General features: G+C 28.4%; 48 protein-coding genes and 1 pseudogene. 34 read left to right on the top strand and 15 right to left on the bottom strand.

Annotation, left to right across the window (positions count from 1 at the left end):
• Nucleotides 1–149: 149 nt before the first annotated feature.
• Nucleotides 150–1,655, bottom strand: a complete 1,506-nt coding sequence (locus I0K12_RS20395; RefSeq protein ID WP_196890034.1) for a malate:quinone oxidoreductase — start codon at nt 1,653–1,655, stop codon at nt 150–152.
• 490 nt (nt 1,656–2,145) lie between these two features.
• Here I0K12_RS20395 and I0K12_RS20390 point away from each other — a divergent pair, with 490 nt between their 5' ends.
• Nucleotides 2,146–2,931 carry an RDD family protein gene (locus tag I0K12_RS20390; protein WP_196890033.1) on the top strand — a complete coding sequence of 262 codons (786 nt, stop codon included), beginning with the start codon at nt 2,146–2,148 and terminating at the stop codon, nt 2,929–2,931.
• A gap of 160 nt (nt 2,932–3,091) precedes the next feature.
• Here the strand turns inward: I0K12_RS20390 and I0K12_RS20385 are convergent, their stop codons facing one another.
• Nucleotides 3,092–4,531, bottom strand: coding sequence for a T9SS type A sorting domain-containing protein (locus I0K12_RS20385; RefSeq protein ID WP_196890032.1), 1,440 nt, complete (start codon nt 4,529–4,531; stop codon nt 3,092–3,094).
• 215 nt (nt 4,532–4,746) lie between these two features.
• Between I0K12_RS20385 and I0K12_RS20380 the strand changes: the two genes are divergently transcribed.
• Complete coding sequence (locus I0K12_RS20380) at nt 4,747–5,103, top strand: SdpI family protein (protein ID WP_196890031.1); 357 nt, start codon at nt 4,747–4,749, stop codon at nt 5,101–5,103.
• Between the two features lie 27 nt (nt 5,104–5,130).
• Here the strand turns inward: I0K12_RS20380 and I0K12_RS20375 are convergent, their stop codons facing one another.
• Genes I0K12_RS20375 through I0K12_RS20365 form a run of 3 tightly spaced genes read right to left on the bottom strand, consistent with a single transcriptional unit; the run spans nt 5,131 to nt 7,476 of the window.
• Nucleotides 5,131–5,952, bottom strand: a complete 822-nt coding sequence (locus I0K12_RS20375) for a hypothetical protein (RefSeq protein ID WP_196890030.1) — start codon at nt 5,950–5,952, stop codon at nt 5,131–5,133.
• A gap of 12 nt (nt 5,953–5,964) precedes the next feature.
• Nucleotides 5,965–6,765, bottom strand: coding sequence for a metal-dependent hydrolase (locus I0K12_RS20370; RefSeq protein ID WP_196890029.1), 801 nt, complete (start codon nt 6,763–6,765; stop codon nt 5,965–5,967).
• A gap of 3 nt (nt 6,766–6,768) precedes the next feature.
• Nucleotides 6,769–7,476: an RDD family protein gene (locus I0K12_RS20365; RefSeq protein WP_196890028.1), complete on the bottom strand. Its 708-nt coding sequence runs from the start codon at nt 7,474–7,476 to the stop codon at nt 6,769–6,771.
• 35 nt (nt 7,477–7,511) lie between these two features.
• On the opposite strand from I0K12_RS20365, the gene I0K12_RS20360 reads away from it, so the two are divergent.
• From I0K12_RS20360 to I0K12_RS20335, 6 genes are read left to right on the top strand one after another with little or no spacing between them, the layout of a single operon-like run.
• The gene (locus I0K12_RS20360) at nt 7,512–8,492 is read left to right on the top strand and encodes a stage II sporulation protein M (protein ID WP_196890027.1); all 981 of its coding nucleotides are present in this window, start codon (nt 7,512–7,514) and stop codon (nt 8,490–8,492) included.
• Entirely contained in the window at nt 8,476–9,285 is an 810-nt protein-coding gene (locus I0K12_RS20355; protein WP_196890026.1) for a hypothetical protein, read from the top strand. Before I0K12_RS20360 ends, I0K12_RS20355 begins: the two co-directional genes overlap by 17 nt.
• A gap of 2 nt (nt 9,286–9,287) precedes the next feature.
• The gene (locus tag I0K12_RS20350) at nt 9,288–10,037 is read left to right on the top strand and encodes a DUF4129 domain-containing protein (protein WP_196890025.1); all 750 of its coding nucleotides are present in this window, start codon (nt 9,288–9,290) and stop codon (nt 10,035–10,037) included.
• Nucleotides 10,037–11,293: a DUF4350 domain-containing protein gene (locus tag I0K12_RS20345; protein WP_196890024.1), complete on the top strand. Its 1,257-nt coding sequence runs from the start codon at nt 10,037–10,039 to the stop codon at nt 11,291–11,293. Before I0K12_RS20350 ends, I0K12_RS20345 begins: the two co-directional genes overlap by 1 nt.
• The gene (locus tag I0K12_RS20340; protein WP_196890023.1) at nt 11,280–12,266 is read left to right on the top strand and encodes an AAA family ATPase; all 987 of its coding nucleotides are present in this window, start codon (nt 11,280–11,282) and stop codon (nt 12,264–12,266) included. Before I0K12_RS20345 ends, I0K12_RS20340 begins: the two co-directional genes overlap by 14 nt.
• Nucleotides 12,267–13,598, top strand: a complete 1,332-nt coding sequence (locus tag I0K12_RS20335) for a DUF58 domain-containing protein (protein WP_196890022.1) — start codon at nt 12,267–12,269, stop codon at nt 13,596–13,598.
• A 46-nt stretch (nt 13,599–13,644) separates the two neighbouring features.
• Here I0K12_RS20335 and I0K12_RS20330 read toward each other — a convergent pair whose 3' ends face one another.
• Complete coding sequence (locus I0K12_RS20330) at nt 13,645–14,787, bottom strand: cysteine desulfurase family protein (RefSeq protein WP_196890021.1); 1,143 nt, start codon at nt 14,785–14,787, stop codon at nt 13,645–13,647.
• Between the two features lie 92 nt (nt 14,788–14,879).
• On the opposite strand from I0K12_RS20330, the gene I0K12_RS20325 reads away from it, so the two are divergent.
• From I0K12_RS20325 to I0K12_RS20315, 3 genes are read left to right on the top strand one after another with little or no spacing between them, the layout of a single operon-like run.
• Nucleotides 14,880–15,827 (top strand): hypothetical protein, encoded by a 948-nt coding sequence (locus I0K12_RS20325; protein ID WP_196890020.1) that lies wholly within the window; start codon nt 14,880–14,882, stop codon nt 15,825–15,827.
• Nucleotides 15,828–15,878: 51 nt separating this feature from the next.
• A complete protein-coding gene (locus I0K12_RS20320) occupies nt 15,879–16,202 on the top strand; it encodes an antibiotic biosynthesis monooxygenase family protein (protein ID WP_196890019.1) in 324 nt (107 codons plus the stop codon).
• The gene (locus tag I0K12_RS20315) at nt 16,183–17,802 is read left to right on the top strand and encodes an ABC transporter substrate-binding protein (protein ID WP_196890018.1); all 1,620 of its coding nucleotides are present in this window, start codon (nt 16,183–16,185) and stop codon (nt 17,800–17,802) included. The genes I0K12_RS20320 and I0K12_RS20315 overlap by 20 nt, the downstream gene beginning before the upstream one ends.
• A 226-nt stretch (nt 17,803–18,028) precedes the next feature.
• Here I0K12_RS20315 and I0K12_RS20310 read toward each other — a convergent pair whose 3' ends face one another.
• Nucleotides 18,029–20,161 carry a T9SS type A sorting domain-containing protein gene (locus I0K12_RS20310; protein ID WP_196890017.1) on the bottom strand — a complete coding sequence of 711 codons (2,133 nt, stop codon included), beginning with the start codon at nt 20,159–20,161 and terminating at the stop codon, nt 18,029–18,031.
• 292 nt (nt 20,162–20,453) lie between these two features.
• Between I0K12_RS20310 and I0K12_RS20305 the strand changes: the two genes are divergently transcribed.
• The gene (locus I0K12_RS20305) at nt 20,454–21,827 is read left to right on the top strand and encodes a S41 family peptidase (protein ID WP_196890016.1); all 1,374 of its coding nucleotides are present in this window, start codon (nt 20,454–20,456) and stop codon (nt 21,825–21,827) included.
• A gap of 19 nt (nt 21,828–21,846) precedes the next feature.
• Here I0K12_RS20305 and I0K12_RS20300 read toward each other — a convergent pair whose 3' ends face one another.
• Nucleotides 21,847–22,656, bottom strand: a complete 810-nt coding sequence (locus I0K12_RS20300; RefSeq protein ID WP_196890015.1) for a formate/nitrite transporter family protein — start codon at nt 22,654–22,656, stop codon at nt 21,847–21,849.
• A 128-nt stretch (nt 22,657–22,784) separates the two neighbouring features.
• On the opposite strand from I0K12_RS20300, the gene I0K12_RS20295 reads away from it, so the two are divergent.
• From I0K12_RS20295 to gldL, 12 genes are all read left to right on the top strand, one after another.
• Nucleotides 22,785–23,684 carry a MerR family transcriptional regulator gene (locus I0K12_RS20295; RefSeq protein WP_196890014.1) on the top strand — a complete coding sequence of 300 codons (900 nt, stop codon included), beginning with the start codon at nt 22,785–22,787 and terminating at the stop codon, nt 23,682–23,684.
• Nucleotides 23,685–23,736: 52 nt separating this feature from the next.
• Nucleotides 23,737–25,203, top strand: coding sequence for a phytoene desaturase family protein (locus I0K12_RS20290; RefSeq protein ID WP_196890013.1), 1,467 nt, complete (start codon nt 23,737–23,739; stop codon nt 25,201–25,203).
• A gap of 12 nt (nt 25,204–25,215) precedes the next feature.
• On the top strand, nt 25,216–26,058 hold the full coding sequence (locus tag I0K12_RS20285) for a phytoene/squalene synthase family protein (RefSeq protein ID WP_196890012.1): 843 nt from the start codon (nt 25,216–25,218) through the stop codon (nt 26,056–26,058).
• Entirely contained in the window at nt 26,058–26,501 is a 444-nt protein-coding gene (locus I0K12_RS20280; RefSeq protein WP_196890011.1) for a sterol desaturase family protein, read from the top strand. The genes I0K12_RS20285 and I0K12_RS20280 overlap by 1 nt, the downstream gene beginning before the upstream one ends.
• Nucleotides 26,498–27,181 (top strand): lycopene cyclase domain-containing protein, encoded by a 684-nt coding sequence (locus I0K12_RS20275; RefSeq protein ID WP_196890010.1) that lies wholly within the window; start codon nt 26,498–26,500, stop codon nt 27,179–27,181. The genes I0K12_RS20280 and I0K12_RS20275 overlap by 4 nt, the downstream gene beginning before the upstream one ends.
• A 1-nt stretch (nt 27,182) precedes the next feature.
• Entirely contained in the window at nt 27,183–27,794 is a 612-nt protein-coding gene (locus I0K12_RS20270) for a flavin reductase family protein (protein WP_196890009.1), read from the top strand.
• Between the two features lie 51 nt (nt 27,795–27,845).
• Nucleotides 27,846–28,397, top strand: coding sequence for a hypothetical protein (locus tag I0K12_RS20265; protein WP_196890008.1), 552 nt, complete (start codon nt 27,846–27,848; stop codon nt 28,395–28,397).
• The gene (locus I0K12_RS20260) at nt 28,397–28,987 is read left to right on the top strand and encodes a YdcF family protein (protein ID WP_196890007.1); all 591 of its coding nucleotides are present in this window, start codon (nt 28,397–28,399) and stop codon (nt 28,985–28,987) included. The genes I0K12_RS20265 and I0K12_RS20260 overlap by 1 nt, the downstream gene beginning before the upstream one ends.
• Nucleotides 28,988–29,086: 99 nt before the next feature.
• Nucleotides 29,087–30,250: a glutamine-hydrolyzing carbamoyl-phosphate synthase small subunit gene (gene carA / locus I0K12_RS20255; RefSeq protein WP_196890006.1), complete on the top strand. Its 1,164-nt coding sequence runs from the start codon at nt 29,087–29,089 to the stop codon at nt 30,248–30,250.
• The gene (gene carB, locus I0K12_RS20250) at nt 30,231–33,359 is read left to right on the top strand and encodes a carbamoyl-phosphate synthase large subunit (RefSeq protein WP_196890005.1); all 3,129 of its coding nucleotides are present in this window, start codon (nt 30,231–30,233) and stop codon (nt 33,357–33,359) included. The genes carA and carB overlap by 20 nt, the downstream gene beginning before the upstream one ends.
• 10 nt (nt 33,360–33,369) lie before the next feature.
• Nucleotides 33,370–33,786, top strand: coding sequence for a lipocalin family protein (locus tag I0K12_RS20245; protein ID WP_196890004.1), 417 nt, complete (start codon nt 33,370–33,372; stop codon nt 33,784–33,786).
• Between the two features lie 79 nt (nt 33,787–33,865).
• The gene (gene gldL / locus I0K12_RS20240) at nt 33,866–34,513 is read left to right on the top strand and encodes a gliding motility protein GldL (protein WP_196890003.1); all 648 of its coding nucleotides are present in this window, start codon (nt 33,866–33,868) and stop codon (nt 34,511–34,513) included.
• A gap of 58 nt (nt 34,514–34,571) precedes the next feature.
• On the opposite strand, the gene msrA is transcribed toward gldL, so the two are convergent.
• Entirely contained in the window at nt 34,572–35,237 is a 666-nt protein-coding gene (gene msrA, locus I0K12_RS20235) for a peptide-methionine (S)-S-oxide reductase MsrA (RefSeq protein ID WP_196890002.1), read from the bottom strand.
• A 209-nt stretch (nt 35,238–35,446) separates the two neighbouring features.
• On the opposite strand from msrA, the pseudogene I0K12_RS20230 reads away from it, so the two are divergent.
• The 4 genes and pseudogenes from I0K12_RS20230 (at nt 35,447) to I0K12_RS20215 (ending at nt 41,044) form a co-directional block, all read left to right on the top strand.
• Nucleotides 35,447–37,172 (top strand): annotated as a pseudogene (locus I0K12_RS20230) (DNA polymerase III subunit gamma/tau).
• A 68-nt stretch (nt 37,173–37,240) separates the two neighbouring features.
• Nucleotides 37,241–39,163, top strand: coding sequence for a cation:proton antiporter (locus I0K12_RS20225; RefSeq protein WP_196890001.1), 1,923 nt, complete (start codon nt 37,241–37,243; stop codon nt 39,161–39,163).
• A 2-nt stretch (nt 39,164–39,165) separates the two neighbouring features.
• Nucleotides 39,166–39,747 carry a tRNA-(ms[2]io[6]A)-hydroxylase gene (locus I0K12_RS20220; RefSeq protein WP_196890000.1) on the top strand — a complete coding sequence of 194 codons (582 nt, stop codon included), beginning with the start codon at nt 39,166–39,168 and terminating at the stop codon, nt 39,745–39,747.
• A gap of 196 nt (nt 39,748–39,943) precedes the next feature.
• The gene (locus tag I0K12_RS20215; RefSeq protein ID WP_196889999.1) at nt 39,944–41,044 is read left to right on the top strand and encodes a leucine-rich repeat domain-containing protein; all 1,101 of its coding nucleotides are present in this window, start codon (nt 39,944–39,946) and stop codon (nt 41,042–41,044) included.
• 74 nt (nt 41,045–41,118) lie between these two features.
• Here the strand turns inward: I0K12_RS20215 and I0K12_RS20210 are convergent, their stop codons facing one another.
• Entirely contained in the window at nt 41,119–41,520 is a 402-nt protein-coding gene (locus I0K12_RS20210; RefSeq protein ID WP_196889998.1) for a DoxX family protein, read from the bottom strand.
• 151 nt (nt 41,521–41,671) lie between these two features.
• On the bottom strand, nt 41,672–42,154 hold the full coding sequence (locus tag I0K12_RS20205) for a DinB family protein (RefSeq protein ID WP_196889997.1): 483 nt from the start codon (nt 42,152–42,154) through the stop codon (nt 41,672–41,674).
• A 196-nt stretch (nt 42,155–42,350) separates the two neighbouring features.
• Here I0K12_RS20205 and I0K12_RS20200 point away from each other — a divergent pair, with 196 nt between their 5' ends.
• Nucleotides 42,351–42,542 (top strand): cold-shock protein, encoded by a 192-nt coding sequence (locus I0K12_RS20200; RefSeq protein WP_196889996.1) that lies wholly within the window; start codon nt 42,351–42,353, stop codon nt 42,540–42,542.
• A gap of 64 nt (nt 42,543–42,606) precedes the next feature.
• Here I0K12_RS20200 and I0K12_RS20195 read toward each other — a convergent pair whose 3' ends face one another.
• Nucleotides 42,607–43,071, bottom strand: a complete 465-nt coding sequence (locus I0K12_RS20195; protein WP_196889995.1) for a GNAT family N-acetyltransferase — start codon at nt 43,069–43,071, stop codon at nt 42,607–42,609.
• 66 nt (nt 43,072–43,137) lie between these two features.
• Here I0K12_RS20195 and I0K12_RS20190 point away from each other — a divergent pair, with 66 nt between their 5' ends.
• Entirely contained in the window at nt 43,138–43,716 is a 579-nt protein-coding gene (locus I0K12_RS20190) for a hypothetical protein (protein ID WP_196889994.1), read from the top strand.
• 64 nt (nt 43,717–43,780) lie between these two features.
• Here the strand turns inward: I0K12_RS20190 and I0K12_RS20185 are convergent, their stop codons facing one another.
• Nucleotides 43,781–44,134 (bottom strand): hypothetical protein, encoded by a 354-nt coding sequence (locus I0K12_RS20185; protein WP_196889993.1) that lies wholly within the window; start codon nt 44,132–44,134, stop codon nt 43,781–43,783.
• Between the two features lie 68 nt (nt 44,135–44,202).
• Here I0K12_RS20185 and I0K12_RS20180 point away from each other — a divergent pair, with 68 nt between their 5' ends.
• Together I0K12_RS20180 and I0K12_RS20175 are read left to right on the top strand one after the other, a co-directional pair.
• Complete coding sequence (locus tag I0K12_RS20180; RefSeq protein ID WP_196889992.1) at nt 44,203–44,781, top strand: hypothetical protein; 579 nt, start codon at nt 44,203–44,205, stop codon at nt 44,779–44,781.
• Nucleotides 44,782–44,882: 101 nt separating this feature from the next.
• Nucleotides 44,883–45,437, top strand: a complete 555-nt coding sequence (locus I0K12_RS20175) for a hypothetical protein (protein ID WP_196889991.1) — start codon at nt 44,883–44,885, stop codon at nt 45,435–45,437.
• A gap of 67 nt (nt 45,438–45,504) precedes the next feature.
• Here the strand turns inward: I0K12_RS20175 and I0K12_RS20170 are convergent, their stop codons facing one another.
• Together I0K12_RS20170 and I0K12_RS20165 are read right to left on the bottom strand one after the other, a co-directional pair.
• Entirely contained in the window at nt 45,505–46,770 is a 1,266-nt protein-coding gene (locus tag I0K12_RS20170) for an amidohydrolase family protein (RefSeq protein WP_231372818.1), read from the bottom strand.
• 22 nt (nt 46,771–46,792) lie between these two features.
• Nucleotides 46,793–49,747 carry an amidohydrolase family protein gene (locus I0K12_RS20165; RefSeq protein ID WP_196889989.1) on the bottom strand — a complete coding sequence of 985 codons (2,955 nt, stop codon included), beginning with the start codon at nt 49,745–49,747 and terminating at the stop codon, nt 46,793–46,795.
• A gap of 153 nt (nt 49,748–49,900) precedes the next feature.
• Here I0K12_RS20165 and I0K12_RS20160 point away from each other — a divergent pair, with 153 nt between their 5' ends.
• Nucleotides 49,901–50,374 (top strand): hypothetical protein, encoded by a 474-nt coding sequence (locus tag I0K12_RS20160; protein WP_196889988.1) that lies wholly within the window; start codon nt 49,901–49,903, stop codon nt 50,372–50,374.
• A 10-nt stretch (nt 50,375–50,384) separates the two neighbouring features.
• On the top strand, nt 50,385–52,115 hold the full coding sequence (locus tag I0K12_RS20155; RefSeq protein WP_196889987.1) for a hypothetical protein: 1,731 nt from the start codon (nt 50,385–50,387) through the stop codon (nt 52,113–52,115).
• The last annotated feature ends 168 nt before the right edge of the window (nt 52,116–52,283 follow it).

Below are 52,283 nucleotides of genomic sequence, written 5' to 3'. Positions count from 1 at the left end.
TTTACTACAAAGATCAAAAGAAAAATTGAATTTTAAGCAAATAAGAACAAAGTTAGCTTATAATAAAGATGAGTTGAATAAGATTTTTAAATCAAATTTATTTTTATGAAAAAGCCGTGTAAAAAGATATTAAGACCTATAAATATTATTTAAATTTTTAACCTTAATACATGATGTGTATGTTTTCTAGTTTCATGACAAAGCTTTTTGTTCTCGGAAAGTTTTTCTCCAAAAGTAGGAATCATTTCTTTTAATTTTTTTTGCCAAGCTTTTGTTTTCATTTTTTCATCAAAACAAGTTTGTATAACTTCTAGAATTATAGAGACAGAAGTGGAAGCTCCTGGTGACGCTCCAAGCAATGCGGCAATTGTTTTATCATCATGATGAACTACTTCTGTACCGAATTCTAAAATTCCACCTTGATCAGAATCTTTTTTAATGATTTGTACTCGTTGTCCTGCCATAACTAATTCCCAATCTTCCATTTTTGCTTCTGGCACATATTCTTGTAAAGCTTTAAAACGATCTTCTGGAGTTTGTCTAACTTGTTTAATCAAATATTCTGTAAGTGCTACATTATGAATTCCTGCTCCGATAATCGACATGATATTATCAAATTGAATAGAGGAAGGTAAATCCCAGAAAGAACCTTTTTTTAGAAATTTAGTACTAAATCCCGCATAAGGTCCGAAAAGTAAAGCTTTTTCTCCATTGATAACTCTTGTGTCAAGATGAGGAACAGACATAGGAGGAGAACCGACAGAAGCCAATCCATAAACTTTTGCATGATGTTTTTCAATTACTTCTTTATTCGTACACCTTAGCCATTCTCCGCTTACAGGAAAACCTCCAAATCCTTTTCCTTCATTGATATGTGATTTTTCTAAAAGTGGAAGAGCGCCACCTCCAGCACCAATAAACACAAATTTTGCTAAAACTTTTTTATGTGTTCTGTCTTTTAAATTTCTTGCATCAACTTCCCAAAGTCCATCTTTGTGTTGGTGTAAATGTGCAACTTCGTGTTTTAAAGATAGCGTTACGTTTTTATGTTCTATAAGTAGCGTGATTAATTTTCTGGTTAAACTACCGAAATTTACATCGGTTCCTAATTCGTTTCTGGTTGCCGCCATTTTCATTCCGTTTTTGCGACCTTCCATGATAAGTGGAATCCATTTTTGAAGTTGTTTTTTGTCTTCTGAAAAAATCATGTTTTCGAAAAGACAGTTTTCTTTCATGGTTTCATATCTTTTTTTAAGGAAATCCGAATTTTCGTCTCCCCAAACAAAACTCATATGTGGGTTGGAATTGATAAAATCTGATGGATTTGAAATCCATTTATGTTTTACCAAATAAGACCAAAACTGTTTTGAAATTTCAAATTTTTCTGCAACACCAACGGCTTTTTTGATATCAATTGTTCCGTCTTCTTTTTGTGGTGTATAATTTAATTCGCAAAGTCCGGAATGTCCTGTTCCTGCATTGTTCCAAGCGTCGGAACTTTCTAGAGCTACATCTTCTAATCGTTCGAAAATTTCGATGCTCCAGCTAGGTTCTAATAATTTAAGAAAAGTTCCTAAAGTTGCACTCATTATTCCTCCTCCAATCAATACAACATCTTTTACTTCTTGGTTATCTTTTGCAGAATATTCTTTCATCGTTAAAATTTTTAAACAGTGATTTACATAAATTTACGGAAAAAAGCTTAGTTTTTAAACAGTTGAAGATAAGTTGTGATTCTATTTAGATTTGAAGAGGTAACTGTGTTTTTCTTGCGAAAGGGATTGTAGTGGATAGCTTTTGTTTTTTTCAAAAATTAGAATTTCTTTGGCAACGGAGGCGACCTTAGAAGCCCACGGCTGCTTTAGAAATTCTTTTTTTGAAAAACAAAACTAGAAACGAAAAGCCCGACCTTTTTCTGAGTTTTTGGAAACGAAGAAAAATGGTTTCGCCCAAATTATAATTTTATTTCAATTGCTTTGTGTTTTTCATAAATTTAAACTTAGATATTATAAATAATTTGTTAGAATTTTTATTTTAGCCAAAATATTTAAATAAAATTCAGTTTGATATTTCAAATGATAAATATCTTACATTTGGAAAAATATTCTAAATATATTGCTAGTATAAACACGAAAAAAAAGAATTATGTACACGGATAAAGAAATACAGGAATTTGAATTTAAGAGAAAATTATCAAGTAGAAAACGAAGAATCGTTGCATTTACAATAGATCATTTTATTATTATTTCCATATTGATGACGATTATTTTTTCTATCATAGGTTTTGATAATGCTAGTCAATTGGATGTTTTTAAAAAACTAGGGAGCCTTGTTTTTGTTTTCATTTTAGCAATTGTTCTGTATCTGATAAAAGATGGATATAATGGGACGAGTATTGGGAAATGGATTATGGGAATCAAGATTAGAAGGATGGATGATTTGGAGAAAGCTCCTTCGTTTGGGCAGACTGTTGTTCGAAATTTATTGATTGTTATCTGGCCAATTGAGTTTATTTATTTTGCTTCAAATGAAAAAAAGCAGAGAATTGGAGATGTTTTAGCAAAAACGGTGGTTATAAAATCGGAGAAAAAATCTCCTGTCGGATTAAGAATTGGAACCATTATTTCTCTTGGTTTGACTGTTTGTTTTTTCCTTTTCTTTTTTGTGATTTCGACACTTAAACAATCAGATGCTTATAAAGCTTCGATAATGGCAATAGAAAATAATCCAGAAATATTGGAAGAAACTGGAGGAATTGAAGGTTATGGATTTTTTATGTCTGGTCAGGTAAATTATACGAATGATTATGGAGAAGCTGCTTTTGATATTTCTGTAAATGGGAAATTGAAAGATGTAAGTGTCAAAGCGTATCTGACAAAAGAATCAGACGGCGATTGGGTTGTGCAAGAATTACAAAATTATAATGAATAAAATTGGAAAGACTAATCAGATTTTTGGTTAGTCTTTTTTTTGGAATGAAGGAATTGATGTGATTTTAAATCAAAATATTCAAAACAATATTATGAAGCTGAAAATATAGAACCTGTTTAAAAATAGTTTTTCAACTAAAGATAAACAGGTTTGAAGTGTTTTATTTTTGAATTAAAATTGAAAAAGTTTTATTGTTATTTTCTTTTATAACTTTTGCGAAATATAATCCATTATCTAATTTATTCATTTGGAAATTTTGGATTTCAGAAATGATTTTTTGATCAAAAACCTTTTGACCTAAAGAATTATAAATTTCTATTTTAGAATTCTTCGCATTATTTATGGTGAAATTATTTTTGATTGGATTTGGGTATAAAGTAATTTCAGTTAGCGAATTATTTGATTTTTCTACATCTAATTCTGGGAAGTTGTAAATATATTTATATCTCTCTACAGGTTCATCTGTCAGAAGTTGGTAGCTTTCCGTTCTTTCTAATAAAACTCCATCTTCTACAATCGGAGTGTAAGTGGATTCAGAATGAAACCCGAAAGGAATTCCTTGAAAAGTATTTACGGTGCTTACATATCCATTTTCATAATTATAAACATATCGAGTAGTTGGTTCATATTCTGAATCAATATTGTTCCAGTTTGCATTTTCTTTTTCAGTTATTTGACCAGCATCATTTTTTACAACCTTAAATTTGGAACTTAAAATAAAATCTTCAGTTTCAGGATCCCAATAATAATACATTTGATTTGTAGTATTTCCATCATAAGTATAGATGTATTTCGCACTATTTTCAAACTGAGTTCCATCCGAAGAAGTTGCGTAATCGTATGATTCTAATAATTTATTATTGGTCAAATCATACACATACGATTCTTTTGAAGCTGGAGCATACATTTCATTATTATATTCGTAATATTCTTCTAAAATGGTGTTGTAGTTATCGTCAAATTGAATAATTCTTTTATAAAATAATTCCCACTCACTATCAGGTCCTTCTTTCGTTTCGATTTCTACGGTTGTTGTATTATTTTCTCCTTGTGTGTAAGTTAATCCTCTTTCAAATTCTATAAATTCATTTGCAGTTTCCGGAGATTTTACATATGCAGTATAATTTTCAATAAAATATCCATCATAAGTTAGAATAGCTTTTGTGAAAACTTCGCTATCTTCCTCAAAATAGTAACTATAATAATTAAGTTCAATTCTTCTACCGAATTCGTCATAAACGACACTTACTTCATTATATTTAATAAATTCTTCAACCGTAAAATTCCATTGATAAGAGCTTTCTTTAATTAATCTGTTTTCATCATCATACACATAAGTAGTTTTATATTCAGGAATAAATTCTTCATCTTCAGTATTCCAAAAATATATTTCTAAACGAACTTTGTTTCCGTTTGCATCAAATTCATAAACTTCTTTGTATTGATTTTCATATTCGTCTGTTCCCTCATTGAAAAGTTGTATCTGAATTTCTTCAATTTTAGGATTTCCCTCCGAAGAAGTTAGTAAAGAAACATTTTCATCATTAATTTGCCCGAAACTAATAAATGAAATAAAAAAAATAAGTAATGTATTTTTCATTTTAAAAGATTTTAATGTTCTCTATTAAAGTTAGTTAAATGAATTTTAAATAAATAGTGTTTTTGTCAATAATAATTATTTCTTTACTTTGAAATAGTAAGCTTTTAGATGAAGTGATAATTTGGTACTGAATTAATTATACTGTCTTATGAAATTTATTAGATAACTTTAAATTCAAGTTTTGTATAAATAAAAACTTTAAAAAAAAAGTAAAAATGTCAAAAGAAATAATTTCAATTTTAGTATTTGATTTCCTTATAATTTTGATTCCATTATTATTGTATTTATTTCCACCAAAAGAAATAAATTTCATGTATGGTTACAGAACAAAACGTTCGGTAAAGAATATTGAAAATTGGAGGTTTTCTCAGAAATATTTTGCGAAAAGATGGTTATTCGTTCCTATAATAGTTATTCTAACACAAATTGTATTGTATTTCACAGCAAATATAGATCTAACAAAAGAACCTCCTTTAATTCCAATTATTTCAATTATTGAATTTTTTATTGGAAGTGTTTTTTGTTTTTTATCTACAGAAAATCAATTAAAACAAATGAATAAAGAGAAATAGCTAAAAATAAAATAAGATCTCAATTTTTTATTTTATCGTTGTAAACTTTCTTAAAATAGTATCTTTTTTATGAAGAACTACTCTTTTAAAAACGGGTAAATTATCTGAAAATTTTATAGAATCTTTGTAAAAGCTACATTGCGTTTTTACATAATCTAAATCTTTATTCTTATAAAAATAATCTTTGAAAATTGTATCTTTTTCATCAAAAGTTATTTTAAGGCTAAAAAAAGGATCTAAACTTTTATTTCCTTTTATAATGATTTCTTTTGTGCTTTTTAAATTTCCATTTTCATAGTAAGTATAATATTTTACAGATTTTTTGAGGTGTTTTGATCCATCATCAAAATTGATATACTGATGATTCTTTTTTACTATTTTTTCATTTTCTATAATAAACTCAGCAATTTCAGGTGAAGTAGGAGAGGTGATTAAAATGGTATCTTTTCTTCTTTCAATATCAAATAAGTGTGGAATATCCGTGCAATTATGTAATGATTTAAAATAAAAGAAATTACTTTTCTCGTTAAATTTAGAAGTAAAACTTTTATAATGAGGGTAACTAATGTGTCTGACTTGATTTGAAGAGTCTTTAATCCAATAATTTCTGAATTCTAACTTTTGATATAATTCTTTAGATAATTTATCCGGATTTGGATGTTTTTTTTCAAAATATTGAATGCTGTCTTTGTTCCAATTTAAAGGAAGTTCGTAAAGGTTTTTTCTGTCACTTTTTAAAACTAAATAATCTATATCGTCGATGTATTCGACGTCTAGAGCTTTAAATTTTTCTTCATTGCAACTTAAAAATGCGAATATAGAAAGAAGGAAAAAGATTATTTTTTTCATGGGTTGATTTTTCTAAAAATATAACGGAATTTTAGAATCCAACCAAGCCATTTTATTATAGAGTTTTGTTCCAAGAATTTGCTTTTGAATTTCTTTAGATTGTTGCTCCATTTTTTGATAATTTTTGGTGTGACCTGTGTAAGAAAAATCTACAGAACGTGTATTTATTTGGTATAAAAAAAGAATTAACCCAAAAAAGAAAATAGAACACGCAATTTTTGATTTCAAGTGTTTTAATGTATTTGGAAAGAAATTTAGAAGAATATTTAAACTAAAAACAGAGAAAATAATTAAGAATAAATCGTAATTATTCCACCACCAAATTTTTCCGAAACCACCAACGTAATTTTTACTTGGGAATAATAAATTAACTCCTCTCCAAACACTTGCTGGCGTTGGCATATCTTCTAAAAGATGACAGAAATATCCTAGTGCAAAAGCAAAAATAATAAGTTGTTTTTCTTTAAAATATGAAAGGATATTTTTCGTTTTGAATTTCTTTTGAAATAGAATTTTAAACAGAAAAAATAATAGTATAAAAAGTAAAATAGCAAAAATAGAATGCATTGCTCCATGATGAGAATACCAAAATTTCCCGAAATAAATATCTTTACCAGAATGTGAAAGTTGAAATAATTTCCCAAATGTCATATCAAATTTTGACCAAAGTGAAATAGCATCAAAATCTGGAAGTGCACCACCCAAACCTCCAAAAAAAATAATGGAAAGCTTGTGTTTCCAGTTTTTTGTAGAAAAATTAGCTAAAACACTTCCTACAGCTAACCCTGTAAACATGTGGGAAATTAAATCCATGAATTATAATTGTGTGTAATAATTATAATCTTTTACAATTTTAGGAATAAAAGCAACAGGTTTTTCATTAGTTTCAATTCCTGTAATCTCTAAAACTCTATTATGTATTTTTAGAATGGTATTATAATCTCCACCTCTTAAAGATTGATTGTAAATTGATTTAATTGTTTCCACATCTTTAGCTGAAAGCGAAATAACTTGTGGATAAAGAGGAACGTAATTTTCCTCAATATTTGTTGCTAAAGTATCTTTTAGAGTAATTGTTTCTTTTTCATAAATTACCGTTGTATCTGCTGCAAAGTCTCCAAGTCTTTGCCCTTTTTTGCTAAATAAAACAGAAAGTAAAGCAACAGATCCTACAGCTGTAAAAATATCAATAATTCTTAAAAGCCATCTTAATATAAAATTGATAATTGTAGGATTATCTCCATTAATTTGAACTACACGAAGATTTAAAATTGTTTTCCCTGGAGTTTTACCATTACTAAGAATTTCATAAACCAAAGTAAATAACATTGCAGGTAAAGTACAGATTGTAATAACAAAAAAATTATTGGTCAAATTCAAGTCATTTATAAGATAAAGCATCACTAAAGAATAGACAGCAATTATAAGTAAATCAATCAAAGAAGCTCCAATTCTTTTTGTAGGAGGAGCAATATTTTGTGAAATAGTTATATTATGTGCTGTTTGAATTTGAAATCTTTCCATAATTTTATTTATTTTTGACAAAAATAGTTAAAAAAATGCATGAAGCAGCTTTTATAAAAAAGAATAAAGAAAAATGGCAACTTTTTGAAGATGTAATCCGAAATAACAAAGAGATTTCTCCTAATAAATTATCGGATTTATACATTGAAGTTACAGAGGATTTGAGCTATGCAGCAACATTTTATCCTGAAAGTAATATTGTAGTTTATCTTAATTCAATAGCAGCAGAATCACACCGAAAAATTTATAAAACCAAAAAAGAATCTAAGAAACGTCTGATTGATTTTTATAGATATGATTTTCCGATTATGTTCTATCAATATCAAAAACAATTACTGATTGCTTTTTCAGTTTTTGCTTTTTTTACTTTGGTTGGAATGTATTCTTCTTATGCGGATATAGATTTTGTAAGATTAATTCTAGGAGATGGATATGTAAATATGACTTTGGATAATATTGATAATAATGATCCGATGGCCGTTTATAAGGATAAAAATAAGATGGACATGTTTCTCGGAATTACGATAAATAATATTCGAGTAGCATTGCTTGCTTTTGCTTTCGGAATGTTTTTCACAGTTGGTTCTATTTATATCATGATGAAAAACGGAATTATGCTAGGTTCATTTTTATATTTTTTCATTGATAAAGATTTAATGTGGGAGTCTTTTCGTACAATTTGGATTCATGGTACCATTGAAATTTCGGTGATTATTATTGCAGGTTGCGCAGGTATGGTAATGGGAAATAGTATTCTCTTTCCCAAAACTTATTCCCGATTGGAATCTTTCAAAAAAGGAGCAAAAGATGGTGTAACCATAGTTTTAAGTACAGTACCATTTTTTATCCTAGCAGGATTTCTTGAAGGATATGTAACGCGACATACTGAAATGCCAGATTGGTTAGCAATTATGATTATTGGAGTATCCTTATTCATGGTTATTTTTTACTATGTGTATTACCCGATAAAATTGAATAAAGAATTAAAAAATAAGAATCATGATGCAGCTTTATAAATATAGAAAACTAGGAGATATCATCACGGATTCTTTTAAGTTTATCAGAGAAGAATCAGAGCGTTTCTTTTCTTTTTACTTAAAAATAATATGGATTTATATAGCAATAGCAATTTTTGTAGAATTTGCTTTTTTGTATTCTGCTACCAATTATGATATTTTAAGTTACACAGAAGTTATTTTAATAGAATCTTATTTAGGTTATTTCTTAGGTTTTTTTGTTAATATATTTTCTGCCGGAACTGTTTTAAATTATCTAAGATTATATAATGAAAATGAAGGAAAAGTAGAATATAAACTTTTAAGAAGAGGTGTTTACAAACGTTTTTGGAGTTATATAGGTTTATCTTTTATTATCTATTTAATAATTTTTGTAAGCTTCTTTATCATTGTGATTCCTGCAATTTATTTTGCAATTGTATTTTCAATGGGTTTTCCAATAATGATTATAGAAAATAAATCGGTAACGGATTCTATAGGAGAATGTTTTAAGTTGATTAAAGATAATTGGTGGGTGACATTTGGAACTATGATTGTAGTATTTCTTATTATTTATGTACTTACACTTTCTTTCTCTGTTCCAAGTATTGTTTATAACTATATTAAAGAAGGAGCTGGATTATATGAATATGGAGAAGATCCTCTTTATTTTGCTTTAAATTTATTAATAAGTATTGCTTCATACTTTCTAAATGCTATTTTGACATTTATGCTTGCTTTCACTTATTTTGATTTACATGAAATAAAGTATAAAACAGGAATCAATCGTTTAATTGAAAAAATTGGATCATAATTTTGAATAAAATATTAATAATAACCTTCACATTTCTGTTTTCAATTTGTAATGTGTTAGGTCAAGAAAAAGAAAAGAATATTATTTTAAACGAGGATAATTCTCCAATAATTCAGAAGAATTTTACTCCAAAAAATATAGAAAAATACAGAACAAATCCAGATTACAACTATAATCAAGATTTTCTTTTAGAAAGTTCCTTTGAAGAGTTTAAAAGAAATTTAGCTTTAAAAATAAGACAATTTGTTTTTGACTCTTTTGAGAAAGATACAGCCGAATCAATTGTAAAAGTTTTAGAGTTTATATTTAGATATTTACCTTATATACTTTTGATTGTTGTATTATTTTTTATCACAAAATTCTTTATCAAAAAAGGATATTTTACATTAAAATCTGCACCAAAAAACAGAAAAGTTATTTCGTTTACAGAAGAAGAAAAAATCATCAAAGAAGCAGATTTACCGAAGTTGATTCAAGATGCTGTGAAATCTGGAAATTATAGACTTGCTATCCGTTATCAATATTTATTTTTATTAAAGATACTACAAGATGCTGATAAAGTAATTTGGGCACAACAAAAAACAAATGAAGATTATTTCAAAGAAATTTCAGATACAGATTTGAAAAATAATTTTAGAATTGCTACAGATTTTTATGATCATGTTTGGTATGGAAACTTTGAAATTTCAGAAGTTGAATATCATTCTTTAATTATAAATTTTGAAAAAGTAAACAAAAACCTGCATAAATAATGAGTAAAAATAGAATATATATTATCGGATTACTTGTTGTTATCGTAATAGCAGTGATGTTTAAATCCAATGAGAAAAAAGAATTAGATTGGACAAAATCTTATTATGGGGAAGATAAAATTCCATACGGAACACAGGTCTTAAAAGAAAATTTACAAGATCTTTTTCCTAATACAAAAATTAAGGATTTAAATAGATCTACCTATGAGTTTTTGACAGATATTGAGTATCCAGATAATGGATCTTTAGTTTATATCAATAATTATGTGAATTTTGACGAATATGAATTCGATGAGATTCTTGATTTTGTAAATAAAGGAAATGACGTTTTTATTTCGTCTAATTATATCGAAATTGATACGCTGAGAGTAAATACAAAACAGTTTTTTACAGAAGTTGCCAATTTTGAAAGTATATTAGAAGAAGAAAATGAAACAGGTGAAAGAATTGTTTTTGATGCAAAATATCATACTCTTGTAAATGAAAATTTCAAACTAGGAGACATTTTCTATGAAAGAGAAAATAATAATGAAGAATTCTTTGTAATTGATACCTTAAATACAACAGTTCTTGGAAAAACAGGATTTGTTTCTACAAAAGGAGAAGACGAGCAAGTTAATTTTATCAAAGTTCCTTTTGGTTCAGGTAATTTTTATCTGCACACTTTCCCAGAAGCATTTACGAATTATTTTGTTTTAAAAGATAAAAACTATGAATATACCGCCTCGGTTTTGTCTTATTTAAAAGATCCAGAAATTATTTATTGGGATGAATATTACAAAATAGGAAAACCAACAACAACCTCTTCAATGCAACATATTTTAAATGATTCTAATTTGAAATGGGCGTATTATATAGCTCTAATTGGAGTGGTGTTTTTTATTGTTTTTAAAAGAAAAAGAGAGCAGAGGATTGTTCCAGTAATTGAGCCTGTAAAAAATAATACACTTGCATTCGTAAATACTGTTGCAGGAATGTATTTTAATAAAGAATCGCATAAAGAAATTGCGCTTCAGAAAATTAATTTTTTCTACACACAAGTTCGAACAAAATATCATGTTGATATGTCAAGAATTGATAATGAATTTATTGAAGATCTTGCGTACAAATCAAATTCGGATAAAGAAGAATTGAAAACGCTTTTTAGCTATTTAGAATATATTGAATCATTAGATATAATAACAGAAGACCAACTGATCAAAATAAATCAGTTTATAGAAAAATTTAATAATAAAGATATTTATGGAAGAAAATAAAGAAATAAGTTTTGAAAGTAGAGTTGATTTAGAATCATTGAAAAATGCAATCGAAAAGATAAAAGATCAAGTTGGAAGAGTTTTAGTTGGTCAAGAAGAGTTTCTTGAGTTTTTAATTATTGCTTTACTTTCTGATGGACATGTGCTAATAGAAGGAGTGCCAGGTATAGCAAAAACAGTAACTGCAAAAATGCTTGCAAAAACAATTGCTACAGAGTTTAATAGAATTCAATTTACACCAGATTTAATGCCGTCGGATGTAATTGGAACTTCGGTGTTGAATATGAGTACAACAAATTTTGAATTCAAACCTGGGCCAATTTTTTCTAATTTAGTTTTAATTGACGAGATTAACCGAGCTCCTGCAAAAACACAATCTGCTCTTTTTGAGGTAATGGAAGAAAAGCAAATTACAGTAGATGGAATTACCTATAATATGCAATCTCCATTTATGGTTCTTGCAACTCAAAATCCAATTGAGCAAGAAGGAACTTATGCTTTACCAGAAGCACAGTTAGATAGATTTTTATTTAAAATTATGGTAGAATATCCTTCTGTAGAAAATGAAATTAAGATTCTACAAATGCATAATGAGCGTAAAGGAAAGAAACAAGAATCTTATGTAGAAAGTATCATTAGCGAGTCGGAATTAAAAGAGATCAAAGAAAGTTTAAATGATATTATTGTAAATGAAAAGTTGTTCGCTTATATCGTCGAAATTATTTCTAAAACAAGAACGCACCAGTATTTAAGTTTAGGAGGTTCGCCAAGAGCAAGTTTAGCTATTTTACAAGCATCAAAAGCTTCAGCAGCTATAAAAGGAAGAGATTTCGTAACGCCAGATGATGTGAAAAAAGTAATTCCTGCAGTGTTAAGACATAGAATTATTTTGACGCCAGAAAAAGAAATGGAAGGAATGACAGCTGATAAAGTTATTGAAATGATTGTACAATCAGTAGAAGTACCTAGATAGATGAATTTTTTTAAAAGTTTATATATTCATAATAGGTTTTTTCTTTATATCTCTGGGATTTCGCTCATTTTTCTTGTAGGAAAATGGGTGCCTTTTCTTGCAAAATTGTCTTGGATTGTAGTTTGGGCTTTTGTCTTTTTCTCTATTTTAGATATTTTTCTATTATTTAGATTGAAAAACGGGTTTTCTGCTTCAAGAACTGTAAACGATAAATTATCAAATTCAGATGAAAATAATATCGTTATTCAGCTTGAAAATAATTACGGAATGTCTTTAGATATTAAAGTTATAGATGAAATTCCTATTCAGTTTCAAAAAAGAGATTTTAATTATAAATCTACTATAGCGCAGCATAGTAAAAAGTCTTTTGAATATCAATTACGACCAACAGAAAGAGGAGGATATGAATTTGGAAATATTCTAGTTTTTGCTTCTTCTTTTTTAAGAATTTTTTCTAGAAAATATCTTTTTGATGCACAAAGATCTGTTTGTGTTTATCCTTCGTATATTCAGATGCAAAAATATTCTTTCTTAGCAATGAGTAATCGTTTGCATGAATTTGGTTTGAAAAAAATCAGAAGAATAGGGCATACGATGGAATTTGAAAAAATCAAAGAATATACAGATGGAGATGATGCAAGAACAATCAATTGGAAGGCAACGGCGAAAAGAGCGCAAATTATGGTAAATCAATATCAAGATGAGCGAGCACAACCAATTTATTCTCTGATTGATATGGGAAGATCGATGAAAATGCCTTTTGATGGATTAAAATTGATTGATTATGCGATTAATTCAACTTTAGCATTTTCAAATGTTGGAATTATAAAAGGAGATAAAACAGGATTGATTACTTTTTCAAATACAATTGAAACAATTATTCCTGCAAGTCAAAAGAAAACGCATCTGAATACCATAAATGAAGCTTTGTATAATTTAGATACAGATTTCTCTGAATCGAATTTTGGTGTTTTATACAATATGATTCGAAAGAAAATTACACAAAGAAGTTTATTGATTTTGTATACGAATTTTGAACACCAAACAAGTTTAAAACGTCAGATGCCTTTTATTACTGCTTTGGCTAAAAAACATTTATTGTTGGTGGTTTTCTTTAAAAATTCAGAATTGAATGAGAAAATTAATTCCAAAGCAGAAACGGTGAGCGACATTTATGAAAAGACAATTGCAGAAAAATTTGATTATGAGAAAAGATTAATCGTAAAAGAATTAGAAAAGTCAGGAATAAAAACCCTTCTGACAAACCCTTCTGAATTATCTGTAAATGTGATTAATAAATATCATCAATTTAAAGCGAAAGGATTGATATAATAAAACAAAAACCTCTTCAAATTTGAAGAGGTTTTTTGTTATGAAATTATTTATTCAAAATCCCTTTTAGAATTTCTATTACTTTATCTATTTCTTCTTTAGTATTAAATTTACTGAAAGAAAAACGCACAGAAGTTTTGTTTTCTTCAGATTTAGGTAGAATTGTGTTTAAAACATGAGAACCTTTGTTGCTTCCACTTTGACAAGCACTTCCTCCAGAAACTGCAACACCTTTTAAGTCCATACTGAATAAAAACATTGGATCTTCTTTTGGAAAACGAACACTTGTAGTGATATAACTACTTTTTTCTAAATCTCCAGAAGTTCCGTTGAAATCTATATTTTCAAAATTTTCGTTTAATTTCTCAATGAAATACTTTTTTAAACCTAAAATATAATCATGATCTTCTTCTAAGTTTTCATAAGCTATTTCCATCGCTTTTCCCATTCCAAGAATGCTGTGTACATTTTCTGTTCCAGCTCTAGCACCTTTTTCTTGTTCACCACCAATTAGCATTGGTTTTACTCCAAAACCTTTTTTGAAATAAGCAAAACCAACTCCTTTTGGACCATGAAATTTATGTGCACTTGCTGTGATAAAATCTATTGGAGTTTTTTGTAAATCTAATGTGTAATGCCCGATTGCTTGTACAGTATCCGAATGAAAAAGTGCATTGTATTCTTGACAAAGACGACAAATATCATCTGCTGGAATAATATTTCCAATTTCATTATTGATGTACATTAAAGTCACTAAAACATTTTCATTTTCAGAAAGAAGTTTTCTTAAATGCTTTAAATCAATATCTCCATTTTCGTCCACATCAACAAAAAGTAATTGTACATCAAATTCTTTTTGTAAATCTTTTACCGTATTTAAAACTGCATGATGTTCAATTTTACTTGAAATAATAGTTTTTACTCCAAGGTTTACAACAGCATTTCTTAAAATTAAATTATCAGCTTCACTACCTCCAGCAGTGAAAATAATTTCACTAGAAGTAACATTCAAATATTTCGCAATCGTCTTTCGAACCTTTTCTACTAAAGATTTCGCCTTTCGTCCAACTCCATGACTAGAAGATGGATTACCGTAAATCGTTTGCATAGATTCAAAAACTACTTCTGCAACTTGCTTATCTATAGGAGTAGTAGCCGCATTATCGAAATATATTGTGTTTGCGTTCATTTTTTTATGGATTATTTTCTGTGCAAAAGTAGAAAATCTCTAGAAAACTTCGTTTAAAGTGTGTACATTTGTTTTAGAATAAAGAAAAAAATATGAGGAAATATCTTTTACTATTAGGTCTTGGAGTTTTAGCTCTTTCTTGTGATGACGGGGATTTCAGTGAGCCAAGTTTTGATTTTACAGAAACAATCAATTATTGTAATGATGGAGATAATCTTTTTGTCTTGCATAAAGAAAATACAAGCAAAGTAGAATCTTTGATTTTAACTTTGACAGATAATCAAATTAGAAATAGTACTGCTGAGGTTACTCCAGTAAATATATCTGAAACAGGAAATATTACTTCAAACTACAGGTTGTTTTCAGATCCTGTAGATAATAATTATTTCTGTTCAAATGTTCCGCCAACAGCGCCAGGAACTGCTAGAAACTGGGTTGGAGTTGATGGAATTGTAAATGTGAAAAATATTGCAATTGTTGATGAAGACGAACCGACAGATACTACGGCTTTTGAGCATAATATTATAATCAATAATTATACTTTAGAAAGTAACGGAGAGACTTTACAGTTTAGCGAATATTATTACGGAAAGTTTACTACGCCTTATAACAGTACTTATATTCCTTCTTTATTTAATTTTACAGATGTTGTGGGAGTTTGTAATGAATTTACATTGCACAGAGTAAATGAACAAGAAAACGAAGCGATGGGAATTAATATCAATCCTTCTATTTTGCCAACAACAGCAGGAACTGTAGAAATTGATTTAGAAGATAATTCAGATATTTTTGTGAATTATAGATTGTTTGCAACAGAAGTAGATTCTGGAGAATATTTTTGTGCTGGAATTCCGCCAACTACACCAGAAATTATTAAAAACTGGGAAGGATCAGCAGGGAAAGTAAATGTTGTTACAACAGTAAGCGGAAGTGAACTTACACACACAATTGTGATCACAGAATTAGTGTTTAACGGAAATGCGGATGCTTGGCCGTTTGATACGGATTATACATTCGGAAGTTTCACTAGACAATTATAACATACTTAAAGCTTGAAAATTACTTTTTTTCAAGCTTTTTATTTTTTTACAATGAAAAAAACAAAAGATTTTACAAATTGTTATGCCGTAATTTTTGTTTCTGAAAGAACTGATTTTGATGAAGAAGGTTATCAAAAGATGGCTGTAGAAATAGAAAATTTAGTTCACAAACAAAATGGTTTTCTTGGTTTGGATTTTGGTAAAGATGAAAAACGAATTACCATTTCTTATTGGGAAACTTTAGAAGATATCAAAAATTGGAAAAACAATCCAAGACATCAGAAGGCAATAGCTGATGGAAAAGCGAAATGGTATAAAAATTACAGTTTGAGAATTTGTAAAATTGAAAAATCATATGATTGGGAATTACTTTAGATATTTACTTTTAATTTTTTTGCTTTTTGGTTTAAATTCTTGTGTTTCTGAAAAAGAAAAGAAAAAGAGTTTGGAGGTTTTTAGATACAACGAACATTCAAATATTTCTTCTCTTGATCCAGCTTTTGCGAAGAATTTAGCTAATGTTTGGGCAACAAATCAATTGTTTAATGGTTTGGTTCAACTAGATGATAGTTTGCATGTTCGACCAGATATTGCAAAAAAATGGGAAATTTCTGAAGATGGATTAGAATATACTTTTACACTTCGAGAAGATGTGTTTTTTCATAAACATATTTTATTTGGAAAAGATAGTACAAGAGCTGTAAATGCTAAAGATTTTGTTTATAGTTTTGATAGATTAACTTCCAAAAAAGTTGCCTCTCCTGGAAGATGGGTAATGAAAAATGTTTCAGAATACAAAGCTGAAAATGATACTACTTTCATTATCAAATTAAAAAATCCATTTCCGCCTTTTTTAGGTTTACTTTCAATGCGATATTGTTCTGTTGTTCCTAAAGAAATAGTAGAAAATAAAGAACATTCTTTTCGAGATCATCCGATTGGAACTGGACCTTTTTATTTTAAACTTTGGGTAGAAAATATCAAATTGATTTTTAGGAAAAATAATAATTATCATGAGGTGAATAGAGAAGGAGAGAAGTTGCCGCATTTGGAAGCTGTTGCGATTACTTTTTTACCAGATAAACAAAGTGAGTTTATGCAGTTTGTAGAAGGAAATATTGATTTTCTTTCTGGAATTGCTCCTTCGTATAAAGATGAACTTTTGACTTTTGAAGGAACTTTACAGAATAGATATGAAGGAAAAGTAAATATGGTAAAAAGTCCGTATTTAAATACAGAATATCTAGGGATTTATATGGATGTTCCGAATGAAAATCCTACACATTCTTTATTGATTAGAAAAGCAATGAATTTTGGTTTTGATCGAAAAAAGATGTTGAAATATTTGAGAAATAATATTGGTTATCCAGCAGAAAGTGGAATGATTCCGAAAGGTTTACCTTCTTATTCTGGAGAGAAATTTATTTATTATGATAAAGATCTTGCGCTAAAATATGTGGAAGAATATAAAAAGAAAACCAATAATTTGAATCCGAAAGTTCGTATAACAACAAATAGTCAATATTTGGATTTGTGTGAATTTATTCAGCGCGAAATTGAGAAAATCGGAATTCAGGTTGCTGTAGATGTTGTACCTCCTTCAGCTTTGAGAGATGGGAAAGCAAATGGGAAATATGAAATTTTTAGAGCTAGTTGGGTCGCAGATTATCCAGATGCGGAGAATTATCTTTCTTTGTTTTATGGTGGGAATTTTGCGCCAAATGGACCTAATTATACGCACTATAAAAATACTGAATTTGATGCGATTTATACGGAAGCAATTTCTACAGTAGATAATTCGAAAAGATATGATTTGTATCAAAAAATGGATAGTTTGATGATGAAAGATGCTCCAGTGATTCCTTTGTATTATGATGAAGTAATTCGTTTTTCTCAGAAGAATGTAGAAGGATTAGGAATTAATCCAATTAATTTATTGGTATTGAAAAATGTAAAGAAACTTCCTGTGAAGTAAAGTTTTCCTTTTTTATCGAAAACTTGGCTTAGGGATAGTAGCGGCATCCTTTTTTGCTTTTCTTCATACTGCTGCTTTAGCAAAAAAGATATAGTGGATAGCCCGACCTTTTCCTGTAGTTTTTACGGAAGGAAAAAGGGAAGCTCCAAAGAATTATAAATAAAAAATCCGTCTATCTTGAGATAAACGGATTCATTATTACAGATAAACCACTATCCTAACTTCATTATTGAATAATTAATTTTTCGATTAATTGTTCATTGTCTGAAGATGTTTTGACTAAATAAATTCCTGTTGTCAAATGTTCTAAGTTTAAGAATTCATTAGTTGTATAGTTAGCGTAATTTTGAACAAAAACAGTTTTACCATGAATATCACAAATTTCGATTTTTTTGATAGAGTAATTTTTTGTTGAAATTTGCACACTGTTTTTTGCAGGATTAGGGTGTATGCTGAATGATTTTAGGTTGTTTTTTTCTATGTTTAATTTTTGAATTGTCGTTTTTGCTGTGTTGGTGATAATTGGAGCATTGTAATCAAAAAAGATGTCAGCTTTATTTTTAAATTCTACATCAATATTTAGATTTTCTAAAGTTTTGATTTTATAAACTACATATCCATCGTTTGTTGCATCTTCGAAAGGAAGCATGATGTTGTCAAAATAAAAAGTTAGTTTATTTCCTTCCAAAGTCATTTTGCATTCGTGACTAGAATTGATAAGTTTAATGGTGTTTAGATCAAAAACTTCTTCATCAATTTCATTATCAATATGAATATTTACAGCACTTGCACTTCCTGTGTTTTCAAATCGAATTTTGTAGGTTAAATAATCTCCAATTTGTTCTTCTTTAATAGAATCTCCTTCTAGGCAAGTGATGTCATTTGGATCGTAAGAATTGACAATCATTTGTGCTAAATAACTTTCGTTTAATTCAGTTGATGGGTTCATATTGTCAAAAGCTTTTGCAGAAAAAATCAATGTATCACCGCCATTTAATGGGAAATCATCTAAAGGTGTGTTTAATTCAAAATCAACGATAATTTCTCTTTTTTCAAATGGTAAAAGGTTTGAGAAATCCCAAACTATATTGTCGCTGTTAATCGTTGCATCTGCAGGAATAGAGGAAATATAGTCTGAGAAATTTGCTTCAAAACTTAATTGGATATTACCGTTTAAGATTGTGTTTCCAGTGTTTTCATAGATTAATAAATAAGAAGCTTGAAAACCTGGGCGAGCTTCACTTTTTGGAATTATAGTAATGTCAATATTTTTATTTGATGCTTTTGGTTGGATACAAAAGTTTTCTTCAAGAAAGTAAATGGATTGTTCTTCCGAGAAACTAACTTCTACTTCTGATGGATAAATATCGAACAAATCATCATTTTCTAGAATAGGAGTTACTGTATATTGTCCATCTGTTGGAAAAGGAATTGTATAGTTTTCTTCATTTGAACAATACATAAAATCAATTCCGTTGTTATTTGTGATTTTAAAGTTGATGATGGAATTTAGTTTTTCATCTTCTTCACAACCATTATCATCTGCATCTAAAAAGATGTTTCCTTCTAATGAATAAATATCTCTGATTTTTTCTACTGTGCAAAAATCGTTAACGATACAATTTGGTAACTGATTTGAAATGTATTCTTCATAATATGCTATCTCAGGTTCGTTTGTACAAATATATTCTAGAGGTGTAAGTTGAAAATTAAAAATAGTAAGAGGATTTCCATTATTGATAAAAAGGATTTCCATCGGATTATTAATAATACTTAAACTATGTAGAAAATTGTTGCTTGAAAGATCTAAATCATTTAATTGATTATGATTTGCATTTAATAGAGAAAGTTCTGTGTTGCTTTCTAAATTTAAAGATTCAATATTATTTAAACTACAATTTAAATATAAAAGAGATGTGTTTTCTTCTAGGTTTAATTCATTTAGCATGTTGTTTTCAATAGTCAAAGAAGTTAATTCTAAATTATTTGAAACATTAATATTTTGTAGCAGGTTATTAGAAATATTTAGGCTTCTTAATTCTGAAATATTAGATAAATCTATGCTTTCTATATTATTGTTTTTTAAATCTAAAGATTTTAGATTGTTAAAGTGATGCAGTTCATTAAAGGTAGTGATATTTAAATCGTTAACTTTTAGGCTGAAAATGCTTTCTGCTTCGTCAAATGAAATTTCATTATCATTATTTGTGTCAGCATTAGAATCCATTGCTCCATCATTGTTTGTATCAACACAGTTAGTGCTGATTAGATAATTTTTTAAATCATCGTTAGAAAATGAAATGTTTTGTGCAAAAATCATTTCCGTAAACAATAATAGAATTAAAACTAATTTCTTCATCAATTTAATATTTTAACAACTTTTTCTAAAAGTTTAATAGTTAGTGGTTTAGTATTTTAGCGGGGCAAAACTAAAATTATCTATTAATAAAGCAATAGCCTATAGTGGAAAAACCTTGAAAGTAGCCATGAAAATAACGGTATTCCGGTATGAGTTGTTAACCTTTTATTTTTTTTAGATTAAACTTGATTTAACATTGAAAAAAAATGTCAAAACTGTTACAATTGTTTTTATAAATAGTCTTTAATGAAGAACAATACAAAATCACGAATTAATTTAAAAAATTAACCACATGAAGAAAATATTATCAATACTGCTGTTTAGTGTTTTTACTTTTCAATTTCAAGCACAAGAATTACCGAATACTTTATCAAAAACAGATAAGATTTATGGATTGTCAAAATTTTGGCAAGAGGTGAATTATAATTTTATTTATTTAAATGATATTGATAAGGAGGAATGGGATAAATTATATCAGAAAATGCTGGTAGATGTTCAAGAAACTAAAAATGATTATGAATATTATAGATTATTAAAAAAGTTTTGTGCTTTTCTAAAAGATGGACATACGAATGTTTATTATCCTGAGGCGATTCAAGAACAAAATTTTACTACTTATTTTGGAGAATATCGAATTGTTCTTAAGAATATTCAAGGGAAAGCGATAATTGTAAGAGTGAATAAAAGTAAAAAAGATGAATTGCCGATTGGAACAGAAATCGTAAAAGTAAATGGAATTCCATCTAAAGAATATAGAGAGAAAAATGTAAAACCTTATATGAGTTCTTCAACAGATTATGTTTTAGAAGATGCTTCTACTTTATTTATGCTTCAAGGTTTAAAAGGAACTGAATATGAATTGGAATTAAAGTTACCAAATGGAAAAACTAAAATGTTACATGTTGTACATGAAGAAACTACAGAAAAAGAAGTTTATCCACCTTATGATGATAAGTTATTTAAATTTAAATGGTTGAAAAATAAAACAGCTTATGTTTCGCTAAATTCTTTTAATGATCCTAAAATTATTGAAGATTTTAGAGCTATTTTACCTGATCTGAAAAAAGCTAAAAAATTAATTATTGATTTAAGATATAATGGTGGTGGGAATTCAACTACAGGATTAGAGATTTTAAAGCATTTATCAAATGATACTATTTTTTATGGTTCAAAAACAAGAACTCGTATGAATTTACCAGCATATAAAGCTTGGGGAGGTTGGGTTGAGCCTAAAGATACAGTAAATAATGAAAGAGCAAAAAAATGGTTTTTAGCAGCACAGGATAAATTATATTTTGATATGGAAGATATGGTAGGTACTTCAGGTCCAAATATCAAAACTAGACTTGTAGTTCCAACAGCTGTTTTGATAGGTCATAATACAGCGTCAGCTGCAGAAGATTTTCTTATTTATGCTGATAATCAAAAACATTTTACAAAAATAGGAGTTCCAACAAACGGAAGTACAGGGCAACCACTTTTTATGAAATTACCAGGAGGTGGACAAGCAAGAGTTTGTTCGAAAGAAGATTTGTATCCTGATGGAAGAAAATTTGTAGGAGTAGGTATTCAGCCAGATATTGTTGTAGAAAAAACAGTTGAAGATTTTATCAATGATGAAGATCCTGTTTTAGAATATGCTGTGAAGTATTTGAAAAAACAATAAAAGATAAAAAGAAGTCCAACTAATTCGTTGGACTTTCTTCTTTTTTTATAAAAATATAACCGTATAACATCCCTACGAATACTGCTCCTCCAAGAATATTTCCTAGAGTAGTCGGAAGTAAATTCTTCCATAAAAAAGTTCCAATCGAAATATCAGCTCCGTGTAACATAGCATTTGGAATAAAGAACATGTTTGCAATACTATGTTCAAAACCAAAAGTCACGAAAGCCATAATTGGAAACCAAATTGCTAAAACTTTACCTGAAGTACCTTTAGCTCCATATGCTGACCAAATTGCAAGACAAACTAACCAATTTGCTCCAACTCCTTTCCAAAATGTTTTCCAAAAAGGATTACTTGTTTTTGCAACAGCAATATTGATAGAACTTTCTAGATAAGGCTCAGTAGCCAAGATTCCTGTTAAATAGACCAAGAAAAATGCGATGAAAATGGAACCGATAAAGTTCCCGAAATAAGAAACAGACCAAACTTTTAATAAATTTTTAAAGGATGCTTTTTTTTGTAAAACCGGAATGGTCATTACTGCACAATCGCTGGTAAATAAATCTGCTCCAGCTAGTACAACTAAAATTAATCCTACTGGGAAAACTGCACCAAATAAGAATTTTTGTAATCCTGGGTTTTCAGCTCCAATTCCTACAGAACCTCCACCAACTATGATTGCTAAAATACAACCAAAGGCTACAAAGGCTCCTCCTAAAATACTTAATAAAATAAATTTATTGAAGCTAAACTTTTCTTTCTTTGAAGCATTGTTATATACTTCGTTAATTACGGGGTTTTCGTATATTTTTTGATCCGTCATCATCTATCCTGTCTTATAAAGTAGGGCAAAATTATACTTTTAATATTATTTAGAACTGATTTAAATCAGTAAAAATTCGAAAATGAAGATTATTTTTAAAAATTGTATTTTTGTTTAAAAATAATTGAGATTTGTCAAACATAATTAAAACAGAGTTTACCATTAAGGATTTAGAAAATCTTTCAGGTATTAAAGCGCACACTATTCGTATTTGGGAAAAAAGATATGATCTGCTTTCTCCAAATCGAACTTCTGGAAACATACGATATTATGATGTTTTTAATTTTCAAAAATTGTTGAATATTGTTCTTCTTTATGAGAATGGATATAAGATTTCTAAGATTGCAAAGTTGGAAAATGAAGCGCTTTTTCTGAAAGCAAAAGAAGTTGGAAGTAAAGAGGCTGTGAGTTCTGAAGCGATTAATTTGTTTAAAATTTCCATGCTTCAATTTGATGCTTATTTATTTCATAAAACCTATAATGAACTACTTGTAAATAAGACTTTTTCTGAAGTTTTTACTGAAATATTTGTGCCTTTGTTGAATGAAATAGGAATGCTTTGGCAAACGAATACATTGACACCAGCACAAGAACATTTTATTTCAAATCTGATTGCACAGAAAATTCAAATTAATATTGATAAGCTGCAATTAAACCCAAGAAACCCTAATAAGCCAGTATATGTTTTGTTTTTGCCAGAAAATGAAATTCATGAATTAGGTATACTTTATTTACAATATGAATTATTGCTCAGAAATTGTGAAGTAATCTACTTAGGAAGAAATGTTCCCTTAGATAATTTAGAGACACTTTTTATATCTTTTGAAAAGATAATTTTTATAACTAACTTCATAATAACCCTATCAAAAAAAGAATTATTGGTTTTTGTCAAACAAATTTCCGAATACATTAAAGAAACAAAACATGAATTTTGGTTAGTGAATAGAAATATTTTAGAATTTAATTTTGATGAGCAAAATATTGATATTCAGTTTTTTAAATCACTTGAAAATATCTTAACTAAAATTTAAAACAATATTTTCCTTTATTTTGTTTAACTTTTTTGTAGTTTTGTTAAACAAAATGAAAAGAAAGATATACATATTAGGATCGGGTTTTTCTTCTTTAGCTGCATCTTGTTATTTGGCTAAAGCAGGATATGACGTTCATATTTTGGAGAAAAACAACACTTTAGGAGGTAGAGCTAGACGATTAAAAAAAGATGGTTTTACATTTGATATGGGACCAACTTGGTATTGGATGCCAGATGTCTTCGAGAGGTTTTTCTCAGATTTTAATGTGAAACCATCCGATTTTTATGTTTTAGATAAGTTAAATCCAAGTTATCAAGTCTATTTTGATACTAATGATTCTTGTTCAATTTCAGCAAATCTTTCAGAGATTTATGATTTTTTTGAAACAGAAGAAAAAGGAAGTTCAAAATATTTGAAAGCTTTTATCAAAGAAGCAAAAAGAAACTATGATGTTGCAATCAAAGATTTGGTTTACAAACCTGGAATTTCACCTTTAGAATTAGTTACTACTAAAACAATTCCACAAGTCACGCAGTTTTTTTCTACGATTAGAGATCGAGTTCGAAAAAATATTAAAAGTGAAAAATTACTTCAAATTTTAGAATTTCCAGTACTGTTTTTAGGAGCAAAACCTAGTAATACTCCAGCGTTTTATAGTTTTATGAATTATGCAGATTTTGGCTTAGGTACTTGGCATCCGAAAGGAGGAATGTTTGAAGTAATTAATGGAATGATTTCTTTAGCTAAAAGTTTGGGAGTGAAATTTCAAACTAATGCAGAAGTTTCTCAGATTTTAGTGGATGAAAATAAAAATGTTACAGGAATAAAAGTAAATGATGAAATCCTGAAAACTGACTTGGTTTTAAGTGGTGCCGATTACTATCATACAGAAACTTTATTAGAAGAAAAACACCGACAATACTCCAACAAATATTGGGCGAAAAAAGTTTTTGCTCCTTCTTCTTTGTTGTTTTATGTTGGTTTCGATAAAAAATTAGAAAATGTTTCGCATCATACATTATTTTTTGATGCCGATTTTGATAAACACGCAGAAACTATTTACGATAATCCTTCTTGGCCTGAAAATCCTCTTTTTTACGCAAGTTTTCCAAGTATTACAGATGATTCTTTTGCTCCAGAAAACATGGAAGCTGGGACATTTTTGATTCCGCTAGCTCCAGGTATTGAAGATTCAAAAGAATTGAGAGAAATGTATTTCAATATTATTTTGGAAAGATTGGAAAAAAGAACAAATCAAAAGCTTCGAGATCACATTATTTTTAAAGAGAGTTTTTGTGTGAATGACTTTATTCGAGATTATAATTCTTATAAAGGAAATGCTTACGGACTGGCAAATATTCTGACGCAAACTGCTTTTTTACGACCAAATATTAAAAGTAAAAAAGTAAAAGGTTTGTTTTTTACAGGACAATTGACAGTTCCTGGTCCTGGAGTTCCGCCTGCTTTAATTTCTGGGAAAATTGCAGCGGAACTAATTCGAAAAGACTATAACTAACTATACTATAATATGAAATTTCTATTCGATGAGGTTTCATTTGCAACAAGCAAATTGGTAACCAAAAAATACAGTACATCTTTTTCCATGGCAGTGCGAATGCTTTCACCAAAAATTCGTTCTGCTATCTATAATATTTACGGTTTTGTTCGTTTTGCGGATGAAATTGTAGACAGTTTCCATGATTATGATAAAGAGTTTTTATTGGACAAATTTGAGAGGGACTATCATTTGGCTAAAAAACATAAAATAAGTTTAAATCCAATATTAAACTCTTTTCAGGAAACTGTAGAAAAATATAATATTGAAGAAGATATGGTTGCTGCTTTTATGAGTAGTATGCGTTCGGATTTGTATGAAACGAATTACACTACAAATGAAGAATATGAAACGTATATTTATGGTTCCGCCGATGTTGTAGGTTTGATGTGTTTAAAAGTTTTTGTCAATGGAAATCAAGAAAAATATGAAGAATTAAAAGAGCCAGCAATGCGACTTGGTTCTGCTTTTCAAAAAGTAAATTTCTTGAGAGATTTAAAACAAGATGCAGAAATCTTAAATCGTTCATATTTTCCAAATGTAAATCTGAAAGCTTTAGATAATAAATCGAAAAAAGAAATTATTGATGATATTGAAGCGGATTTTGAATATGCTTTTCAGGAAGGGATTTTAAAACTACCGATGGAAGCAAAATTTGGAGTGTATATGGCATATCGATATTATCGTAAATTACTGAAGAAAATTAAAAATACACCTTCATCAAAAATTATTGAAACTCGAATTCGAATTTCCAATCCGATGAAGATAAATATTTTAGCAAGATCTTATATTAAATACAAACTAAACTTAATCTGATGTTATTTTTTATTCTAGTCACATTATTAACATTTGCAATCATGGAAGGTGTTACTTGGTGTACACATAAATTCGTTATGCACGGATTTTTGTGGTATTTGCACGAAGATCATCACCAGCCAGGATATCCACATGTTTTTGAAAAAAATGATGCGTTTTTTATCATTTTTGCCGTTCCAAGTATATTGTTGTTTTACTTTGGTTTAGAGCCAGTTTTGAACTATAAATTTTTCATTGGATTAGGAATTTTACTATACGGAATTGCATATTTCCTTATTCACGATGTTTTGATTCATCAAAGATTTAAATGGTTCAAACGAACTAAAAATAAATATTTGAGAGGTTTGCGAAAAGCGCACAAAATTCATCATAAACATTTAGGAAAAGTAGACGGAGAATGTTTCGGGATGTTATTCGTTCCGTTCAAATATTTTAAAATATGACACACTGGTTATACTTGGCATTGAATCTTGGATCTATCAGTATTCCTTTACTTTATTCTTTTGAGAAAAAAATGTATTTCATCAAAAACTGGAAGAAAATATTTGTTTCTACAACAATTGTAGCGACATTTTTCTTGATTTGGGATGCAATTTTCACAGCAAAAGGAGTTTGGGGATTTAACCCAGATTATTATTTAGGATTCAAAATTTTAAAAATGCCAATAGAAGAATGGTTGTTCTTCTTTTGTATACCTTATGCAAGTATTTTCATTCATTATGCATTAAAACATTTTAAACCAAAACTTTTAATACCGATTTTCTGGGTAAAATTTATTTCTGTTATTCTCATCTTTTTAAGTGTCAATCTAATTGTTCTAAACTATAACAAGGCTTATACATTAATTGACTTTTCAGTTTTTTTGATTACAATTTTACTCGGTTTGTTGTTCGGAATCAAAATATTGCAACGTTTCTTTATTGCTTTCCTGATTATTTTGATTCCGTTTTTTATTGTTAATGGAATTTTGACAGGAAGTTTCATCGAAGCTCCTGTTGTTTGGTATGATAATTCGCAAAATCTTGGGATCCGAATTTTCACCATTCCTGTTGAAGATACTGCTTATGCATTTAGTATGTTATTCCTGAATATTTTAATTTTTGAAAAACTTAAAACCAGATAATATGTATTTTTCAAGAGAAGATATCGATGCTTTAAATCATTTATACAAAATCAATTTAATAAATAGTGTTTCAGGTTTTAAATCTGCAAATTTGATTGGAACAAAATCTAAAGATGGAATTCCAAATGTTGCGGTTTTTAGTTCTGTTACGCATTATGGGTCCAATCCGCCTGTTTTAGGTTTTGTGCTTCGTCCGACTTCTGTTCCGAGAAATACTTATGAAAATTTGAAAGAAACAGGATATTATACAATTAATCATATTTTTCAATCGATTGTAGAAGACGCACACCATACTTCAGCAAAATATCCGAAAGAAATTTCAGAGTTTGAAAAAACAAATTTGGAAGAAGAATATTTAGGAGATTTTTATGCTCCGTTTGTAAAAGGTTCTCCTGTGAAAATGGGAATGAAATATTTGGAGGAATATTATATAAAAGCAAATGATACGATTTTGGTTTTAGGTGAAATTGTGGATTTATATATCGAAGATCAGATGGTTCAGGAAGATGGTGTAGTGGATTTAATTCAAGGAAAAATTCCTGCAATTAATGGTTTGGATACTTATGTGTTTCCTGAAAAGAAAATTCAGTTTGCATACCAGCGACCGAGATAAATTTTGCGCTTTAGTGAAATTTGAATATTTTTGATGAAAAAAGATTCTACAATGAAGAAAAAATCATTTCGTTTAAGTTTTATAATTTCACTTAGTTCTTTGTTTTACATGTTTTGGTTTCTAAAAATAAATGACACTTACACTTCTTTTATAAGATTACCTGAAAATTTGAATTACAAAGAATATATTTTTCTTTCCTCATTAATTTTATTGGCTTTAATTTCTATAATTTCCATTTTTAAGTTATTTAAAAATAGAATTTTTGCATATGTTTTAGGAATAAATATAATTTCAGTATTATTTCTTTTTAATCTTTTAGAATTTAATAGTAAAATAAAATTAAAAGGAACTGATTTATCTAGTATTGCTGAAATTTCTATCTACAGTAATGGATGTTTTGAATATTATACAACAGATTGGGATGAAACAAAACGAATTGAAGGTTATTATTATGAAAAAAATGGGATTTTATTTTTTGATTCAAGTTTTAAGAATGAATTAATTAAAAATCAATTTGAAAAAATTAGAAACCAAAAAAATGTAGAATGTGTTTTTGATTTACCAAATTTTAGACAAAAGGGATTTTTAAAAATTAAATCATAATGTTTCTGAAAATTAAAAAATTTATTCTATTTCTATTAATTCTTGGTTTTAGTTTTTTTGTTTATAATGCTATTCAAATTTATCGTTTTTCAAATCAATATTCTGAGCAAAAATCCGATGTTGCAATAGTTTTAGGTGCAGGAACAAATAATGGAAAAATTTCTCCTGTTTTTAGAGAAAGAGTAAATCATGGAATTTATTTATATAAAAATAAAATTGTGGATAAAATTATATTCACTGGAGGTTTTGGTGAAAACCAGAAGCAAGCAGATAGTGAAATTGCTAAAAAATATGCTTTAGAAAAAGGCGTTCCAGAAGCGGTAATTTTAATGGAAACAAAATCAAAATACACTTATCAAAATCTTGAAGAATCTAAGAAAATCATGGATTCTTTAAATTATAATTCTGCTTTAATTGTTACGGATCCTCTTCATTCGAAAAGAGCAATGCTTTTAACTGAAAAATATCATATCAATTGTAAATCTTCTCCTACAAAAACCTCGATGTATAAATCGTTTTCTACAAAAATGAATTCTCTTGTTTATGAAACTTTTTATTATTCAATTAGAGTTGTAACTGCGTATTTTTAATTTTTTTAGCTAAATATCAGAATATTAGATTTTTAACACTTTTTTACTCTTAAATATTCGTAACTTAATGATAATCAAGATGTTTAAAATTTTGTTATCATGACTAAAGTTGATGAAAATCACAAGAAAAAAGCGAGACTGATCTTTGAAGACGGAAAATGTTTTGAAGGAACTACGTTTGCTTTAACAGGTGATAGAACTGCAGAAGTTGTTTTCAATACTGCAATGTGTGGATACCAAGAAGTTTTGACGGATCCGTCTTATATGGGGCAAATGGTTGTTTTTACTTATCCAGAGATAGGGAATTATGGAATCAATCATGAAGATGCCGAATCAAGAAGAATATTTTTAGAAGCTATAATAGTAAAATCATACAATGAAATTCCTTGTAATTATAAAAGTGAAATGCCACTTCATGAATATTTGAGAAGATATAATGTGATGGGAGTAGAAGGAATTGATACTAGATCTTTAACGCTTTATCTTAGAGAACGAGGAGCTTGTAATGCAATTTTGACTACTTCAAAAGCTCCAATTGAAGAATTAGTTCATTTGGTGAAAATTAATGTAGGTATTAAAGGTGTGAATTTTGTAAATCATGCTACGAATAAAAACTTAATTACAAAACCTAATTTAGAATCTTCAGAATTAAATATAGCAGTTATAGATTGTGGTTTGAAATATAATATTGTAAAACTATTAGAAGAAAATAACTGTAATTGTACCATTTTTCCTTCCACAATTCATGTAGATGAAATTTTGAAAGAAAATAAATTTGATGGTCTATTTTTATCAAACGGACCAGGAGATCCTGAACCTTTGGTGAATCTTTTGGAGATTACAAAACAAGCTTTAGGTAAATTGCCAATATTTGGTATTTGTATGGGACATCTGGTTCTAGGTGAAGTATTAGGTTTTAAAACTGCAAAACAAAAATTTGGTCAACATGGTGTGAATCATCCTGTGAAAGATTTAAGAACAGGAGAAGTTAAAATTACTTCACAAAATCACAATTTCGTTCTTTTAGAAGATAATTCTTTAGAAGATATTGAAATAACACATATAAACTTAAACGATAATTCTGTTGCTGGAATTCGTCATAAAAAATATCCAGCTTTTTCAGTGCAATTCCATCCTGAAGCTTCTCCAGGACCGTATGATGCTAAATATTTGTTTCATGAGTTTTATGAAATGGTAAGAGATTTTAAAGAAAAAGAAAACGAACCAAGTTATTTAGAAGAAAATGAAAAGTCGAAAATATAAAATATTAATAATAGGAGCAGGGCCAATAGTTATTGGGCAAGCATGTGAGTTTGATTATTCTGGAACTCAAGCTTGTAAGGCATTAAAAGCAAGAGGTTGTGAAGTGGTTTTGGTTAATTCAAATCCGGCCACAATTATGACAGATAAAGATACAGCAGATCAGGTTTACATAGAACCTTTGACAATTGAATGTATAGAGAAAATAATTGCCATTGAAAGACCAAATGCTTTGTTGCCAACTCTGGGTGGACAAACAGGTTTGAATCTTGGAATGGAATTAAATGAAAAAGGAATTCTAGAAAAATACAATGTAAAAATGCTCGCTGCAGGAAAAGAAGTTATCAATCGTGCGGAAGATCGTTTGGAGTTTAAAAAGGTGGTGAGTGAAATCGGTTTGGAATCTTGTATTTCTAAAGTTGCTTATAATATGGAAGAAGCAATTAAGATTGCAAAAGAAATAGGTTATCCATGTGTAATTCGCCCGGCATTTACACTTGGTGGAACTGGAGGAGGAATTGTAAATAATGAAGAAGAACTGCAAGATATTGTAGGGCAAGGTTTGCAAGATAGTTTGATTTCTGAAGTATTAATTGAAGAATCGATTTATGGTTGGAAAGAGTATGAACTAGAAGTCATGCGAGATAAAAATGATAATGCTGTGATTGTTTGTTCTATCGAAAATTTAGATCCGATGGGAGTACATACAGGAGATTCGATTACAATAGCTCCAGTACAAACTTTGACAGATAAAGAATATCAAAAAATGCGTGATGCAGCAATTGCAATTCTTCGAAAAATTGGTGTAGAAACAGGAGGTTCGAATGTGCAATTTGCTATCAATCCAGAAAATGGAAGAATGGTTGTGGTAGAAATGAATCCTAGAGTTTCTCGAAGTTCAGCTTTAGCTTCAAAAGCAACAGGTTTTCCAATTGCAAAATTGGCAGCAAAATTAGCACTTGGAGATACTTTGGATGTTTTGAGAAATGATATTACCAAAAAAACTCCTGCATGTTTTGAGCCAACTATTGACTATGTAGTGACAAAAATTCCACGTTTTAATTTTGAGAAATTTCAGAATGATACTTCAAGACTTGGAACTTCTATGCGATCTCTTGGAGAAACAATGGCAATTGGTAGAACTTTCAAAGAATCTTTTCAAAAGGCTTTAAGAGCTTTGGAAGTAAAAAAATATGGTTTTGGTTTTAATAAATCTACTATAAAATGGACGAAAGAAGAAATTGAAATACAACTAGAAAAACCAAATAGTAATCGTTCAGAAGCTATTTTTCAGGCATTTGAACATGACTTTTCTGTGAAACAAATCCATGAATTAACGAAAATTGATTATTGGTTTTTATATCAATTTAAACAGATTTATGATTTTCCTTCACAAATAAAAAACACTTATGATAGTATATATAAAGCAAAACAAATGGGGTTCTCTGATATGCAATTATCAAGAATTCTAGGTTTTGAAAATCAACTTGCTTTTAGAAAACATCGAATTAATTTAGGAATTAAGCCAGTGTATCGTTTGGTAGATACTTGTGCAGGTGAGTTTGAAGCTTATACTCCTTATTATTATTCTACGTATGAAGAAATGGATGAGGTACAAGTTTCTGACAAACCAAAAGTAATGATTCTAGGTGGTGGGCCGAATCGAATTGGTCAAGGTATTGAGTTTGATTATTGTTGTGTGCATGGTTCGATGGCTGCAAAAGATATGGGATACGAAACAATTATGGTGAATTCAAATCCAGAAACAGTTTCTACGGATTTTGATACTTCGGATAAATTATATTTTGAGCCAGTTACTTTAGAAGATGTTTTAAATATCTATGAAAAAGAACAACCAATCGGTGTAATTGTACAATATGGTGGACAAACCCCTTTGAATCTTGCTTTGTCATTGAAAAAAGCAGGAGTTCGAATTTTAGGTACTTCACCAGAAAGTATTGATTTGGCAGAAGATCGAGATAAGTTTAAAAAAGTTTTAGAAAAACTAAATATCAAACAACCAAAAAATACAATCGTTTATAATAAAGAAGAAGCTTTTGAAAAAGCAAATGCTATTGGTTTTCCTTTAGTGGTTCGTCCTTCTTATGTTTTGGGAGGAGCATCTATGGAAATTTGTTATACTAAAGTTGATTTGGAAAAATATATTGATAAAGCAATCGCTGTACACCCTAACCAGCCAATTTTGTTAGATCAGTTTTTAGAAAATGCAATTGAGCTAGATGTTGATGTAGTTGCAGATGAATATAATTGTGTAATTGCTGGAATTATGGAGCATGTAGAGCCTTGTGGTATTCACTCTGGAGATTCAGCGGCAGTTTTACCACATTTTTCTCTTTCGGATAAAATTATTTCAGAGATAAAAAGAATTTCATTAGAGCTTTCTCGAGAATTAAATATTCTTGGTTTAATGAATATTCAATTAGCTGTGAAAGATGATGAACTTTATATGATTGAAGTAAATCCAAGAGCTTCAAGAACAATTCCATTTGTAAGTAAAGCAACAAATCAGCAATGGGCAAAAATTGCAACGAAAATAATGTTAGGTGCAACTTTAGAAGAACTTGGTGTTGAAGAAAATCTAAAACTAGATATGTGGAATATCAAAGAAGCGATTTTACCATTTAATAAATTTTCAAAAACAGATCCAGTTTTAGGACCAGAAATGAAATCTACAGGTGAGGTTATGGGAATTGATAAAGATTTCGGAGTAGCTTTTTATAAAGCTCAAATGGCTTCTGGAATTGAACTTCCTTTACATGGAAAAGTGTTGATTCTTGAAAGTAATATCCATAAAATAAAAGACGAAAAACTTGCGGAAATATATGAAAAAGAAGGTTTTGAGGTTGAAATGTTAGATGCAAAATCAGATTTACACGAGAAAGTTTCTTCAGGAGAATTTCAATTAGTTATTAGTATTCCAACAAAAGAAGATGCTGAGCAATATAAAGATGTAAGGAGGTTAGCTGTTAGAAAAAGAATTCCTTTGATTACAACTTTTAGAGGAGCGCAAATAGCTCTAAAAGCGATTAGTTCTGTGAAAGATTCTGAATTGAAAATGCATTCCTTGAAAAAATATTATAAAATGGTATAAAACAAAAATTATGAAAAATTTATTTAAACTTTTAGTATTGATAATTTTATTTACAGGTTGTAGTAGTGATGATGATTCAAATGAAATTTTAGATACGCCACCACCTTTTTCAATTATAAATACTTGGGTTGTGGATAGTCAAGTGGATGGAGGAGAAGAAATTGCCTTGAATGATTGTAATTCTAAATATTCGATGGAAGTTCGTGGAGATAATACTTGTACAGTAAACAGATATTTGAAAAATGGAGAAGGAGATTGTATAAATTATACTTCAGAATTAAAATGGAAGCAAAATAATGATGGTCAATTTCATTTTGAAAGCGATGATGGATATTTTCATGCAGAAGGAATTTTAATCGAAGACGTTTTATTTGTAATTCTATTTTATGAAAATGAATTTAGAAGGTATAAAATGGTCTTAAATTAAATATTTATTAACAAAACTATTTGATTTGTAAAAGTTTAAAAATATTTATGTATTTTTATCAAGAAAACATCTAAATACAATGAGTCAGTCTAAAAAATATAGAAAAGTAATGAATATGATGTACTCTTTTGGTGCATCGATCGTTATTATTGGAGCTCTTTTCAAAATTCTACATTTTGGAATTGGTCCATTAACTGGAGGAATAATGTTAGGAGTAGGTTTAGTAACCGAAGCATTGATTTTTGCAGTTTCTGCTTTTGAACCAATACCATCAGAGTATGATTGGACTTTGGTTTATCCAGAGCTGGCAGGAGCAGAACAAGTGAAAGAAAAAAACAAAGAAATTTCTTTAGTTGAAAATAAAACAAAACAAATTGTAGATAAGCTTGAAGTATTAATGAAACAAACAGTTGAAGATGTTGATTTATTAAAAAGTCTTTCAGTTCAAATTTTTAATTTAAAAGAAGCGGTTTTACATATTCAACCTTCAATGCATGTGATGGGAGAATCTAATGAATATGTTTCTAATATAAATACTGCTGCTGCTAAATTAGAATCTTTAAATTCTTTATATAAACTGCAATTTGAAAATTCAGAAAAACAAAATGATTTCAATTTACAGATTTTAGATAATATCGAAGAATTGAACAAACAAATGAAAATTATCACTACAAATTTAAATTCTATGAATACAGTTTATGGTGATATGTTAAAAATGAGTTCATAATTATTTTGCATTAAATATGATAAAAAAAGAGAAGCTAATTTTGCTTCTCTTTTCTTTTTTACTTCTTTAAATATTGTGGGAATTTTGCTTTAAATTCATTTAATCTTGGAATAGAAACTCTTCTTACATACGGATTATCTGGATGCTTTTCTACATAATCAATATGATAAGCTTCCGCACGATAAAACTTCTTAAAAGGTTCCACTTGTGTGGTGATTTTTCCTTTATAAGTAGTTCTATTTAATTCTTTAATTACATTTTCAATAGTTTTCTTTTGCTCAGGATTTTCATAAAAAGCAATAGAACGATATTGTTTTCCAATATCTGGTCCTTGACGATTTAGAGTTGTTGGGTCCTGAGAACCAAAGAACACACGAACTAAAGTTTCAAAACTTACTACTTTAGGATCATAAATTACTTCAACAGCTTCAGCGTAATCTGTTAAACCAGCACCAACTTCTTGATATGTAGGATTTGGTTTTGTACCTCCAGAATAACCAGGATATGCTTTTTTTACACCTTTTACACTTTCAAAAACAGCTTCCACACACCAAAAACAACCAGAAGCGAAATATGCCACAGCTTCTCCATTTTTTACAACAGTAACTTCAGGATTTACAGGAGTATCTCTATCTGTATTTTTGATTAAAAGTTTTTTTCCAAAAACAGTTCCGCTGATGATAATTAAAATTAATAATAACCAATATCTATTATTCAACTTCATAAATTCTAATTTTAATGTTCTTTTTCTTGTAGTCGAAAAAAATCAATTGAAATAACATTTTTAGTATTAAAAAAGTTATTTATTCTTTCTAATTTACTAAATTAGAATAGAAAAGAATGTTATGTTTATTGTAAAATTCAAACCACAGAAGATATTTGGTTTTGACTTACGAAAATCATACATTTGCGAACTAAATAATTAAAGACTAAATGGAACATTTTATAGTATCTGCACGTAAATATAGACCTCAAACATTTGAAGATGTAGTAGGGCAACAAGCTATTACAAATACTTTAGAAAATGCTATAAAAAATAACCATTTAGCACAAGCTTTATTATTTACAGGACCTCGTGGAGTAGGAAAAACTACCTGCGCTCGAATTTTAGCAAAAAAAATCAATGAACAATCAAGTTCAGATATGGATGAAGATTTTGCATTTAATATTTTTGAATTAGATGCTGCTTCAAACAATTCTGTTGATGATATTCGTAATTTGACTGATCAAGTTCGTATACCACCTCAAGTTGGACAATACAAAGTTTATATCATTGATGAGGTGCATATGTTGTCACAAGCTGCTTTTAATGCATTTCTTAAAACATTAGAAGAACCACCAGCGCACGCAATTTTTATCTTAGCAACAACTGAAAAACATAAAATTATTCCTACAATTCTTTCAAGATGTCAAATTTTTGATTTTAAAAGAATTGGAATTGCAGATGCGAAAAATTATTTAAAAACTATCGCAGAAAAAGAAGGAGTAACAGCTGAGGATGATGCATTACATATAATTGCGCAAAAAGCGGATGGAGCAATGCGTGATGCACTTTCTATTTATGATAGAGTTATCAGTTTTTCAGGAAATAATTTGACAAGAGAGGCAGCTTCTGAAAGTTTAAATGTTTTAGATTATGCTGTATATTTTGACATAACTGAGAAAATTTTAGAAAATAAAATACCAGAACTTTTAGTTGCTTACAATATTGTTTTGAGTAAAGGTTTTGAAGGAAATCATTTTATTTCTGGATTAGCTTCTCATTTTAGAGATTTGTTAGTAGCAAAAGATACTGTGACACTTCAACTTTTAGAAGTTGGGGAAAACACGAAAGAAAAATATAAAGAACAAGCACAAAAGTGCGACACTTCGTTCTTATTACAAGCAATTGATTTGGCTACAAAATGTGAGTTGAACTTTAAAAATAGTAAAAATCAACGATTGTTAGTCGAACTTTGTTTGATGCAGCTAGCCTCAATTAACTTTGCAGGCGAAAAAAAAAAATAAGCAATTCATAATACCATCTTCTTATTTTAAACAAGTTGCCGACAAATTAGTTTCGTCTCCAGAAATTTCTATTCAGAAAAAAACAGTTGAAGCTCCTAAAAAAGAGGAGAAGAAAGCTGCTGTGTTGTCAAAAGCTGCTCCAGTTGAGGCTACAAGGCCTACGGATGCAACAATAGTAACACGTAGAAGAAGAAACTCTGGATTGTCTTTAAAAAGTTTACAAGTAGAAACAATTTCTTCAAAAGAAAAAGAAGACGAACTGCTTACTCAAGATGTTTCATCCATGCCAAAAACTGAATTTTCAGATGCAGAATTACAACATTTTTGGAAAATGTATGTGGATCAGTTGATGAAAAGAGGAGAGAAAATTATCGCTTCTATTATAAATGCAGATATTCCGAGAATGGAAGGGGATTTTATTAAAATGACACTTCCAAACGATATGATGAAAGCTGAAATGCTAAAACATCGTCCGAAATTGATGCAATTTTTAAAACAAAACTTAAATAATTACCATATAGATTTAAAAGTAGATGTGAACGAACAGGAAGTTAAAAAGTTCGCATACACACCTTTAGAGAAGTATAAAAAAATGAGAGAAAAGAACAATGCTTTAGAATTATTGCGAACTAAATTTGATTTAGATTTATAATTGTTAATTTTTCAAACATTTTTTTATATTTACGCTAATCTATAACTAACTAAAAAAACAAAATCAATTTGGACATAAATAATTTTATTCTTTCTCTGATTGGATTTTTGATTATTGCCATTTCTGCAAATCAAATTTCAAAATACTTTCAAAAAATAAAATTTCCCATCATAACAGGTTTAATTATTTCAGGAATCATCGCTGGTTCTTCTATGTTAAACTTTATTACTGTCGGAACTGTAAATAGACTTAACTTTTTAAATGAAATTGCTCTTGCAATCATTGCTTTTTCTGCAGGATCAGAATTATATCTCGACGATCTACGTAGTAGAATTAATAGTATAAAATGGATGACGATTGGACAATTAGTAATCACTTTCGTTTTAAGTTCCGTTGCAGTGTATATGCTAACAGAGTATATTCCATTCATGCAAGAAATGAATATGCTTTCCAAAATAGCTGTTGCTATTTTATTTGGAACTATTTTCGTTGCACGTTCTCCGTCTTCGGCAGTTGCGGTTATTAATGAAATGCGAGCAAATGGACCTTTTACCAAGACAGTAATGGGAGTAACAGTTGTAAAAGATGTATTAGTAATCATACTTTTTGCAATTTGTTTTTCTGTAGCTAAAGCATTTATAAATGGAGATGAAATTGGGTTTTTATTCTTAGTAATCTTATTATTAGAACTGTTAGTTTCATTTGCATTTGGAATTGTTTTAGGGAAAATTCTTCAAATACCATTTTCTTTAAAAGTAAATAACAAAGTAAAAGCTGTGATCATTACAGTTTTAGGTTATGGAGTATATGTTTTTAGTCATTATGTAAAAGCAACAACAGAACAATACTTCGAACACGGATTTGTTTTAGAACCACTTTTAGTTTGTATCATTGGAAGTTTTGTGCTTACAAATTATAGTAAACACAGAATTGAATTTGCTGAAATTATTGAAGAAATTAGCCCAATTATTTATATTGTATTCTTTACATTAACGGGAGCTTCACTAGAAATTCAAACATTATTAAATGTATTTGGAATTGCAGTTGTGTTATTCTTAGTTCGTTTAGGAACGATGTTTATCGCAGGTATTTTCGGAGTTTATTTAGCAAAAGATCCAAAAGAATATCGATTTATTGCTTGGATGCCATATTTGACTCAAGCAGGAGTTGCGCTTGGATTAGCAACTATTATTTCACATGAATTCCCTTCTTGGGGACATGAATTTGAAACAATCATTATTGCTATCATCGTAATTAATCAGCTACTTGGGCCACCATTATTCAAATGGTCGTTAAATTTCGTAAAAGAAAGTCATTTAAGAGCAAAAGTGCCAGAATTTGATGGAACACGTGATGCTTTAATTTTCGGTTTAGAGAGTCAGTCTATTGCGCTTGCTCAACAATTAGTGAAAAATAAATGGTCTGCGAGAATTGCAACTTTAGATTCGAGTAAAGAAATTTCAGAAAATGAAGCTTATGAAATCAAGAAAATTGATGAAATAAGTTTGGAGACTTTAAATAATTTAAAACTAGATAAAACAGAGGTTGTAGTTTTAATGTTATCGGATAGTCAAAACTATAAATTGGCAGAATTAATTTATGAAAACATTGGGACAAAAGATATTATTGTTCGTCTGAATAAGCGTGAAAACTTCGATAAATTTCATAAATTAGGAGCTATAATTATTGAACCTACCACTGCAATGGTAAGTTTATTAGATCATTTTGTTCGTTCTCCAAATGCGGCATCATTACTGCTTGGAATGGATGAAGGACAAGATTCTATGGATATTGAAATTAGGAATAATGATATACACGGAATGCGTCTTCGAGAGTTGCGTCTTCCAACAGATATTCTAGTTTTATCTGTAAAGAGAAATAATCAATTAATCGTATCTCATGGGTACACGAGGCTTCGAATAGGGGATATTATGACACTTGTTGGAGCAAAGGAAAGTTTAGAAGCTGTTAAATTAAAATTTGAGAATTAAAGATGTTAGGTTTAAAGTTACCAACAGATCCAAGATGGGCAAATATTGCCGAGAAAAATATTGAAGAAATCTTAATTGATCACGCATTTTGTGAGCAAAAAGCTGCTTCGACAGCAATTTCTTTAATTGTGAGTTTTCCAGAATACACAGAATTAGTAACAGAAATGGTTGCTTTGACTCGTGAAGAAATGGGACATTTTAAGATGGTTCATGATCGATTAATTAAAATGGGAGTTCCATTAGGAAGAGATCGTAAAGATGAATATGTATTAAAATTGGTTACATTTTTTCCAAAAGGAGGGAGTAGAACAGATCAATTAGTACACAGGTTACTTTATGCTGCATTGATTGAAGCTAGAAGTTGTGAAAGATTCCGTTTATTATCAGAAAAATTAGAAGATAAAGATTTAGCTAAATTCTATAGAGATTTGATGATTTCTGAAGCAAATCATTATACGATGTTTTTAAAGTTTGCTAGACAATATGGAAATCGTGAAGAAGTGGATAAGAAATGGGAAGATCTTCTTGTCTTTGAAGCTGAAATCATGAGAGATTTAGGAACAAAAGAAACCGTTCATGGTTAGTGGAATAATTTAAAATTATACAAAAACAGTAACTTGTAATAAAGGTTGCTGTTTTTTTTTGCTTTAAGATGAAGTAATGGTAAAAAAATATTACTTTTAGTTAAAATTGATTATATATCTATACTAATAAAAAAATATATTTGATTGCCTTACAAAATGTTATGAAACTAACCAACAATTTAATATAATACACAACATGAGTTTTTTATCAAAAATTAAAATTGCTATTCAAAAATTTGCTGAAGATGACTACCATGAAGATGATGTAAAAGCTTTAATTGCTATTCGAGAAAAAAATACAAAATCTGGGAAACTTTTAAACTGGGAAGGAGATAATTATGATGAATGGGAAGGAGTTTATTGGACAGAAGAACAACCTTCGAGAGTTACTGATATCGAATTGTATATAAAAGAAGAATATGACAAAGAGAAACAAGAAAAACCTTATTTGTTTGGAGAAATTGATTTGTCTCCTTTTAAAGCATTAGATTATTTTAATTTTAATCGCCAAAAATTAACTGGAATTTATGCAAATGGTTTAGAATGTCTAACAGTTTTAAAAGCTGAACAAAATAAATTAGAGTTTTTAGAGCTTTATGGAGCTTATAATCTTTCTCGTATATATGTTGATTCTAATAAATTAAAATCTATTGATTTGTCAGATTGTATGAACTTGGAAGAGATAAATTTTTCTAAGAATAAACTGAAAATAGTAGATTTAACAAATAGTAGTAAGCTAGAAGCTATTTATTTTGAAGATAATAAACTAGAATGTATTACAGGATTAGATAATTTATCAAGACTTGTGGAATTAAGTTGTTATAATAATAGATTAAAAAAACTTGAAATTTCAAATTTGAACAAGTTATTATATATATATGCTAGTGGAAATCAATTAACAAAATTAGATTTGACAAATAAACCAGAATTAGTGCACCTTCATTTTTCAGATAATCAAATTTCGAAGATTGATTTGAGTAAACTTCCTTTGTTAGAAGTTTTACATTGTGAGAATAATCAGTTGAAAGAAATTGATTTGTCTGGGCTTCCAGAGTTATATCAGCTTCGTTTAGGAGATAATTATATTACGAAATTGGAATTGATTAATTTTTTAAAGCTAGAAAGTGCGAACTGTGAAAATAATAGATTGGAAGTCGCTCTACTTGAAAATTTACCTGTTTTAGAAACTCTTAGCGCATATGATAATGATATTCAAGAATTACATATTTCTGCTTGTCCAGAATTAAAAAAGAATAGAATTAGTATTGATGAAGATGCAAAGGTTCAATACGCCTAAGATAAAAATTCAAAAAAATAAAAAGACTATTCAAGAAATTTGAATAGTCTTTTTTATATGATTGTATTAGAGAATTAATCCCATTTTCCATTCGATTTAATTGAATATTTACCACCTCCAGTAAAATATAAAACTAAAGCACCAAGTGTATATAAACCTAAATTTTCTATAGCCCAACCTCCATGTTGTGATAAACTGAAAATTTCATTAGCGTGGAAAAGTAGTGCCGCTACAATACAGTTAATAATTAATACAAGTGCAGATAATCTTGTCATAATTCCAAAGATGATAAATATAGGAGCAAGGATTTCTCCAACATAAACACCATAAGCTAGAAATTCTGGTAAATTCTTAGCAGCAAGTTGTCCTTCGATAAATTTCACTCCATGTGATACTTTTGCTATTCCATGTAATAACATCAAAACTCCTACGGTTAGTCTAAGTATTAATAGACCTAAATTAAGATTTTTTTTCATGATGAAAGTTTTTATTAGTTTTTAGATATTTCATTGCCAACAATTTACGAAAATTAACTTTCATATTTTAAGATTTAAATCATTTTTTAACAAAAGAAATTCTAATCTCAAATAATAATTTTTTTCAAAAGACTATTTTTTAATCTTTATTCTAAGAATTTAAAACTCTATTTAAAACAGCAATTTGTCCGTTGTGCCAACTTTGATGTTGTGATAAAAGTAAAAGTGCTTCATATTTAGTTGTTGCAGCAGGATTTGGAATTTCCGTTTTATTTTCGAGATCATCTAAACTTAAATTTTCAATTCCTTTATAAATAGTTGAAAAAGTAAAATCATACATTTCTAAAAGTTCTTCATGTGAAGGTTTTTCATCTGTATGTGCTTTGGGATCTGATTTTGGTCCATAATATTTAATGAAATTAGGAATATTTACTTTTGCTTTATATTCCTCGTTTGCACCAGAAATAGAAGCAATTCCATGTAAGTAATTTGCTAGAATAATGTGTCCGATTTGCCAATTTAAATTCGATTCTAAAACACTTGGAGTTTCATGCCAATGTTCCTTAGAAAAATTTTTGATTAAGTTATCCGTCTTTTCTTTTACTAGCTTAATTTGATTTTTAATGGTTTTCATAATAAAATTTTATTTAGTTTTTAATAATGTAATGCTGAAGATAATTATAAATTGTTTAGAAAGGATATTTTAGTCAAATTTAAGTTGAAAATGAATTAATATTCCGTAAACATAAAATTAACAAAGAAATATTTGAATTTATAGTTGTTAGGTTAATTAATTATTTTACTTTTACGCCATATTTAAAATACACATAATGAACACAGGAACAATTAAGTTTTTCAACGACGAGAAAGGATACGGATTTATCACTCCAGACGGAGGAGGAAAAGATATGTTTGTACACATCAACGGATTAGTAGATGAAGTTGCTGAAGGAGACAAAGTGTCTTACGACGTTGAAGAAGGTCGTAAAGGATTAAATGCAGTAAATGTAAAAGTACTATAAGACTAATATATTATACAACATTTGAACTAAAACCTATCATAGAAATGATAGGTTTTTTTTTATTCTATTTTTTCCAGTGGATTTTTATAGCAGAAAGAGAATCAAACTCCAGTTTTTTATCAGGAATTATTTTAAAATTGTTTTTTAAATAAAATTCTAAAGGCGAATTATAGGTCTTTCCATTTTTTTTAATCTCATTATTTTTATCAATTACCCAACCATTTAATTCCTCTTGTAATTCTTTGGCTAAGTTTAAAATTTTAGTGCCAAAACCTTTTCCATGTATACTTGAGTCCAAAATAATTGAAAACCAAATTTCATTCTCCCTCAGAAAATCAAAATAAAAACCTTTTATATTTTCATTAGTATCTGTCAATAAAAGAAAATTTTTATCTTCTAAAGATTCAAGGTATTTATCAAATTCAGTTAATGATTTTTTACTTGTTTTTTCTGGAAATTCATTGTTCCATAAATTCAAAACATGTTCTTTTTCAGACTTTGTTAAAGATGATTTATGTTGAAATTTCATTGTGTTACGATTAGAGATTTCCATAAAGATAAAATTTATATTTTTGACTGACTAAAAATCAAAACTATGAGAAAAACATTATTCTATTTTCTATTACTAAATTCAATTTTCATTTTTGCACAAGATTTTGAAACACTTCCAGAAGTGAAATTAGAAGTACCTAAAAAAACAAGAAAATTGGTTGTTGGAAAAGAAAAAAAATCACTGATAGGTTTGATGAAAGCGAATTATAAAGGTAAAAATCGAAACTTTTTTGGATATAGGTCTTTTCTATATGATTCTATTTATCAATCAACGCCATTTATTGAAGAAGTAAAAATATTAACAAGAAGTGATGTAAAAGATGCAAAGTTTGAAGTTTATTTGCACAGAATTAAACAAGATGGTGGATTAGGAGAAGTTTTACATGAAAAACCATTTATTGGTGTTGCTAAAAAAAGAAAGAAAAGAACAACTATAAGTTTAAATGAAACACCTATTTTATTTCCAAAAGAAGGAGTATATGTTGTTGTCAAATGGATTTATTCTGAGGAGAATAAATATAAAATGTTAAATTCTAAATTAATTGCTCCAGATATATTCTTATTGGAAAAAAATGAGAAAGGGAGATCTGAAATAAATGCTTTTTTGATTTTAACCAATTAATAAAAATTTATCTCTCCATTTAAAATAAATTTAACAGGAGAGATATTTCTAAATATCTTCAAAATTATACTAAGTTTCCTCTTCTTTCCCATTTTTTTATTTGACTCAAAACGTTTCTCTTAAGACTTTGAAACCTTTTATCTTCAATATGTTTTAATTTATATAATTCTTCAAAAATAAGCTTCAGATGAATAGAGTCCATATGAACATTATTTTTTAGTAAAATTCCATATTTAATTACATTGTGAATATCTTCTCTCTTTGCTGCTTTCATAAAAACATACCAATCAGATTCTATCCTTTTTTTATGTTTTTGCGATATTTTAAATCTTCTATAAGCTATATAAGCTAATATAATTAAAGGAGCTAAAAAACTTACTAATAGTGCTATAGCATCGAGATCAATATTTACTTCCATATTTTATATTTTTTTGTTTTAAAAATAAGAAAAAAAGAGATATTTTTTGCATCTAAATTTAATGTTTTATGAATTTCGAATTTTTGATTTTAATAATTGTCTTATTTATAGTTTTAGGCATTCGTAGATTTTTGAAAAACAAAAGATTGCATAAAAATAATCTAGGATTTTCTAAAGAAGAATTAGAGTTTTATTCTAATAAAACAGCACCATTTCGAACAGCAGACGATTTCAAAAAACAAACTGAAATAAATCAAAATTCTTTTTCAGATTCAAAGATTCGTCATAAAAACAAACAAAAAACTATTATTTCAGAGTTTGGAGGAGCAACACAATTTGTTTGGGATGGTTTTACTTTATCAAAGTTTTCAGAAAATAAAATAATCACTTTTGATGGAAAGTATGTAACTCAATTTTCTGGAAATAAAATCTATACTTGGGAAAATAATACACTTTCAGAATTTGCAGGGAAAAAGCTGTTTTCTGTTTCTAAAAATTCGATTTCAATTTTTGCAGGGAAAAAGGTTTTTAGTTTTAATGATAAAGAAATTTCACATTTTTCAGGAGCAAAAATATATAGAATAAAAGGAGAGGAGAATCTACCAAAAGCTATTATTGTTTTGATTGCTGCTGATCTAATAAAATAATGAAATGTCTTGTAATATTAAGAAAAAGTAAAGAATTGAAGTTTTATTTTGAAAATATTATAAATAGTTTATTTTTAATGACTTAAAATTAAAAATAAATAATGAAAAAACTTAAAGTCATTTTAGCTACAGTTATATTATCAAGTGCATTTATGCAATGTGATAAAGCTCCAAAACAACAATTAATTCCTGAAGGATTTAGTGAAATTGAAATTGAAAAAGAAAACTCAGAAGATCCTATTTTTGTAAATTCAGTAATTTTAAAAGATTATAAAATTATAGGTGTAGGAGAAGCGGATTATAAAGGAAGATATTCATGGATTTCTCATATTCAAAAATTGAATCCAAAAACAAAGAAATATGAAGATATAAAGAATTCAGACTTAATAAATTCTGAAAGTAAATTTGCAGAAGAAGTTAAAGTTAAATTTATTGCGGGAGTAAAGCAACAAATGAAAGCAAATGAAGAAGAAAATATGGGATTTTGTGAAGAATTATTAAAGGAGTTGCAAGAGAAAGAGATATTGGTTAATGAATTGAAAATTGAACCAATTGATAACAGTATTTTTGTCTCAGATAAATCTAATCATTGTTTTCCAGTAGGTGGGGCAATTGCTACTTTTTCTCTAGAAGAGTTTAAAAAGTTTTTGAATTAAAAATATTTTAAAAAAAACCTCGATATTAAACAAAATACCGAGGTTTCTTTAGAAAGAAATAACAAGTTTATTCCTGTCCCAATTTCTTCTGAAATTTCTTATAAAGCTGCGTATGATGTGATTCTAAACTAATATCACGACCATCGATAAACGCTTTATAAATATCATTCCCGATAATATCTAAAGCATCTCCTTTTGAGATGAATAAAGTAGCATTTTTTCCAACTTCAATACTTCCAACTTCTTTTTCAATTCCAAGAATTTTTGCAGTATTAGAAGTCAGCATTTTTAAAGCTTCTTCATAAGGAACACCATAATTAATTGCAGTTCCAGCGTAGAAAGGTAAATTACGTGTTTGCATACGTTCCATATCTCCGCTATTTTCAAAACCAACTAAAACACCAGCGTCCAATAATTTCTTCGGTAATTCAAAAGGTAAATCAATTGCATCATCTTCCGACATTGGAAGCGAATGCACACGATATAAAAGCACAGGAATATTTTTCTCTTTTAAAAGAGGAGCAACCTTATAAGCTTCATATCCACCAACAATTACCATATCTTTTACACCAAAATTCTCAAAGAAATCAATTGCTTCTGTCATTTCTTCTGCACCATGCACATGGATAAATAACTTTGCTTTTCCTTCTAAAATTGGTTGTACAGCTTCATAAACCAAATTTCTTTCTTTCGAATTCTTTTTATAATCTTTCGCTTTTGTAAAGAAATCTTTTAGTTTTTTCTTATTCTTTTTATAAGCTGAAGAAGGTTCGATTTTATTTTTTTTATTCGCATAAGACTTTCCCCAGTTTACATGAATTCCGTCATTTTCTGTGATAATCGCATCTTCATAATTCCAAGCATCTAACTGAACAATCGAAGAAGTACCTGAAATCAATCCACCTCTTGGTGTAACTTGTGCAATTAAAACTCCGTTTGGACGAACAGTTTCCGTAACTCTTGATTCTGTATTATAAGCGATAATACTACGAATATGTGGATTAATCGCTCCAACTTCTCTTTCGTCATCACTTGCAGAAACAGCATCAATTTCTACCAAACCTAAAGTAGAATTTGGCGAAATAAATCCAGGATACACATGATGTCCTTTTGCATCAATTACTTTTTGAAAATCATTCGGATTCGCTTTTGAAAGTTCATCTACAAACGTAAATTTTCCATCTTGAAATCCAATAGCGCTATTTTCAATTACTTTTCCATTTCCTAAATGTGCAGTTGCACCAGTAATCAAAATCGTTTCTGATTGCTTTGGAGCAGGAGTTTGTTGTGCATATATAGAATTGATACTAAGAAAAAGTATCAAACAAATCATTTTTAATTTTAGCATCTTCATCTTAGTGTTCTTCTGAATTACAGTGATACAATGTTTTTTTCTTTTGTACAGGCTTTTGTGTTTCTTCTCCTTTACCTTTTGCATCCAACATTTGCTGGATGATTTGTTTCTTTTCTTTCTGAATTTCTTCTCTTAATTCTTGATCTCTTTCAATATCAAAATAAAGAACTCCTTCGATAAACGTTTTTTCTGCTTTTGCATAGGTAGATAAAGGATTATGACTCCAAAGTACAATATCTGCATCTTTTCCAGCTTTGATACTTCCTAATTTATCATCTAAATGTAAAAGTTTTGCAGGGTTTAAAGTCACAAATTTCCAAGCATCTTCTTGAGAAACATTACCATATTTTACTGCTTTTGCTGCTTCTTGATTCAATCTTCTTGACATTTCTGCATCATCCGAATTGAAAGCAACTAAAACCCCTTCATTGTGCATTAAAGCTCCATTATAAGGTATTGCATCATTCACTTCATATTTATAAGCCCACCAATCTGCAAATGTAGAACCACCAACTCCATGTTCTTTCATTTTATCCGCAACTTTATATCCTTCTAAAATATGTGTGAAAGTGTTGATTTTAAAATCAAATTGTTCTGCAACACGCATTAACATTGTAATTTCTGATTGCACATAAGAGTGACAAGAAATAAAACGCTCGCTATTGATAATTTCTGCTAAAGTTTCTAATTCAATATCATGGCGCACAGGAATATTATTCTTTTTCTTAAAATCATATTCTTTCGCTCTTTGGAAATAATCGATATAAACTTGCTCAACACCCATTCTTGTTTGTGGGAAACGAACCGAATATTTCTCTCCCCAGTTTGTTTGCTTTACATTTTCTCCTAAAGCAAATTTGATAAACTTTGGTTGATTTTCTACAATCATTTGATCTGGAGTTTCTCCCCATTTCAATTTAATAATCGCAGATTGTCCACCAATCGGATTTGCAGAACCGTGTAATAATTGTGCAGTTGTAACACCACCAGCTAAGTTTCTATAAATATTTACATCATCCGAATTTACAACCGAATGAATTGCAACTTCTGCCGTACTATTATGTCCAGATTCGTTTACACCATTTGAAATTGCAATGTGTGAATGCTCATCAATAATTCCAGTTGTTAAGTGTTTTCCAGTTCCGTCAATAATTTTCGCTCCAGAAGCTTTTAAATTCTTTCCAACTTTTGAAATTTTTCCATTTTTAATGTAAACATCTGTGTTTTCTAAAATTCCGTCTTTTTCATTTGTCCAAACCGTCGCATTTCTAATGATAAAATCATTTTGCTCTGGTTGTTCTTCAAATCCATAAGCCATATTTGGATAAGAAACCGCAACTAATTCTGGATTTTTCTTTGCTTTTTTCTTTTTATCCTTGTTTTTATGCTCTTTTGTTTTCTTAAAGTTTAAAGCAAACGTTTCTTCTTTTGAAACATAATTTGCCATTGGCTCTTTTGCATTTCCAAAATAAACTTTAACTGCAACTTCTTCTTTTTTATTTGGTTTAAAATTGATGTATAACCAATCGTTTACCATTTTCGTAGTTGCTTTTACTTTCTTCGAACCTTGCATTATTTTAGCAGAAGGTTTTTCTTTTGTTCCAGCAATTTCAGCAATATATTTTTTCTTTCCAATCTGAAAAGCATACGTTCCACGAACATCTTCTTTTGTGATGTCTTTGATTACATTTTGCTTTCCTTGAATCCAGTTTTCATAAATGATTGTTCCTTCTTCAAAGATATCTCCATCCGTGATTAAAAAGTTAGCCAAAGCTCCTTTTTTTAACGTTCCGATTTCATTTTCTAAGTTTAATAACTGTGCAGGAACTGTTGTTAATGCTGCTAAAGCTTTTTCTTTACTTAATCCATAAGAAATTGCTTTGCGAAGATTTTTATGGAAATCTGCTTTTGATTTTAAATCAGCCGTTGTAAGTGCGAAATTGATTTTATTTTTTTCTAAAACATTTAAATTATTTGGCGCTTGATTCCAAGTTTTTAAATCTTCTAAGTTTACAATTTGTTGCACTTTTAAATCGCTAACATCATAAGCTTTTGGGAAATTAATAGGAATAATAAACGTTGTGTTTAAATTTTTAATTTCCGAAATTCTTTCATATTCATCTCCAGCTCCTTTGATGATGTAAGTTTCACCAAATTCGTTGGCAATTTTGTTTGCTCTAAAAATTTCTAATTTGTTTTTTACTTCAAAAACCTTTGGTAATTCTTTATTTTCGATAAAAGCTTTTAAAGAAAAATCAGCAACTTCTTCGTTTTGTTTTCCAAACCAATCCGCATCATGATTCATCTGACGAAGTAAAGCAATTGCTCCCATTTGCGAAGAAGGATATTCTTGCTTTGAATTTACACTTCTTTTAAAAGAAAAATGTTGTGCAGCTTTGTCCGAAAGAAGTCTTTCGTTGTTTTTTGCATCTTGATTTAAAGTTGTCACAAAAGAAGTTCCTCTTGCAATTCCGTCTTTATAATGCGAATTCACTGTTCCAAATCCAAGTTTGATTAACTCATCCGCTTTTTTAGAATTATAAAAGAAAAAATCTACACTATTTGTTTCTGGTTTTATATGTTCATTCCAATAAAATCCGTTTTTGTGCGAATCATATTGTGGTGCTCTACCATGATTGTGCTCATTTTTCGGAGCTTTCACACCAAAATCCGAATACATATCAATAAAAGAAGGATAAATATATTTTCCTTTTAAGTCTACAATTTTGCTGTCTTTCGGAATAGAAACATTTTTTCCTACAGCAATAATTTTTCCTTTTTCAAAAACCAACGTTCCATTCTTAATTACTTGCTGAGGAGATACATATATTGTAGCGCCAGTAATTACGATTTTTGAATTATCGGAGTTTTTTACTCCGTGATTTGTGGGGAAATACTCTTGTGCATTCAACAGACTTGCAAACAAAAAGAGTGTCAAAAAGATGATTTTTTTCATTCTCGATTAATAAATGTTAATTGTTTTTGTTGTGAAGCTACCAAATTTAAGAAAATAATCGAATTGTAGGAGAGAAGGTGGATTTTTAACAGAATTCTAAGAGTTATTAATTATAAAGTTTAAATTGCATTTAAAATAACTTATTTGAAAAAAATGAAAGTTAAAGAGACAAATGAAATGCTTGCTGAAATAAAGCAACTGATCGAAAATAATGAAATAAGAAAAATAACGGAAGAATTAGAATCAACTACTAAAAAAATAGAAGCTGATGAGATTGAGGCAATAACTAAAATTCAATCTACATTTGATCGGATACATGATAAAGTATTTGCTTTTAATAATATTTTAATTGTTGCTTTTTTAGGATTAAGTAAATACCCATCAGATAAACTTATTTTTCAGTTATGGGTAAGTATATTACCAATTTTTAATTTAATCTTTTTGATGATTTTAGAAAAATGGCAAATGGAAAGATATAGATTAGAATCTATTAAATCAAAATGGAGTGATAGTGATTTTATTAAACATAACAAGATGATACGATCACAAAATATAAAATCTTTATTATCTATTATAATCACGTTTTCTTTATTTATATATTTGGTTGTTAAAATATTAATTTACTAAATAAAATGCAATGATTGGAAATATTGTAAAATATTCGGATTTTTATAGAGAAAACCCACCAAAAGATTATATTAACCTGATTAAAAATATTCCAAAAGAAGAATTATTAGTGACAGTTAATGCCATTAACTCTAGGCTTAAGCCAATTATGAGTTTAGATTTTGATGATTCTCGAGAAGTTCAAATAAATTGCTTAAACACTATTTTATTAAATAATAAACAAAATTTAGATGTTTTAAGATGTTCTAAAAATTTAATAAACAGATTTTTAGACTTTCCAATAATGTTCAGTCTTTTTACTAGAGTTACTTGTTTATATGCTATACAGGAAATATTAAATTATGAAGGATTTAATGAAGGTAAAATTGATTATACATTTGAAATACGTGAAAATATATTTAAATTTTTGCTAATTATAAATGAAAATATATTGAAATATGATGAAAAATATAATGTAAAAGAATTGGAAAAAGAATATAATAGTTTTGAATTTTTTATGTTCAAAGAATTACCACACAATCAGTATTATAACACAATAAATCCAATACATTTAATAGATAAATCAAATTTTTTGTTTGAGAAAATCAATAGTGATGTTTTGTATGGTGAACATTTGAGAAAATATTTAAAAGATAGTTATTTATGTGATGAAATAGGAGATTTATTTCATGATGTATTTTCAATATATATTTCTAGTAATGATGAGGTTTTAGGATTAACATATATAAATATAGAACCTGAAAAGCACCCTGAAGTAGTTAAATTTTTAGATAAATTAAGTGAAAGAATTACTTTTGATAAACTAAGTTATAATGATCCTAAAATATTTGAGTTTTTATCAATTAAAAAAAGTCCTATATATAAATGTAAATCTAAGAACGAAAATATAGTTACTTATTTGATATTAGATTCAATACTATTTTTAGAAAAATTATATTCATTATTTATAAATGACTTTTGGTTTGATTATTTAAAACCAAATAAAGTTTGCACCAGAAAAGATTGGGGTAATTTTATAGGAGCTTATTTTTATGAACCTTTTTTAGAAATGATTTTTAAAAATATGTTTAAATACAATAAAAAGACAATATTTAAACATACCGATGATTTAAAAATAAAATTATCAAAAAACGAAATAGAATATGCTGATTTTTATATTCGAAATAAGAATAGAGTAATTTTAGCTGAAGCTAAAAGTAATTATTTACCTGTAATCAATGGATATAAAACTGTTTCAAATATAGAAGATTTTAAAAAAATTGATTTAAATAAATTTTATAAAGATTATGGTTTGAAACAGCTTGTTGAAAAAACTTTAAAATATTTTCATGATTATAAATTTTTATTAAATGATGATAAGCAGGTTTTGTCAAAAAAAATAAAATTGTACCCTTTATTAATTGTAAATGATCCTATAATCAGTTCAAATTATGCAATAAATGCATTTAGAAATAAATTTAAAGAATTACTTAAAGATAATAATATAGAAATTAATTCAGAAGAACACTTAATTTACCCTTTAGCTATAATTAATACGTCTGATTTACAAAAGATTGAACAATCTTTAAAAAATAGAGATGAAAATATTTTTAATTTATTAAGGCACTATCATTCAATCACAAATAATTCAATTAAAAAAAATCAAGATATTTTAATGACATTTTCAAATACATCTGATAGAATAATTAAAAATAAATTAATTTCTAAAAGAATAAAATTAAAAAATATTTTTTCCATTTAAATTAATAATCGTTAATAAAATTTTGAAAATTATACTTACTTATAATAAACATTATCACGATTGATTTTGTAAGGGACTTCTGAGTGTAACTCTGAAATTATGTATTCCGACAGCAATTTTCATAATTTTCTCTCTTTTTTCAAAGTATTTTATTCGAATTTTCTCTTT

Source organism: Aureivirga sp. CE67 (assembly GCF_015767245.1).
Classification (GTDB): domain Bacteria; phylum Bacteroidota; class Bacteroidia; order Flavobacteriales; family Flavobacteriaceae; genus Aureivirga.
The sequence above is the reverse complement of the archived record's forward strand: the minus strand, read 5'-3'. Positions and strand labels throughout refer to the sequence as shown.

Excerpts from the sequence above, each read along its gene's own strand:
- I0K12_RS20395 (WP_196890034.1), bottom strand. The coding sequence starts at position 1,655 with ATGAAAGAATATTCTGCAAAAGATAACCAAGAAGTAAAAGATGTTGTA.
- I0K12_RS20390 (WP_196890033.1), top strand. The coding sequence starts at position 2,146 with ATGTACACGGATAAAGAAATACAGGAATTTGAATTTAAGAGAAAATTA.
- I0K12_RS20385 (WP_196890032.1), bottom strand. The coding sequence starts at position 4,531 with ATGAAAAATACATTACTTATTTTTTTTATTTCATTTATTAGTTTCGGG.
- I0K12_RS20380 (WP_196890031.1), top strand. The coding sequence starts at position 4,747 with ATGTCAAAAGAAATAATTTCAATTTTAGTATTTGATTTCCTTATAATT.
- I0K12_RS20375 (WP_196890030.1), bottom strand. The coding sequence starts at position 5,952 with ATGAAAAAAATAATCTTTTTCCTTCTTTCTATATTCGCATTTTTAAGT.
- I0K12_RS20370 (WP_196890029.1), bottom strand. The coding sequence starts at position 6,765 with ATGGATTTAATTTCCCACATGTTTACAGGGTTAGCTGTAGGAAGTGTT.
- I0K12_RS20365 (WP_196890028.1), bottom strand. The coding sequence starts at position 7,476 with ATGGAAAGATTTCAAATTCAAACAGCACATAATATAACTATTTCACAA.
- I0K12_RS20360 (WP_196890027.1), top strand. The coding sequence starts at position 7,512 with ATGCATGAAGCAGCTTTTATAAAAAAGAATAAAGAAAAATGGCAACTT.
- I0K12_RS20355 (WP_196890026.1), top strand. The coding sequence starts at position 8,476 with ATGATGCAGCTTTATAAATATAGAAAACTAGGAGATATCATCACGGAT.
- I0K12_RS20345 (WP_196890024.1), top strand. The coding sequence starts at position 10,037 with ATGAGTAAAAATAGAATATATATTATCGGATTACTTGTTGTTATCGTA.
- I0K12_RS20340 (WP_196890023.1), top strand. The coding sequence starts at position 11,280 with ATGGAAGAAAATAAAGAAATAAGTTTTGAAAGTAGAGTTGATTTAGAA.
- I0K12_RS20335 (WP_196890022.1), top strand. The coding sequence starts at position 12,267 with ATGAATTTTTTTAAAAGTTTATATATTCATAATAGGTTTTTTCTTTAT.
- I0K12_RS20330 (WP_196890021.1), bottom strand. The coding sequence starts at position 14,787 with ATGAACGCAAACACAATATATTTCGATAATGCGGCTACTACTCCTATA.
- I0K12_RS20325 (WP_196890020.1), top strand. The coding sequence starts at position 14,880 with ATGAGGAAATATCTTTTACTATTAGGTCTTGGAGTTTTAGCTCTTTCT.
- I0K12_RS20320 (WP_196890019.1), top strand. The coding sequence starts at position 15,879 with ATGAAAAAAACAAAAGATTTTACAAATTGTTATGCCGTAATTTTTGTT.
- I0K12_RS20315 (WP_196890018.1), top strand. The coding sequence starts at position 16,183 with ATGATTGGGAATTACTTTAGATATTTACTTTTAATTTTTTTGCTTTTT.
- I0K12_RS20310 (WP_196890017.1), bottom strand. The coding sequence starts at position 20,161 with ATGAAGAAATTAGTTTTAATTCTATTATTGTTTACGGAAATGATTTTT.
- I0K12_RS20305 (WP_196890016.1), top strand. The coding sequence starts at position 20,454 with ATGAAGAAAATATTATCAATACTGCTGTTTAGTGTTTTTACTTTTCAA.
- I0K12_RS20300 (WP_196890015.1), bottom strand. The coding sequence starts at position 22,656 with ATGATGACGGATCAAAAAATATACGAAAACCCCGTAATTAACGAAGTA.
- I0K12_RS20290 (WP_196890013.1), top strand. The coding sequence starts at position 23,737 with ATGAAAAGAAAGATATACATATTAGGATCGGGTTTTTCTTCTTTAGCT.
- I0K12_RS20285 (WP_196890012.1), top strand. The coding sequence starts at position 25,216 with ATGAAATTTCTATTCGATGAGGTTTCATTTGCAACAAGCAAATTGGTA.
- I0K12_RS20280 (WP_196890011.1), top strand. The coding sequence starts at position 26,058 with ATGTTATTTTTTATTCTAGTCACATTATTAACATTTGCAATCATGGAA.
- I0K12_RS20275 (WP_196890010.1), top strand. The coding sequence starts at position 26,498 with ATGACACACTGGTTATACTTGGCATTGAATCTTGGATCTATCAGTATT.
- I0K12_RS20270 (WP_196890009.1), top strand. The coding sequence starts at position 27,183 with ATGTATTTTTCAAGAGAAGATATCGATGCTTTAAATCATTTATACAAA.
- I0K12_RS20265 (WP_196890008.1), top strand. The coding sequence starts at position 27,846 with ATGAAGAAAAAATCATTTCGTTTAAGTTTTATAATTTCACTTAGTTCT.
- I0K12_RS20260 (WP_196890007.1), top strand. The coding sequence starts at position 28,397 with ATGTTTCTGAAAATTAAAAAATTTATTCTATTTCTATTAATTCTTGGT.
- carA (WP_196890006.1), top strand. The coding sequence starts at position 29,087 with ATGACTAAAGTTGATGAAAATCACAAGAAAAAAGCGAGACTGATCTTT.
- carB (WP_196890005.1), top strand. The coding sequence starts at position 30,231 with ATGAAAAGTCGAAAATATAAAATATTAATAATAGGAGCAGGGCCAATA.
- I0K12_RS20245 (WP_196890004.1), top strand. The coding sequence starts at position 33,370 with ATGAAAAATTTATTTAAACTTTTAGTATTGATAATTTTATTTACAGGT.
- gldL (WP_196890003.1), top strand. The coding sequence starts at position 33,866 with ATGAGTCAGTCTAAAAAATATAGAAAAGTAATGAATATGATGTACTCT.
- msrA (WP_196890002.1), bottom strand. The coding sequence starts at position 35,237 with ATGAAGTTGAATAATAGATATTGGTTATTATTAATTTTAATTATCATC.
- I0K12_RS20220 (WP_196890000.1), top strand. The coding sequence starts at position 39,166 with ATGTTAGGTTTAAAGTTACCAACAGATCCAAGATGGGCAAATATTGCC.
- I0K12_RS20215 (WP_196889999.1), top strand. The coding sequence starts at position 39,944 with ATGAGTTTTTTATCAAAAATTAAAATTGCTATTCAAAAATTTGCTGAA.
- I0K12_RS20210 (WP_196889998.1), bottom strand. The coding sequence starts at position 41,520 with ATGAAAAAAAATCTTAATTTAGGTCTATTAATACTTAGACTAACCGTA.
- I0K12_RS20205 (WP_196889997.1), bottom strand. The coding sequence starts at position 42,154 with ATGAAAACCATTAAAAATCAAATTAAGCTAGTAAAAGAAAAGACGGAT.
- I0K12_RS20200 (WP_196889996.1), top strand. The coding sequence starts at position 42,351 with ATGAACACAGGAACAATTAAGTTTTTCAACGACGAGAAAGGATACGGA.
- I0K12_RS20195 (WP_196889995.1), bottom strand. The coding sequence starts at position 43,071 with ATGAAATTTCAACATAAATCATCTTTAACAAAGTCTGAAAAAGAACAT.
- I0K12_RS20190 (WP_196889994.1), top strand. The coding sequence starts at position 43,138 with ATGAGAAAAACATTATTCTATTTTCTATTACTAAATTCAATTTTCATT.
- I0K12_RS20185 (WP_196889993.1), bottom strand. The coding sequence starts at position 44,134 with ATGGAAGTAAATATTGATCTCGATGCTATAGCACTATTAGTAAGTTTT.
- I0K12_RS20180 (WP_196889992.1), top strand. The coding sequence starts at position 44,203 with ATGAATTTCGAATTTTTGATTTTAATAATTGTCTTATTTATAGTTTTA.
- I0K12_RS20175 (WP_196889991.1), top strand. The coding sequence starts at position 44,883 with ATGAAAAAACTTAAAGTCATTTTAGCTACAGTTATATTATCAAGTGCA.
- I0K12_RS20170 (WP_231372818.1), bottom strand. The coding sequence starts at position 46,770 with ATGATTTGTTTGATACTTTTTCTTAGTATCAATTCTATATATGCACAA.
- I0K12_RS20165 (WP_196889989.1), bottom strand. The coding sequence starts at position 49,747 with ATGAAAAAAATCATCTTTTTGACACTCTTTTTGTTTGCAAGTCTGTTG.
- I0K12_RS20160 (WP_196889988.1), top strand. The coding sequence starts at position 49,901 with ATGAAAGTTAAAGAGACAAATGAAATGCTTGCTGAAATAAAGCAACTG.
- I0K12_RS20155 (WP_196889987.1), top strand. The coding sequence starts at position 50,385 with ATGATTGGAAATATTGTAAAATATTCGGATTTTTATAGAGAAAACCCA.